Here is a 57,671-nt window from a genome sequence, read left to right on the forward strand (position 1 = left end):
CATTTGTGGTTAATGCTTTTGTCTTGTGGTTGACGAGTTGGTTTGTTGGACCTGGCTTTCAGTTTACGAGTTTTGGCTGGGCGTTTCTGATTTCGTTAATTATGTCATTTGTGAATGCCATTCTATCGGATTATTTTAGTCGCTAAGGGAGCACTAATTATGGGAAAAACAATTCAAGTTAAAGATTTATTATCGAATACACGGTTAAGTGTGGTGCAAGGTCAAGAATATTTAAATCGTCCCATTGTGACCGCTGATATTTCACGGCCAGGTTTGGAAATGACGGGTTATTTTGATTATTATGCTCCTGAGCGTATTCAATTAATGGGGATTACGGAGACAACTTTTGCGCAGCGGATGACACATGATGAATTGCTGATGATTGCGCGTAAAATGATGGATCCGCGGACGCCAGCGTTTGTGGTGTCAACTTGGCGTAAATTACCAGTTGAATTTTTACAAATTGCAGCTGAAAATAAAATTCCTGTTTTGGAGACTGAATTAACGTCATCTCAAATCTTAGCTAATATGACCTATTACCTATCCGGACAATTGGCTGATCGGCAATCGGTGCATGGCGTTTTGGTTGATATTTATGGCCTGGGGGTTTTGATTACCGGTGATTCAGGGGTTGGTAAGTCTGAAACGGCCTTAGAATTAGTTCAGCGGGGCCACCGTTTGATTGCCGATGATCGGGTCGACATTTATCAACGTGACGAAGAAAACTTAGTCGGCGAAGCCCCTGCGATTCTAAGACATCTAATGGAACTACGGGGAGTCGGAATTATCGATGTCTTAAACCTCTTTGGAGCTGGAGCAGTACGTGATCATTCCACGATTGCGTTCAACTTACATTTGGCTAAGTGGGATAAAGATACTAAATTTGACCGTTTAGGCAATGGCGAAGATTATATTACTGTGCAAGGGGTTCGTTTGCCGCGCATGGTCTTGCCAGTTCAAACTGGGCGAAACTTAGCCGTATTGATTGAGACGGCCGCTAAGAACTTCCGTGCTAAGAAAATGGGATTTGATGCGACAGAAACGTTTAACAAAAATTTGAATGCGTTGATTGAAAAAAATTCACCAAAAGATGAATAGTTATCGTGAAAAAAGATGTAAACGCTTTATAAATCGTTTAAATTTTCATAAAAGTATGGTAATCTAATACAGTAATTGTTGTGATTACTGAGGAGGAAGCTTTTGAAACAAACAAAAATTGCAGTGCTCGGCGCTGGATCTTGGGGAACCGCTTTGGCAAACGTCGCTGCTGAAAATGGCAATCAAATAATGCTTTGGGCGCACCGTGCTGTCACGGTAGAAGAGATTAATTCTCGGCATACGAACAAACAATACTTAGGTGACCGCGTGTTACAAGCCAATATTCAAGCGACTACAGATTTAAAGGCAGCCGTTGATGGTGCTGAGATCGTTTTGAGTGTGGTTCCTACGAAAGCGACGCGCGAAGTGGCCAAGCAGCTAAACCAAGCGCTGGTGGAATTGCGGCAATCCGTGATTATTGTAGCAGCTACCAAAGGTTTGGAGCCTGAAACTTATAAATTTGCTTCACAGATGATTGAAGAAGAAGTCATGCCGCAAAATCTAACAGGTTTAGCGGTCTTGGCCGGTCCTTCACATGCTGAAGGAGTCATTAAGCATGATCCAACGACGGTCGTGGCGGTCAGCAAGCAATTGTCGATAGCAAAACAAGTGCAAGCGGCGATGAGTAATGCTACTTTCCGCGTTTATACCAATGATGATGTCGTTGGGGCCGAACTCGGGGGTGCTTTGAAAAATGTCATTGCGATTGCGGCGGGGACGTTGCAAAGCTTAGGTTATGATGCCAACGCCAAAGCGGCACTGTTTACGCGTGGCTTAAACGAAATGACGCAATTGGGTCGTTCATATGGTGCCAACGCTATGACCTTTATGGGCTTAGCTGGTGTTGGTGATTTGTTTGCAACAGCAACTTCTGAACATTCACGAAATTTCAAGGCCGGTATGCAATTTGGTCAAGGAAAGACGATGGATGAAGTCATTGACAATATGGGAATGGTGATTGAAGGAATTTCAACAACCAAGGTGGTGCACGATCTTGCGCAACAAAAAGGGGTTGAAATGCCAATTTCAGAAGCCGTCTATCAGGTGCTGTATGCACAAGAAGATCCCAAAATAGCAATTAATAACTTAATGGAACGTCCATTACAACAAGAAGGGAAGTAAATTTAATATGAAACCAGTACGTAAAGCGATTATTCCAGCTGCCGGTTTGGGAACCCGTTTTTTGCCTGCTACAAAGGCTTTAGCTAAGGAAATGTTGCCGATTGTGGATAAGCCTACCATTCAATTTATCATTGAAGAGGCCTTGGCTTCTGGAATTGAAGACATTGTGATTGTTGATGGAAAGTCAAAGCGTTCAATTGAAGACCATTTTGATTCAAATCCAGAGTTGGAAAATAATTTGAAAGAAAAAGGTAAGGACGAATTGTTGAAGTTGGTTGAAGAAACAACCGATATTAACTTGTACTTTATTCGGCAATCACATCCTCGTGGACTTGGGGATGCCGTATTAACAGCTAAGTCATTTATTGGAAATGAGCCTTTCGTGGTGATGTTAGGTGACGACTTGATGACAGATGAAAAGCCTTTGACTAAGCAATTGATCGAACGTTACGAGCAAACGGGAGATTCAACTTTGGCCGTTATGAACGTTCCACATGATCAAGTATCAGAATATGGTGTGATTGATCCTGAATCTGAAGTAACGCCTGGATTGCACAAAGTTTCAAGTTTCGTGGAGAAGCCTAAGCCTGAAGATGCTCCATCTGATTTAGCCATTATCGGACGTTACCTTTTGACACCCGAGATTTTTGAAGAATTGGAAAAGACTAAGCCCGGTAAGGGAAACGAAGTGCAATTGACTGATGCAATTGATACATTGAATCAACGGCAACATGTTTATGCCCATGAATTCACTGGAAAGCGTTACGATATTGGTTCAAAGATTGGTTTCTTGACGACTAATATTGAATTTGGTTTGCAACACCCACAAACTGGAGCCGCTTTGAAAACATATTTGAAAGACTTAGCTAAAAAGTTAGACTAATGTTGAATGTTGAAGGTTAGATTGAATCAAATCTAGCCTTTTTTATTTGTTAAATTATTTACGAAATGCGAGAAGCTATAATCTTTTAACATTTTGTGATAAAATCATGGTTATTCATTAGGGCATGCGAGAGTGTGCTGAAAGGAGTGGCAGTGAAATGGAACATTATCAGACGATTGTGATTGGAGCTGGTCCTGGTGGGATGACAGCGGCAATTTATACCGCTCGTGCTAATTTACGGACGTTAATGTTAGACCGCGGTATTTATGGCGGACAGATGAATAATACTGCTGAAATTGAAAATTATCCGGGCTATGTTAGAATCCAAGGTCCTGAGCTGGCAGAAAAAATGTTTGCTTCAACGGAACAGCTAGGCGTGGAGTATGCGTTTGGGAATGTGGAACATGTGAAGCGAGCAGATCAGCAATGGTTAGTGCAGACGGATATGGACCAATATACCGCGGATGTCGTTATAATTGCGACGGGTTCACAGTATCGAAAGCTAGGAGTACCTGGTGAGGACAATTACGCGGGTCGCGGAGTATCATATTGTGCAGTTTGTGATGGGGCGTTCTTTAAAAAACAACATGTAGCGGTCATTGGTGGTGGCGATTCAGCCTTGGAAGAAGCCAGTTATTTAGCAGGAATCGTAGATCATGTTACGGTGATTCACCGGCGGGATCAATTACGGGCTCAAAAAATTTTGCAAGATCGCGCATTTGCCAATGAAAAAATCGATTTTATGTGGAATACCGAAGTGACTAAAATTGAAGGTGACGATAAAAAAGTTCAACAGCTGCAACTCGTTAATAATCAAACACAAGCCACGTCTGAATTAGCTGTGGCAGGGGTCTTCATTTATGTTGGATTATTGCCAGTTGCTGAACCTTTTAATGATTTAGCCATTACGAATTCAGAAGGTTGGATTGAAACCAATGAGCAAATGGAAACGCGGCAGCCAGGTATTTTTGCCTTAGGGGATGTCCGAGCCAAAACTTTACGACAAATCACAACGGCCGTGGGGGATGCAGCAATTGCCGGGCAAAATGCATTTGCTTATCATGAACAATTAAAGGATTAGCAAATTTTTTCAAAAAAATGATGCAAGGTGGTGACGTCATGGATTATAATAAATTACTAGAGCAGCTTCGTCAGGGTGAGATTGATGAGTTTCAATTAACGCCAGCTGAATTTTCAACTTTTTATGAAGCGTGGCGCAATTATCCTTATCAAAATGTAATCCGCGGGGTGGCCGCTCGAGGGGGCCTTGTTACCTATCAACGTGCAAAATCAAAGTGATCAGCTTAGCATTTAGTGAATAACTTTTTAGCTAGTCTGAGCACTAAATGTAAATAATGTACGTGCAAATTGTAAACGTTTGCAAAAAACATAAAATATCGTTATAATTATTCTTGTAAGTAGGAGTTAGCTTCTAATTATCAATAGAATAATGAATATAATTAAAAGGGAGTATTCTATCATGGAATCACGCGAATTTCACATTGTAGCCGAAACAGGTATCCACGCACGTCCAGCAACTTTGTTGGTCCAAACTGCATCAAAGTTTTCATCAAACATCACACTATCATACGATGGTAAGGATGTTAACTTGAAGTCAATCATGGGTGTAATGTCGCTTGGTGTGGGACAACATGCTGATGTTAAGATTACCGCAGATGGTGATGACGCCGCTGAAGCAATCGAAGCCATCGCACAAACGATGACAAATGAAGGATTAGCATAAATCCAACGCTGAATATTGCACGAGTATGAAGGGAGTCTATGATGGCGGAATTTATCAATGGAATTGCGGCTTCAAATGGAGTGGCAATTGCTAAAGCCTATAAGTTGGTAGATCCTGATTTGTCTTTTGAGCAAGTAAACGTTGAAAACGTGCAAGCAGAAGAGGGTCGCTTAGAAGCGGCCTTTTCTGTTGCTAAGACAGAATTGGAACAAATTCGAGATAAGGCGATGCAAAATATGGGCACCGATGAAGCAGAAGTCTTTACGGCCCACATTATGGTTTTAGAAGACCCAGAATTAATTGGCGGAATTAAGAACGCCATTGAGACTGAGAAGCTTAATGCCGAAGCAGCTTTGAAAAACGTAACTGATATGTATATTGGTATGTTTGAAGGCATGGCTGATGATAATCCTTATATGGCTGAACGGGCTGCTGATATTCGTGATGTAACCAAGCGGGTTATGGCACATTTACTTGGTAAAGAGTTGCCCAATCCAGCCCTTATTCAAGAAGAAGTTGTCATTGTGGCTAAAGATATGACACCTTCAGATACAGCTCAACTTGATCGTAAGTACGTGAAAGGATTCGTTACTGATTTAGGTGGCCGGACGGCGCATGCAGCCATTATGGCGCGGACATTGGAAATTCCTGCAATTGTGGGTGCTGTTGATGCAACTGATAAAATCAGTGCGGGTGATACTTTAATTTTGAATGGGTTAGAAGGAGTGACAACAATCAATCCTTCGAATGAAGAAATTAAGGTGGCACAAGCCAAAGCTGATAAGTATGCTGAACAAAAGAGTGAGTGGGCTAAATTAAAAAATGAGCCTTCTCAATCAGCTGATGGTCGGAAGTTAATTGTGGGTTCCAATATTGGAACACCTAAAGACCTTGCGGGAGTTTTGGCCAGCGGATCAGAAGGTATTGGCCTATACCGGACGGAATTCTTGTATATGGATTCAGCTGAATTACCAACTGAAGATGACCAATTTGAAGCCTATAAATCAGTTTTGGAAGGAATGAATGGTAAACCGGTCACGGTACGGACAATGGATATTGGTGGGGACAAGTACTTGCCATATCTACCATTACCTGAAGAAGAAAATCCATTTATGGGCTATCGGGCTATTCGAATTTCTTTGGATCGGACTGATATTTTTCGGACTCAATTACGGGCACTTTTGCGAGCCTCAGTTTACGGTGATTTGTGGATTATGTTCCCAATGATTGCCACAATTAATGAATTCCGTGCGGCCAAAAAGATTTTTGAAGAAGAACGGACAAACTTAAAGCAGGCTGGAGTAGCTATTTCTGATGATATTAAATTGGGAATTATGATTGAGATTCCAGCTGCTGCAATGTTGGCTGATCGTTTTGCACAAGAAGTTGACTTTTTCTCAATTGGGACCAATGATTTGATTGCTTACACAATGGCTGCCGATCGTGGTAACGAGCATGTCTCATACCTTTATCAGCCTTATAATCCATCAATCTTACGCTTAATTAAGCAAGTTATTGATGCAGCGCATCAATATGGTAAATTTGTTGCCATGTGTGGTGAGATGGCTGGTGATCAGATTGCAGCACCGTTATTGTTAGGGATGGGACTTGATGAATTTTCAATGTCATCGACTTCAGTTCTTCAGACACGTGCATTACTTCGGGCATTGGATTCAAAGGACATGGCCAAGTTAGCTGAAAAAGCATTGAACATGGACACCAATGAAGAAGTTGAATCTTTGGTAGCGGCATCTGTTAAAATTTAAATTTTATTGAATGAAGTTGTTAACAACTTCGTTTTTTATTAGCTAAAAAGGTGATTTAAATTTAGTATAATTAGATTTAAACGTGATTAGTCAGGCTTCCAGTTTTTTGTCAGTAGAGGCACAATGCCTCATCAAATTGGCTTAAAGTTGGATAAAATGTGAGGGGTTGATGAAAAGATGGAAATGATGCGACGGCGACCACTGGTAGTGGCTAATTGGAAAATGAATAAGTTGCCCAGCGAGTCAGCAGCTTATATTGATAAGATTGAAAAACCAGTAGATCAATTTCCGGATGTGATTCCAGTTTTGGCCGGTCAGGATGTTCTTTTACCTGGAATGCTTCATGCCGCCCGTGGTACCAATATTTCAATTGGGGCGGAAAATATGTATTGGAAAGATCAGGGAGCTTTTACTGGTGAGACCTCGCCGGCTGCCTTAGCCGATTTAGGAATCCGCTATGTGATTTTAGGCCATTCTGAACGCCGGAACTATTTTCATGAAACGAATGAAATGGTCAATCGAAAAGCTCATGCTGCGTTGCAGCATAATTTGATCCCCATCGTTGCTATTGATGAGGCAATTATCCCGCGTAATGAAAATGATCGTTCACACTGGGTTGTCAATCAAGTGATTGAAACTTTTGAGGGAATGTCAGCTCAAACAGCTAAGACGATGATTTTGGCGTATGAGCCCACTGATTCAATTGGAAGTGGGCAAGCTATGACTCCAGAAATCGCTCAATTTGCGCTCCGCCGGATTCGTTTGACCTTAGCGGATATGTATAATTGGGATGTAGCCCAGGCCGTGCGCATCATGTACGGTGGGTCGGTAAAACCTGATAATGCCTATGAATTAATGATTCAAGACGATATTGATGGGGTCTTAGTGGGAAACGCTGCGTTAGACCCGGACCAATTTATTGCTTTGTGTCAAATTGCAAACCAAGCCCTTTTGACAAAAATTAGCCGACTTGATGAGTTTTAACCGCGAAATTATGGTATAATTTCTTTTGTGAATGAGATTACATCTCAGTTAATAATTCTATAAAAGCGTAAGGAGAAGACAAAATGTCTGCAATTACTGATATTTACGCACGTGAGGTCTTAGATTCACGTGGTAACCCTACTGTTGAAGTTGAAGTTTATACTGAAGAAGGTGGTTTCGGTCGCGGAATCGTGCCTTCAGGTGCATCAACTGGTGAGCACGAAGCTGTTGAGCTACGTGATGGCGACAAGAGTCGTTTCATCGGTAAGGGTGTTTTGAAGGCTGTTGAAAATGTTAATACAGTTATCAAGAACAAGTTGATTGGGATGGATGTTACTGATCAAGTTTTGTTGGATAAGACTATGATTGCTTTGGATGGAACACCAACCAAGGCTAAGTTGGGTGCCAACGCTATCCTTGGTGTTTCAATCGCAGCTGCACGTGCAGCTGCTGATGAATTGGGAACACCTTTGTACAACTATCTTGGTGGATTCAATGCACACACTTTGCCAACTCCAATGATGAACGTTATCAACGGTGGAGCCCACGCTTCAAATTCTGTTGACTTCCAAGAGTTTATGATTATGCCTGTTGGGGCTAAGTCAATGGCTGAAGCTGTTCGTATGGGTTCAGAAACTTTCCATGCCTTGCAAGCATTGTTGAAGGCTTCAGGTCACTCAACTGCTGTTGGGGATGAAGGTGGATTTGCTCCTGACTTCAAGTCAAACGCAGAACCATTTGAATACTTGTTGAAGGCGATTGATAACGCTGGTTACAAGGCTGGTAAGGATATTGCGATTGCTTTTGACGTCGCTTCATCAGAATTCTTCGATGCTGACCGTGGTGTTTATGTCTTAGAGGGTGAGCCTGATAAGAAGGAATACACTACTGACGAATTCATCGAATACTTGTCAGACTTAGTTGCAAAGTACCCAATCGTTTCTATTGAGGATCCGCTTGATGAAAACGAATGGGACGCTTGGGTTAAGTTGACTGACAAGTTGGGTGATAAGGTTCAACTTGTTGGGGATGACTTCTTCGTTACAAATACTGAGTATTTGAAGAAGGGAATTGACATGGGCGCAGCCAATGCTATTTTGATTAAGGTTAACCAAATTGGTACTTTGACTGAGACTATGGAAGCCATTGAAATGGCCAAGGAAGCTGGATACACTGCCATCGTTTCACACCGTTCAGGAGAAACTGAAGACACAACTATCGCTGACTTGGTTGTTGCTACTAACGCTGGCCAAATCAAGACAGGTTCAATGTCACGTACTGACCGGATTGCTAAGTATAACCAATTGATGCGGATTGAAGATTTGTTGACTGAAGACGTTGCTGATTACAAGGGAATCAACAGCTTCTACAATATTGACAAGTCTGCTAAAGACGCAATTGTTAACTATAAGTAATTAAATCTAATTATTTATAAATGAAAAGCTTGCTTTAAGGGTGAGCTTTTTGTTTTTGGATAATATTATGTCAGCGTGCAATTAAAGATTGAAGGTGTGATACTAATGAGACGATGTCAATGGGCTGATTTAGAGCAGACGCCAGAAAGTTTAAAACGGTACCATGATGAAGAATGGGGACGTCCTGAGTATGATGAACAAAAGCTGTTTGAATTGATGTGTTTAGAGAGTTATCAAGCGGGGTTGAACTGGCAAACTGTGCTTAATAAACGGGCAGCCTTTTTAAAAGCCTTTCATAATTATCAAATTGAAGCAGTCGCGGCGATGACAGAGCAAGATTTAAATTTGTTAATGCAAAATCAGGATTTGATTCGGCATCGTTTAAAATTAGCCGCTACGATTAATAATGCCCAGCAAATTGAAAAATTGCATATTCAGGGGAAGAGCTTAACGGATTTGATGTGGTCACAGGTTGATTATCACCCAATTGATCATCGGGTGAGTGACTTACAAACCCTTCCGAGCGCTAACTCAGTTGCACAAGCGTTAGCACGTGATTTGAAAAAATTAGGCTTTAAGTTTTTAGGGCCGGTGACGGTTTATTCATTTATGCAAGCCGCTGGATTATACAATGATCATGAAATAGATTGTGCATTTCATTAATAGTTGAAAAAGAAATAAAGGATAGAGGAATGGCGAAAAGGAGAACTAAAAATAAAAAGTGGCTGGGACTAGCGACGACGCTAATCGTAATTTTGGCTGGTGCTTTAGGAGTTGAAAATCCCGAAAAGGTACAGCAGTTGGTACCAGGTTCTAATAATTATGCAACACAAAAGCATGAAACTACGGATGGAACGATTCAGTATGGGACTGTGCAAGACCAACACCCTACAGAGAGTTTAGCAAGTTCGGTTTTAAGTAATCCGATTAAAGAACAATTTAAAGCTGATACGATTGAATACAATGGTGCAGGCGCTTTTGTGCTGAATAAGAATAAAAACACGTTGAACACTGGTGTTTCTTCAGCACCATATGTTCAATTATCCCGGCAAGATACGTTAGGTCGACCTGGGACAGCGAATGCGTGGTTAACTAAAGCAAGTCGGCAATATCGGAATCGAAGTGAGACTGGTAATTCCCAGACGATTAACCCTGTTGGCTGGCATCAAATGCAAATTAATGGGATTAGCAAAGTTTTGTATAATCGAGGGCATTCGATTGGGTACGCCCTGGCCGGTAATATTAATAGTTTTGATGCGAGTGAGGCGAATCCACAAAATATTACTACGCAAACGGCGTGGGCCAATCAATCATCAAATGGAAATGATCAAAATACGGGACAAAATTATTATGAAACGTTGGTGCGAAGAGCTTTAGATGCCAATAAGCGTGTTCGTTACCGGGTCACACCGTTGTATGAAGGTCAAAACCTAGTTCCATCTGGTTCACATATTGAGGCTAAATCGGCGGATGGAACGTTAAATATTAATGTTTTTGTACCAAATGTGCAGCCGGGGGTTCAAATTAATTATGCGGATGGTTCCGCACAATTAGTTCGATAAGTAGACGCACAGTTTTCGTACAATAAAGCATAATTCTTATGAAGGATTATGCTTTTTAAATTGTATAAAAAAAGGTATTGAGAATTACTCAATACCAAAAGTTAAATTATTATTAATGTCGGAAGGCAATTGAAAAGGCATTCTGCTTGGGTGTACCGATAAAGCGTTGATAAACATAAATTCCCATACGATAAAAGCCGCGCCAATAACGTTCAGTGTTATCAATTACAAAAATAGCAATAGTAGTAAAACCAACTAGGGTCAAGATGAAGAAAAATGAAATAATAAGTAACGATGTTAAATAGGTGTTCATAATACCCTCCAAAAAAGATCAAAATTAAGTATAGCTTTATTATATATTAGGCAAAACTTAATATCAAGACTTAATTAGGTTTAACTTGTTTTGTGTTAAGTTTCAGTTTATAATAAAGAAAAATAACGTAAAAGGTGGATAAAACAATGACGAGTTCCAAAGGACGGATGATTATGGGGCAAAATATTAAACGTCTCTTAAAACAGCAACATATGACCGCGGTTAAATTAGCTGAGATGGTTGGAGTATCCACGGCCACAGTTTCGGATTGGTCAAATGGGAAAACGTATCCACGGATTGATAAATTAGAACTAATGGCTAATTGTTTTGGCGTTTCTAAGGCAGAATTAGTTGAAAATCGTAATGAACAAAAGGAAGCCGAACCAACGTTAATGGCCGCTCATTGGGGTGTGGACTTATCAAGTGTGCCTGATGAAGACCGGCAAAGGATTATTGATCGCGCTAAATCTTATGTGGAGGGCTTGGTTGCAGATTACGAGGATCGCCTATGAATAGCTTAGAATATGATGAATTATTAATACGAGTCGAAAATGACTTAATTAAGCATCATTTGCAGCCCGTTATTTTAGATACGGTACCGCTATATGATGAAACTAAATTAGATGGGGTTACCTTTATTAAGGGCGGACGGTGTTTTATTATTATTGATAAAACATTGGATTATTTCCGAAAATCAAAGACCTTGGTGGAAGAATATTTCCATGCGATTTCGGATTTAGGAAATCATTTGGATTATGATGAGATTCGCGCCCAAAATGACGAAGTAGATGCACGTGATTCTATTATTGAATATCTAGCTGATGAGGATGTTATTTTACATTTAGCGCATAAATATTCTGACCAGCCGTTTGAATCGTGGATTTTGATGGATGAGTTAGGTTATGATTTAGATTTTGCTGAGCAAACGATTGATCATTATCGGCAAAGGGGTATAATTTCATAAATTAATACTAGGCAAAATATCGATAAGTGTGCTATACTTAATAAGTTGTTAAGGCGCGCCTAGTGTAATGGATATCACGTGAGATTCCGGTTCTTGAGATGAGGGTTCGATTCCCCCGGTGCGCATCATTAACATTTAGCCCCCCGTTATATCAACATAATCGTTGGTATGAAGGGGGGTCTTTTATTTATACATAACAAAACTGAATCTAACTTAATCGAACCGCATACACATCAACTGTGTATTTTTGGTAGTTTTAGAGGTTAACTAAACTGGTAAAATGACAGAGCATGCGTTGGGACGATGGATTTCTTTCTTATACATATCTGTAGAAATCTATGAAATATGAATGAAAGAGGACTTGAAGGGGGACTTTGGTAAAACTAAATTAAGCCTAATAGGGTTACATAATTATAGCGATTCAATTGAGCATTAGGGATTAAAAAAGATTAGCAACTTGGATAAGGCATAACTGAATATGAGGAGAATTAAAAATGCAGTTAAAAGAATTACAAAAGATTGTCGAAAAAACAGTTGATGCTAATTTGGTACACCCGTTTAACGGCGGAAAGATGAAATTAAAAATTGAATACCATGTCTATAAGGATCGAAAAAACAATAAAATAGTGGCGATGGTATTTGAAAAGGATGGTTGTTTATTGATTAATCTGAAATTGACACCGGAACATGTTGATGAAATGGTTCAAGTCAGCGGTGTTGAGCGTGGCTATCATATGAATAAAAAGCATTGGATTACAGTAGATGTGAATCAAACTGACGTGACAAAATCCGAGTTGATTAAGATGCTCCAAGAAAGTGCTGCAATCATTGCCGGATAAATATAGCTGCTTATCTTGTTTTGATTGATGGTTGTTTTTTGCATACGTAATTGATATTTTGGGTAGCTTTTGTGTGTGGTTGCTTGGATTATTATGAAATTTTAAGCCGGCAATTCTAATCCAAAGGCTTAAAAGGGTAATGCTGATTAATAAAAATGTTTTTTAATGTGTGTTAACTTGGTTTAGTAAATTTTGTGCAAAATAAGAAACCATAAATCCCCCGCTACTATGCGAAGTAACTTGATAATTTTAAGTATACCGTGGGCGCGAGATACGGTTGATGCAGAAGTGAAAGCCAGAGAATGCTGGTGCAATGATGCTGCCGTAGGGACATTGAAAAAAAGATCACAATATTTGTGAAAAATACGAAGTTTTTTGGACCATTTTTGGTTTACTATAAATGTTCCAATATAAAAATTGGAACTGAGTAGCTTGCAAAGCTTCAATCAAATGGTGACCTGTGCATAGAGCTAAATAAAGCGCTTACATTTAGTAAATATATAATTCATTCACAATCATTCACTGATTTTAACTAAATGATTTGCACAAATTAGAAAAAAGTCGTAAAATAATAACTGTAATAAACGTTTATACAAAAATAATTGGAGGCATCTTACACATGACAGTTAAGATTGGTATCAACGGTTTCGGCCGTATCGGGCGTTTGGCATTCCGCCGTATTTTGGAATTGAAGGATACTGCAGATGACATCGAAGTTGTTGCAATTAACGACTTGACTAACCCTGCAATGTTAGCATACTTGTTGAAGTATGATTCAACTCACGGAACTTTGAATGCCGAAGTTTCTTCTGACGAAACTGGAATTATCGTTGATGGACGTCACTACAATGTTTATGCAGAGCGTAATGCTGCTGACTTAAAGTGGGTCGCTAACGACGGTGTTGAGATTGTTTTGGAATCAACTGGATTCTACACATCAGCTGAAAAGTCACAAGCTCACTTGGATGCCGGAGCAAAGAAGGTTCTTGTTTCAGCACCAGCTGGTGATATTCCTACTGTTGTTTATGGAGTTAACCAAGATGTGTTGACTGCAGATGATAAGATTGTTTCTGCTGGATCATGCACGACTCAATCATTGGCTCCATTGGCAAATGCATTGAATAAGGAATTTGGAGTAGAACTTGGTTTGATGACTACTGTTCACGCCTTTACTTCAACTCAAATGATTTTGGACGGACCTAAGGGTAAGAAGGCTCGCTCAAACCGTACTGCTTCAGTTAACACAATTCCTCACTCAACTGGGGCTGCTAAAGCAATCGGACTTGTTGTTCCTGAATTGAAGGGTAAGTTGGATGGTCACGCACAACGTGTTGGGATTGTTGATGGTTCAATTACTGAATTGACAACTGTTTTGTCAAAGAAGGTTACTGAAGACGAAGTTAATGCTGCCGTTAAGAAGTACCAAAACGACTCATTCGGTTACAATGCTGACGAAATTGTTTCATCAGATATCATTGGAGATACCCACGGTGCCGTATACGACCCAACTTTGACTAAGATTATCACTGTTGGTGACAAGCAATTGGTTCAAACTGCTGCTTGGTATGATAACGAATACGGATTTACTTCAAATATGGTTCGTACTTTGTTGCACTTGGCAACTTTGTAAGATTAGTTTGATTTAATATTTAAGGCGGTTGGGGGGACTCAATTGCCTTTTTTATTTAATACAACGCGAAGACTAGTCTCAGCCCACTAATTCGCTGAGGTGGTATCGAGACTGACTGAAATTATAAAACGGTTGGTTCTGATAATCATTGAAAATTAGTGAAATAATATGTTAATTTAGGGTATAATATCTATATACTGATTTTTAAGAAAACGAGGAAAGTTTTAATGGCAAAATTAACAGTAGAAGATTTAGAACTTAAGGGCAAGAAAGTCTTGATGCGTGTTGACTTTAATGTACCTTTGAAGGAAGAAAATGGCGAAGTTATAGTTTCTAACGACAACCGGATTGTGGCAGCTTTGCCTACTATCAAGTACGTTTTGGAACAAGGTGGACGTGCAATTTTGTTCTCACACTTGGCCCGGATTAAGAGCGAAGATGATAAGAAGGGATTGTCAATGAAGCCAGTTGCACAAAAATTGGCTGACTTATTAGGACAACCTGTTACATTTGTACCAGCTACTGAAGGTCCAGAATTGGAAGCTGCCATTGATGGACTAGAAGATGGACAAGTTTTGGTCTTTGAAAATACGCGTTTTGAAGACGTTGTTGATGGCGTAGAGGTTAAGCGCGAATCAAAGAACGATCCAGAATTGGGTAAGTACTGGGCTTCATTAGGTGATGTCTTTGTCAATGATGCTTTTGGAACGGCCCACCGTTCACACGCATCAAATGCAGGGATTGCCGCTAATATTGAGCAAACTGCTGCTGGATTCTTGATGGAAAAAGAGATTAAGTTCCTTGGTGGAGCAGTTGAAAAGCCTGAGCGTCCATTTGTGGCCATCATTGGTGGAGCTAAGGTATCTGACAAAATCACAATTATCCAAAACCTTTTGAAGAAAGCGGATAAGGTTATCGTTGGTGGTGGAATGGCGTATACCTTTGATGCTGCTAATGGAAAGAGTATTGGGAATTCATTGTTTGAAGAAGACAAGGTTGAATTGGCTAAGCAATTAATTGAAGAAGCTGGCGACAAGCTAGTTTTGCCAGTTGATGCGGTAGCTGCCGATGCTTTTAATAACGATGCTGACACTTATGCAGCCGGAGAAGAAGGTATTAAGGATGGTTACATGGGTCTTGATATTGGACCTAAGTCAATTGAGTTGTTCAAGTCAGTTTTGGCTGATGCTAAGACAGTTGTTTGGAACGGCCCAATGGGTGTCTTTGAAATGCCTAACTTCGCTAAGGGAACTTTGGCCATTGGTGAAGAATTAGTTAAGGTTACAAAAGAAAATGGTGCTACAACAATTGTTGGTGGTGGTGATTCAACTGCTGCGGTTCAACAATTAGGTGTTGCTGATCAGTTGACACACATTTCAACCGGTGGTGGAGCATCATTGGAGTACCTTGAAGGAAAGACTTTGCCTGGAATTGCTGCTATTTCAGAAAAGTAAAACATTAAAAAATCACGTCAATAATTGACGTGATTTTTTGTTTACAATGATTTTAATTAAAGTGAATTGAAATCTAAATGAAGCTGAAGTATAGATCGAACACGTTTGAATTTTTATCATATCAAGCAGATATTTTAGGTATTAGCAGTTTGTGGGATTTTAATGCTCATGCCTGCCTTTAAATCAACGACCCCCGGATTGATCGCTTTTAATTGAGCGGTAGTTAGATTGTTGTTATAAGCGATCCGATACCAAGTCTCGCCGGTTGCGACAACGTGGGTTGCAGTTGCAACGTCAGAGGATTCCTCAGCTTTTAAATCCTCAGTTACAGTCGGCTTGGGTTGAGTCGTTTTACTAGTTTGCTTATTTTTACCTTTATCCGTAGTTGATTTCTTTTTGACTTTGGAACTAGAAGATGAGGATAAGTTAGTCTTTGCGGTCTCATGCGTTTGATTTGATGTAGTATTGAAAATGCTATGAAAGGCACGTGTGATCCCAAAAGCGATGATAAAAGTAACAAAAAAAACGAGCAGTGCGAGCAGAATACGCTTAAAAGTTAAACTGAGTTTACTTGACATAGTGGTCCCCTATATTTTTAATAAAGTGTTAGATTAATTTTAGTCTAGCGATTTTTCTTGAATCTGCCAAGGTAAATTCAAGACTCTTAAAGTGAATTTAAACAGATTCTGGATGTCAGAAAGCTTAATTCAAAAATATACCTTTATCCACTTATTAATCTAGCGTATAATTACACTTAATAGACAACGAAAAAGGGGAATTCGATGAAGGATTTTTTTAAACCAACGTGGCAAGTGCATGCCATCTATCAGCTTGACCCGGCTGATTTAAAACGACACGGAATCCAAGCAGTGTTAACGGATTTAGATAATACTTTAATTGCTTGGAATAATCCGGATGGAACGACACAGTTACATGAATGGTTATTACGTTTGGAAAAGGCTCAGATTCCAGTCATGATTGTTTCAAATAATTCAGCTGAACGGATTGAGCGAGTGGCTGAACCGTTACATTTGAAATTTATAGCCCGTGCGTTAAAACCTACAACCCATGGTTTGCAAGAAGCACTAACGAAGCTACAACTGGCCCCAAAGGATGTGGTGATGGTTGGTGATCAATTGTTGACTGACATTATGGCCGCAAACGCCATGAGGATGCGCAGTGTCTTAGTTGAGCCCTTAATTGATACCGATCAATGGAATACTAAAATTAACCGCTTTTTTGAAAAAGGGGTAAAAAAACATTTAAAACGACAATATCCGGAATTACAATGGAGGAATAATCTTGATAAGTGAAAAAGAAGCTCAGGAATACTTGGCAGACGGACTTAAATGTATTGGGTGTGGGGCTACTATTCAAACAACTGAACCCAATGAGATTGGTTATACGCCGATGTCAGCTTTGATTAAAGGCTTTGACCAAGAAGAAGTTCTTTGCCAGCGTTGCTTTCGCTTGCGGCATTATAACGAAATTCAACCGGTTAGTTTAACCGACGATGATTTTCGCCGGCTTTTGAATCAAATTTCTGAAACGAAGGCTCTAGTTGTTTACGTGATGGACGTGTTTGATTTTAGCGGATCAATGATTCCAGGATTACATCGTTTTGTTGGTTCAAATCCTATTTTATTGGTAGGAAATAAAGTCGATGTATTACCACATTCAATCCGACGCAGCAAAGTTAAAGATTGGATGCGCCAACAAGCTAATATTGCTGGACTACGACCAATCGATATTATGCTAACTTCTGGTAAAAATGGGGATGAAGTCTCAACATTGTTGGATAAAATTGAGCAATATCGAAATGGTCAATCCGTTTATGTAGTGGGGGTCACTAATGTTGGTAAATCAACTTTGATTAATCAGATTATTAAAGATGTAACCGGTGATCAGCAAGATGTGATTACGACGTCACGTTTTCCTGGTACCACCCTTGATCGGATTGAGATTCCATTAGATGATAGCAGTGATATTATCGATACCCCAGGAATTATTCATGCCGATCAAATGGCTCATTTTTTGAGTGCCAAAGATTTGAAGTACGTTTCACCACAAAAAGAATTAAAGCCCCGTACGTATCAATTGAACTCAGAACAGACGCTCTTTTTTGGAGCAATGGCGCGGTTTGATTATGTGCAAGGCCCTAAGACGGGAATTACGGCATACTTTGAGAATAACCTGCAAATTCATCGGACGAAATTGGAAAAGGCCACTGCTTTTTATGAAAAGCATGCAGGAACTTTACTAACCCCACCAAATGATAAGGATATGGCTAAAATGCCACCTTTGCGTCGCCATGAATTTAAGACGACGATGAAAACAGATATTGTGGTGGACGGCTTAGGTTGGGTTACAGTGCCAGCTAATGTAGTAGTAGCAGCGTGGGCTCCTGAAGGTGTTTCAGTTTTGACAAGAAAGGCAATGATATAATAATGGAATTACGTGGTAAACAAAAACGATACTTACGCGCTACGGCGCATGATATGCGACCTCTTTTTAGCGTAGGAAAGCAAGGATTAACGCCTAATTGGTTAGAGCAATTAGGCTCAGCAATCGATAAACGTGAACTGTTTAAAGTTAATATTTTAAATAATTCAGATGTCACGGTTTCAGAAGTAAAAGAATATATTGAAGCTAATTCAAATATTCAAGTAGTCCAAACGATTGGGCATACTTTATTGTTATTTGGTCAGGCCCAAAATCCTAAGTATCGTGATTATTCTGTAACAGTGGCAAAAATTTAATTGCTATTGGAGAGCTTCATACAGAAAGGATGGATTGGAATGCAACATACAGTTACGACCTTAGAAGTAAAAGCTCAAAATCAGCCGGAAACGGAGCTCGAGTCACGCAGCGTACGGGTTGGATTGTTAGGGGGAACCTTTAATCCACCCCATCTAGGACATCTAGTGATTGGAGAGCAGGTGGCCCGACAATTGGAATTGGAAAAAGTTTACTTTATGCCTAATGCTATCCCGCCCCATGTCGATCATAAAGAAGCGATTGCTGCAGTTGATCGAGTAAAAATGGTGCAGGCCGCCATTCAAGGCAATAGCCTGTTTGATTTTGAATTAGCTGAGGTAGAGCGTGGCGGTATCAGTTATGCATATGATACTTTATTAACATTAGTCCAAAAACACCCAAATTATGAATATTATTTTATTATTGGTGCGGATGAAGTGGCGTATTTACCGACTTGGCATCGGATTGACGAATTAATGCAATTAACCCATTTCGTGGGAGTTAATCGCCCCGGCGTCTCGGCACCTAAAAGTGAATTTCCAATTCAATTTGTGACGGTTCCAGATTTAGATATTAGTTCAACGGATTTACGGCAAAAAATTGCGCACCACGAAAGCGTTCGCTACTTGGTCCCAGATTTAGTAGCGGCATATATTTTCGAAAAGGGGCTTTACCAAGATGACGATAGGAATTGAATATCAAAAGCATTATTATCCAGGCGTACGGCAAGCGTTGGTACAAAAAGTGCAAGCAGCTATGTCGGATTATCGGTATCAACACGTGTTGAGAGTTGAAGCAATGGCGTTACAATTAGCTGAAATTTGGGGTGTTGATTTAGAAATGGCATCGGTAGCGGCTTTGGTGCATGATTACACGAAAGAGCGCAGTGATGATGAGTTTAAGGCGATGATTGCCACAGCACATTTAGACGCTGATTTATTAAATTGGGGGAATAATATTTGGCACGGCGTCGTTGGGGCGGAATTTATTGCGCGTGAATTAAATATTACTGATGAAACCATTTTAACTGCTGTACGACAGCACACAACGGGCGCGCCAGAAATGACGCCGCTAAGTCAAGTCTTATACATGGCCGATTATGTTGAAATGGGGCGCGATTTCCCCGGTGTGGATGAAGTACGGAATCTGGCACATACCAATTTAGCGGCAAGTGTTGGGTGGCAAGCCCGACATACATTAGCCTATTTGGTCGGTCAAAAAGCGCGGATATATCCGTTGTCGCTTTTAACTTATAATGTTTGGTCAACAAAATAAATGGAGAAAAACATGAGTTTAACAAAAATGTTAGAAGTTGCAGTTAAAGCTGCAGATAGTAAGCGGGCAGAAGATATTGTGGCCTTAGATTTACAAGGTGTATCAATGTTCACAGACGCCCTATTGATTATGGACGCTCCTAGTAATCGTCAAGTTTTAGCGATTACACAAGAAATCGTTGATAAGATGCAAGAAGCTGGCTTTACATTACGTCAACATGAAGGACGTGATAATGGGGAGTGGGTGGTCTTAGATTTTGGTGATCTAACGGTGCACGTGTTTAAAGAAGAAATGCGTAATTTTTATGGTTTGGAGCAACTATGGGCTGCTAAAAGCCAACCAATTGATATCCAAGAATGGCTAATTGAGGATTAAACGATGGCAAATTATCAAACGTTTGCGAAATTATATGATGATTTATTCGATGATGATGCATACGCTGATTGGCTACAGTACGCGGTAAATCAGATTAAAAATCCACAAGCTCCATTACTGGAATTAGCTGGTGGAGCGGGTCGGTTAGCTTTAAGGCTCAAACAAAAAGGTTTTGATGTGACCGTGTTTGATTTATCTGAAGAAATGTTGAGCTTGGCGCAAGCACATGCGGCTGAGGCTCAAGTTGATTTACCATTGGTACAAGGTGATATGCGAGAATGGTCCGATTATCAAAAGCAATTTGGGACGATTACTTCTTTTGCGGACTCATTTAACTATTTAGCAAATGAAGTGGAAACCTTAATGGCGTTTCAACAAGTATATGACCATTTGACTACGGGAGGTCAGTTCTTATTTGATGTCATCACCCCGTACCAAACGGATGTATACTATCCTGGATACATGTACAACTATCACGATGATGAGATGGCTTTTTTATGGAGTTCATATGGGGTTGAGAATGCAGTTCACACGGTTGAACATGAATTGATTTTTTTTATCTACGATGAAGCCATTGATGGTTACAAACAATTGACGGAGATTCATACGGAAAGAACGTATGACCTTGGAACATATCAGCGGTTATTGGCTCAGGCGGGATTTGTCCATATTGAAGTAACGGGTGACTTTGGTCGCCAAAAGCAGGTTGATGATCAGACGAATCGCTGGTTCTTTAGCGCGCAAAAAGGGTAACATGATGGGAAAAGCAGTTGGATTAATTACTGAATACAATCCTTTTCATAACGGACATCAATATCATTTACAGCAAGCTAAACAGCTTACGCAAGCAGATACCGTCATTGCGGTTATGAGTGGTAATTTTGTGCAAAGAGGTGAACCAGCGCTTTATGATAAATGGCAGCGGTCTGCAGCTGCGGTTGAAAATGGAGTGGACTTGGTTCTTGAATTGCCAGTGGCATTTGCGATTCAACCAGGTCCTTTTTTTGCGCAAGGGGCTGTTGAAATTTTGGTGGCCGCTGGGGTGAGTGAAATTGTTTTTGGCGCAGAGCATGCTGAATGGGACTTCATGGCGTTAGCAAAAGCCATTCAACAAGCGCCGGATGATTCGCAAATTTTTCAACAATATGATCAGCCTTATGCATCGAGTTATAATCAGATGTTAAAGGAGCGTTTTAAGATTGAAATTACAAGTCCTAATGATTGGTTGGGGCTTAGTTATGCCTTCGCACTCTTAGCATTAGGACAAGCAGATCAGGTGCAACTCCGTGCGATTCAACGGCAAGGATCCGCATATCATGCAGTAGAGCTTCATCCACAACAATTTGCGAGCGCCACAGCGTTACGGCAAGCTTTACAAAATGATCATCTGAATGTGGAACAATTAGCTTTGTATGTTCCCAAAGGTACGCAACGCCTCTTCTTGGAGCAGGCGCCCTTAGATTGGCAGCCAGTAAAGCAGTGGTCATTGTTGAAGTATATCGTCATGACCCGGGAAATTACTGAGTTGGAACAAATTTATCAATTAAATGATGGCTTGGCTCAGCGGTTACAAAAAACAGTCCAAGCATATTGGCAACTCGAAGTTTTGGACTGGGATGATTTTATGCAAAGTTTTAAAAGTAAGCGCTATACATATAGTCGTTTGCAGCGAAATCTTTTGTATGTTTTACTCAATATTACACAAAATGAAATGGAATTTGCGATGCAGCACCTGTATTTACGCCCATTAGCATTTAATGTGCAGGGTCAAGCTTGGTTAAAGGCTTTAAGAAAGCAGGCTACTTTGCCGGTAATTGGACGGGTTAATCAAGAAAATAGTAAAACCATTTTGAAACTTGATGTGCGAGCTGGGCGCTTATATGAATATTTCCAGCCGAATCATCAAGTCTCGAATAAAGATGTTCACCAACATCCATTCATATTAAAAGGAGCTTCTCATGAAATGGAATTTAAATGAATTAGTAAAATATAAACAAGAACCATTACGTTTTAACGAAATGATGGATGTAACGGCGGCTTTAAAAGATAAATTTAATGATGTCATTCTTGATGCTACGCCGATGCAAGTCGAGGGGATGATTCAAAACGAGCAAGACGATTTTGTTTTGCATGCTCATGTGGTTGGTAAAATTATTACGCCTTCAACTCGTTCAGCTGAACCGGTCGATTTACCTTTGGATTTTATGATTGACGAGATTTATATTCCAGATATTCAACATGCTGAGCACTATGAGATGAGTGAATCGGTTATTTTATTGGAAGATGAAGTTTTGAATTTTGACGACGTGTTAGTCGATTATATTTTCTTGCAAATTCCACTCCAAGTTTTGGCAGAAGGTGAAGAAGAAGCACCGATGCCAGAAGGCGAAGGCTGGGCTGTCATTAGTGAAGATGAGTATCTAGCTGAGCATGAAGCTATTAATGAGCCAGCTAATGAAAATAATACACCCTTAGCGGGGTTAGCTAATTTATTAGATCACGAAAATGATGAGCAAGAGGAACAGCACTAAAAAACGAATGGGGATTAAAATGAGTAAAAGCAAAGAAACCCCAATGATGGAACAGTATAATGAAATTAAGGCGCAGTATCCGGATGCGTTTTTATTTTATCGATTGGGTGATTTTTATGAATTGTTCAATGATGATGCGATTCAAGGTTCGCAAATTTTGGAATTAACACTGACGCAACGAAATAAAAACTCTGATCATCCAGTACCGATGGCGGGGGTGCCACATCATGCAGCGCAAAATTATATTGATATTTTGGTTGATAAAGGTTATAAAGTCGCCGTGGTTGAACAGATGGAAGACCCTGCTCAGGCGGAGGGGATGGTTAAACGTGAAGTAGTGCAGCTTGTCACCCCGGGAACACGGATGAGCGAAGGAGGAGAAGCAGCCAAAGAGAACAATTATTTGGTTGCGATTGCGGCAGAAGACGCGCAAAATTATGGCTTCGCGTATACGGATTTGTCAACCGGTGAGTTGAAAACTACAAGATTAACTTCGACGACGGCGGTTTTAAATGAGTTAGCACGTTTAGACGCTAAAGAGGTGGTTTCAGAGCAATTGTTACCGTCTGATTTGGCGGCTTCTTTGACGAACCTCGGGATAATGATGTCGACGCAAATTCTGAGTGAAGAACTTCCGACTGCGCAAAAAAACCTAGTGCAAGATTTGAGTGTCTTAGAAGGGCATGCGGCCTTGTTGTTAATTACTTATCTTTTTTCAACGCAAAAACGTTCTTTAGATCATTTGCAACCCGTCCAGTCATATACGGTGGCGCAATATTTGAAAATGGATCGGAATTCGCGAGCAAACCTTGAATTGACGACTAATTTAAGAACGCAGCAACGGAGTGGAACATTATTATGGCTGTTGGATGAAACACAAACGGCCATGGGAGCGCGCTTGTTGAAGCAGTGGTTGGAACAACCGCTCATTGACCAGGCTAATATCGAAGCCCGTTATGATAAAATTGCGGGACTGATGAGCGATTTTATCATTCACAGTGATTTACAAAAGGGTCTAAAAAGTGTCTATGACCTAGAGCGGTTAGTGGGACGGGTCGCTTATGGCACGGCTAATGGACGTGATTTATTACAAATTCGGAATTCTTTGCGGCAAGTTCCGGTTTTGATTCAAAGTTTGAAACAGTTAGATCCGGCCATTTTTGGTGAGATGATTACCCAACTGGACCCCGTCGCCGATTTGGAACAGTTGATTAGTCAAGCGATTGTTGACGAACCACCTTTGTCAGTTACGGACGGTGGAATTATTCGCGATAGTTATAATGAAACGTTAGATCAATATCGGCATGTGTTGCGGGATGGAAAACAATGGTTAGTTGAATTAGAGCAGGCAGAGCGGGAAGCGACCGGTATCAATAGTTTAAAAATTGGCTATAATAAAGTCTTTGGTTATTATATCGAAATTACAAAAGCCAATATTGCTAAATTGGATTCCGAGCGTTACACGCGCAAACAGACTTTAACCAATGCGGAACGCTTTGTGACCCCTGAGTTAAAAGCGCATGAAGAAGAAATCATGAATGCGGAAACGCATTCGAGTCAGCTTGAATACACGCTCTTTACTGAATTACGAGATGAGATTAAAAATAATATTGAGCGGTTGCAACGATTGGCTAAAAAGCTGGCCGAGCTAGATGTGCTATGTGCTTTGGCGCAAGTGGCGCAAGCAAATCAACTTGTACGCCCGCAATTAAATCGCACCCACACATTAAAAATTACCCAAGGACGGCATCCGGTCGTGGAAAAAGTCTTGGGATATCAAAGTTATGTAGCCAATGATATTGTGATGGATCCCCAACAAATGATTATGTTGATTACGGGACCGAATATGTCTGGAAAATCAACTTACATGCGGCAATTAGCTTTAACGATTATCATGGCGCAAATCGGTTCTTTTGTACCAGCCGCAGCGGCGGAAATTCCCATTTTTGACCAAATTTTCACTCGAATTGGGGCTGCTGACGATTTGATTTCTGGAAATTCGACATTCATGGTCGAAATGGCCGAAGCAAATACCGCATTACAAGACGCGACGGAAGATTCATTAATTTTATTGGATGAATTAGGACGCGGAACTGCTACTTTTGATGGGATGGCACTGGCACAAGCAATTATTGAATATGTGCATCAAAATGTACACGCGAAGACGCTATTCTCAACCCATTATCATGAATTAACGGTTCTAGATGAACAGTTACCACAGCTTTTTAATATGCATGTTGGAGCACATGAAGAGAATGGTCAACTGATTTTCTCGCATCGGATACTACCCGGAGCGGCAGATCAATCCTATGGAATTAATGTGGCTAAGCTAGCAGGGCTGCCAGACAGTTTGACGACACGTGCTAGTGTGATTTTAAAGCAATTAGAACAAGAATCACAACAAAAAGTGGATGCAGACCAAGGAGTCAAGGTGGATGCTTCGAATTCAGATACGGTTGAGGTTTTGGATCTTGTGAAGGAGCAACATCCCGAAGAAAAGAGTAATCAACTGGATTTGTTTGCGCCAGAGGAACCAAATTCACAAGAACGGACGGTTGCGCAACGCGTGCAGAATGTGGACTTAAGTCAAACAACTCCGCTGGAAGCCTTACTTTTGTTAGCAGAGTTGCAAAAAATTAATCCAAAATAAAGTTTTTGATTTCACAATCTGACAAATCTATGCTACACTAAGAATATAAGTTAGATGTCAGATTAAAAGAAGTGAGATATGTCATGAAAAATCAAAAAATTCCAAGGGCTACGGCACGCCGGCTCCCTATTTATTATCGATATTTAAAATTATTGTTAGATGAAGGAACCACCCGAATTTCATCCGTTGATTTAGCAGAAATTGTTAAAATTGATGCAGCGACCATTCGACGTGATTTTTCGTGCTTTGGGGCACTAGGAAAACGAGGCTATGGGTATGAAGTCTCAGAGTTGATTAATTTTTTCTCAGGCGAATTAAATCAAGATACCTTAGCTTCGGTCGCATTGATTGGTTTAGGAAATTTGGGACATGCTTTATTGAACTTTAAGTTTCAAAAGACTTCCAATGTGCGGATCTCAGCGGTGTTTGAAGTTAATCCTGAGTTAATTAATACGATTCAAAATGGCGTTCCCGTTTTTTCCATGGATGAATTGGAAGAACAAATTGCTGAACAGCGGATTGATGTGGCGATGTTGACCGTCCCAGCAGATGCAGCTCAATCAATTGCCGCACGTTTGGAAGATAGCGGGATTAAAGGGATTTTGAACTTTACACCTTTACGGTTGGATGTTTCTAAACAAATTCATGTACAAAATGTTGATTTGACCAATGAATTACAAACATTGTTGTATTTCATTGATAACGATATTAGTAATTAAAAAGAAGACTTGGGCGTTGAAATAGCAACCAAGTCTTTTTCAATAGGCGGTTGCTGTTAGAGAGCTACCCAGAAAAAAGAGGGCAAGATGATAATTTTACAAGCAAGCGATGTGGCTCGCCATTTTAATGGGGTTACATTTTTTGAGCATTTTTCAATGCAAATTCAAGATCGCTCACGTATTGGTTTAGTGGGGCGTAACGGGGCCGGGAAGTCCACCTTATTAAAGATTCTAATTGGAGAAGAAGCTCCGGATGAAGGGGTGGTTTCTGCTAAAAAAGGTTTGAAATTAGCTTACCTGGCCCAAAATTCGGGGATGGATTCGCAATTAAGTGTGTATGAAGAAATGCGGGCTAGTTTTGCCGACGTGATGGCTTTAGAGCAACGAATGCATCAATTGGAAGCACAAATGGCGGCTATTATTGATAATAGTATGCCCGCTGCGCAACAATTATTAGCTGAGTATGATCAGGTACAACATGATTTTACGGAACAAAATGGATATGGTTATGATGCCACTATCCGCGGGGTGTTACATGGATTTGGCTTTGATGAAAGCTTTTATGACCAATTAATCTCGGATTTATCTGGGGGGCAGCGCACGCGATTGGCGATTGCCAAGCAATTGTTAGAGACCCCAGATTTATTGGTTTTGGATGAGCCGACGAATCATTTGGATATGGAAACGCTCGCGTGGTTAGAGAAGTATCTACAAAATTATCAAGGAGCTTTGTTGATTGTCTCACACGATCGGTATTTCTTAGATCGCGTGGTGAATGAAGTTTACGAAATTCAGCAGGGTGCGTTGGAGCATTATTCAGGAAATTATACGAACTACTTAGAACAAAAATCGGCGCGGGTAATGGCTGAGCAACGGGCGTATGATAAACAACAGGAGACGATTGCGAAATTGGAAGATTTTGTTAATCGTAATATTGTGCGAGCGTCAACCACTAAGCGCGCGCAATCACGGCGAAAGCAATTGGAAAAGATGGAAGTGTTGGCACCGCCGAAAAATGACTCAGGGGTAGCGCATATTACGTTTAAAGCTAGAGAAAGTTCTGGAAATGAAGTGTTAGCTGTCCGTGATTTGAGTGTGGGATATCAAAATCAGCGACCTTTAGCGACCAATATTAATTTTAATGTTAAAAAGCAGCATGCGGTGGCACTGGTAGGACCAAATGGAATGGGAAAATCCACCTTGATTAAGGTATTGTTGTCCTTTATTCCACCGTTAGCGGGGACGTTTAAACTTGGTGCTAATGTTTCGGTCGGCTACTATGATCAAGAACAGGCAACTTTGGATGAAAATAAAACGGTCTTAAATTCTGTCTGGGATCTACATCCAACCTGGCCAGAAAAAGATGTACGTTCAATTTTAGGGTCTTTCTTATTTACAGGAGAAGATGTTGATAAGAAGGTCCGATCACTATCTGGTGGCGAACGTGCGCGGTTGCTCTTAACGGTATTATCAATGCAAGAAGATAATTTCTTGATTTTAGACGAACCGACGAACCACTTAGACATTGATTCACGTGAAGTCTTAGAAACAGCCTTGAATGAATATAATGGGACAATTTTCTTTGTTTCTCATGATCGTTACTTTATTAATGAAGTGGCCACTGAAGTATTGGAATTATCCCCAAATGGTGTTCAATTCTTTGACGGAAATTATGATTATTATTTGGAAAAGAAAGCACAACAAGAGGAAGCAGTAGATTCTGGCGAAGTAACCGACACATCGAAAAAGCAAGAACAGCATGGTTATCAGGCCAGTCGGGAGCAGCAAAAAAGTTTGCGTAAGTTAAAGCGGGCTGTCGAAAAGGCTGAGGCGGAGATGGATACATTGACGCAGACCATTGATGATTTAAATCAAGCTCTCAATGCGCCTGAAAACGGTTCGGATTTGGCGAAATTAACGGAATTAAATGATACTTTGGAAGCCAAGCAGGTAGAGCTAGCCCAGGTGGAAGATGATTGGACGAATGCCTCCATGGAGCTAGAAGCTGCACAACAAGAAATGGAGGCGTAGATGGCTACAGTAACACGAGTCACGCAGACGCGCCGCCCAGGACGTTATAATATTTACCTTGATGATGAGTTTGCGTTTGCGGTCGCTGAAAAAATTCTGCTTGATTTTAATTTATTTAAAGGTACAGAGGTGAGTGCAGAGCAGCGAGTTGAGATTGAAACGGCTGAATATGCACAAAAAGCCTATCAAAAAGCGTTAGTGTATGCGACAGGGACGATGCGTTCCGTCCAACAGGTACGGCAAAAATTAAAAGAAGCTGATTTTCCGGATGATGTGATTGAACAAGCGCTTGAGCGTTTGGGGCAAGTTGATATTTTAAATGATCAAAAATTTGCAGAAGAATATGTTTCCACCCAGATGCAGCGCGGCAAGTTAGGCCCAAAAGGGATCGGCTTTAAATTACGGCAGTATGGGGTGGATGCGTTTACGATTGAGGATGCGCTGGTGGTTTATGACGAAGAGACTGAGTATGAAAACTTGATGCAGCAAGTTGAACCGTTATTTGATAAATATCAACGTTCATCGGCATATCTCGCACAACAAAAAGTTAGTAATAAGTTATATCAATCCGGTTTTAATGGACATCTGATTAAACGCGCACTGAGTGATTATTTCGATGAGCATGAGCATGATGATGAGCAAGAGATGGATAATTTTAATCGCGAAATTGAGAAATTAGCCGAGCGCTATGCTGATTATTCTGGTTGGGATTACCAGCAAAAAATGAAGGCTGGGATGTATCGGCGGGGCTTCAATTTAAAACAAGTTGACCGGTGGCTGAAAGAACATTCTTCGTAAACGTGACCGAAATTACGCGAGCACTTTCAAAATATGTTATACTTTTTAAGAAAAAGTTCGTAGCTTCGGCTGAGGAGAATGTGATGCAAGACAAACGGTTACCCCGCGAAGGTGACTATGTAACGATAAAAAGTTATAAACACGACGGCAGCCTCCACCGAACTTGGCGTGAAACGATGATTTTGAAAACGAGCGAAAACGAAATTATCGGAATTAATGACCATACTGTTGTAATTGAAGATGATGGACGTCGTTGGGTCACGCGAGAGCCAGCGATTGTTTACTTTCACCGAAAATATTGGTTCAACATTGTAGCCATGATTCGTGATAATGGGGTGTCGTATTATTGTAATTTAGCGACCCCCTTTGTTTTAGATAAAGAAGCTTTAAAATATATTGATTATGATTTGGATATTAAGGTTTATCCGGATGGAGAGAAGCGGTTATTGGACGCTGATGAGTACCAAGAGCATCGGCAAAAATGGCAATATCCAGACGAAATTGATTATATTTTAAGTGAACACGTTAAAATTTTAGTTGATTGGATTAATCAACAAAAAGGACCGTTTTCAAAAGCATATGTGGATCTATGGTTCCGGCGCTACCAAGAAATTAAGAGCCGTGTCGGTCATCGTTAGATATAATAAAAAAGGTTAGGGCAACCTAACCTTTTTTGATATTTTTAAAAATTTACTGATGAGCATTAATCGATGATTGTTACCCAAGGGAAAGTTGGTTTGATTGCCCCATACAGCGCCTCAGGGTGTGCGTCGCATTGGGCCCAGTTTTGATTACCGTAATCAAAATGCCACCATTCATTAATTAAATTGGTGAACCCAGCTTTATGCATAATATTGTATAGTAGTCGGCGATTATCACGGGCGACAACTTCAGCGGGCGTTAGATTTTCTTTACATTCGAGATAATTTGTTTGTGCGTTTTCCCGAAAATCGTCAAAAGGTGAGGCCATATCAAGCATCAAACCTTGATCATCGGCGATAGTTAAATCAATGGCACCACCAGTGTTATGTGGAGAAGGTTTATACTTATCCCGAGAAGGGGCAGCGACCGTCGTCAAAGTGGCGTCAACAACCTGTTGTTTGGTCCAGTCGGGATTGTTTCTGGAAATTTTACGCTTGAGCGAATGAAAAAGGGCGGCTTGTGTGGTTACTGAGCGCCAAGCGTCAAAAATGACTAGGTGATAATTGTCAGGGAGTAGGCTGGCGGCATAGGCGAGTTGTTTTTGCACTTGCTTGCGCGCGTAAAGTTCTGACATAGCACCAGATAGTCCTTGGATAAAATAAGCTGGTTGGACAATAATCCGCTCAGGGAGGAGTCCTAAGGGCACTAGTGGTTCGTGATTTTCAGTAATGGGACGCGTAAGAGTGGTGCTCCACTCCCATGTAGCAATATCTTTAGGAATAGGTTGATATAATTCTTGGTCCATGAAACCCTCTTTCTGTTTATTTTGTGATATAAGTCCTTTTTCTTATTATACCGAAAATGAATCAGAGCGAACAAGAATCTTCAAAAATTAGTCCATGTTTGAAAACGGCTTAATTGATGGATAATTAAAATCCAAATATTACACAAGCATTTCGCAGCAGTTGCGGGGATGATTTTAGCAAAGAGGTAGCGTAAGCAATATAAATAGTGTTAAAATAACGAATAAGTTTCACATAGTAATAATTTTTAGCACGTGAGGGTAAGAACTGACCTCACCGTGGATTTGAAATTAAGCAAAAATGGAGGTTATATTTTAGATGTCGCAAGATTTTATTCAACCAATTAATCAAACGGTCGCAGCAATGACGATTGATGGCCTAACTGGTTTTCAAAAGCAACTGTCTGGGCTTGACGATTTAGTATACTTAACTTTTGGGGAACCTGGTTTTAATGTGGATGAGCGGATTAAGCAAACCATGATTCAAGCAATCAAAGATAATCATTCACACTATGCCGTAGCTGAAGGTGATTTAGCATTGCGGCAAGCGGCAGTCGATTATTACAATCGGAAGTTTGATTTGCATTTTAATGGTCCGGAAAATGTGATCGTCACTTCTGGGGTGACTGAATCGATTTATGCGTTGTTCCAAACTTTGTTGATGCCGGGTGATGGGGTCTTAATTCCATCCCCAGCTTATCCTCCATATTTTGCAGCAATTAATATTATCGGGGGGGAAATGTTGAAGTTGGACACGACCCCAAACCACTTTAAATTAACGCCCGAAGCGGTGGAAAAAGCTTTGTCTGAGACTGATTTGAAGATTAAAGCCATCCTCTTTAACTACCCAAGTAATCCCACGGGAGTAACTTATACTGAAGATGAACTTAAAGCCTTAGCGGCAGTTTTCAAGAAGTATAAAATTTGGGTGATTTCAGATGAAATTTATGCGGAATTAATATATGATGTTAAGCATGTTTCAATGGTGAATCTGTTGCCAGAACAAACAGTGTTAATTAATGGCTTGTCTAAGTCGCACGCGATGACGGGTTACCGGATTGGCTTTGTCATTGGACCTGAAGCTATTATTAGCGAAGTCGGCAAAGTGCATGACACATTGACTTTCGCGTTGCCACAAGTGACACAAGATGGAGCTCGGGCAGCCTTAACCCTTGCGGCTGATGCACCAGATCAAATGCGTCCAATCTATCAACGGCGCCGCGATTATGTGATGCAACGGATGTCAGCTATGGGCTTTGATGTTGGTAATCCTCAGGGAGCTTTCTATATTTTTGCTAAAATTCCAGAGGACTTTTCAGCCGGTGCAGATGGTTTGAAATTTGCATGGGACTTGGCAGTTGAAGGGGGCGTAGGAGTTGCTCCTGGGGTCGCCTTCTCAGAGGCTACGGCAGAATATATTCGGATTTCTTATGCCGGTGATGATGAAGTCTTAGCGGCTGGAATGGATCGAATGGAAGCCTGGATTGAAAAAAAGCGGGCTGAGTGGGCTTAAAGGAGTCGCTTAGTTAAAGATTGAAGGAGTGCATGATGAATCAGCAAAAAATTTCAACCCAACGCCTGGTTTTGACCGCGTTGTTTATTGCGATTGTCTTGTTACAAAGTATTATCCCTTGGTTAGGGTTTATTCCAATTAACCCGATGGTGCGCGTCACCATTATTCCTTTTACGGTGGCTTTAGGTGCTATGATCTTAGGACCGAAAGTGGGAATGCTGTTGGGCTTGGTGATGGGAGGTTTATCTTTTTACCACGCGTGGACCATTCCGATGGGGATTGGTGCTTTAATGTTTCGTGACCCGTTAGTGGCATTTGTTCCTCGAATGCTGGTGGGACTCATTATTGGTTGGCTTTACTGGCGATATGTGCGCCAGCAACACGGGACTAAGCGCTTAGTCAGCATGTTTATGATGGGGGCGTTAACGGCCCTTATTAATACGGTGTTGGTGATTACGTTGACGTGGATTCATTTCCGGGTCTTTAATACTACGGTAGCAGGGCTTCCTAATAATGTTGGAATTATTTGGATGTTTACTTCTTTAGCTGGGGCGAATGCCTTGTTAGAAATCTTTTTAGACGGAATGTTAGGCCTATTAGTGGGTGGTCCGGTCCTAAAAGCGATTAATAAATTATAAATTTTCTAGAATGTTGATCCCAAGGTGAAAAAAGCCAAGGAATCAGCATTTTTTAGTATAATGGAAACATACTGATATTGTTTAAGGATAAGAGTTTGCTGTTAAGCGGAAGAAAGTGGGGGATTGTGATGTTAAGTGATGTTGAGATTGCACAGAACGCTGAAATTTGGCCGATTGACCGAGTAGCTGAACGGGCGGGATTAACGCCAGATGAATTTGAACCCTATGGACGAGATAAAGCCAAAATTACGCTTCAAAAAAAACGGGCCCGGGGAAAGTTGGTATTGGTGACCGCAATTAGTCCAACTCCAGCAGGCGAGGGAAAATCGACCGTCACGGTGGGGTTAGCTGATGCCATGAATCAAGCGGGTGTTAAAACGATGGTGGCATTACGTGAGCCATCCATGGGACCGGTGATGGGGTTAAAAGGTGGTGCGACCGGCGGCGGAATGGCACAAGTTATTCCGATGGCCGACATTAATTTACATTTTACCGGTGACTTTCATGCTTTAACGAGCGCGCATAATACATTAGCTGCGCTGATTGATAATAGTTTACAGCAAGGTAATCCGTTGCAATTAAATCCACGGCGGATTGTCTGGAAGCGGGTCTTAGATGTGAATGACCGCGCACTCAGACATATTAATATTGGCCTTGGGGGGATGACTTCAGGGATTCCACGCGAAAGTGGGTTTGATATTACCGTCGCTTCCGAATTAATGGCCATTTTGACCTTATCACAGGATTTGATGGATTTACGAACTCGGATTGAACGGATTGTGATAGGTTATACCTATGATAATGAACCGGTTACTGTCGCACAATTAGGTGTAGCTGGAGCGTTAACGGTGATGTTAAAAGACGCCATTAAGCCCAACCTAGTTCAAACCTTAGAACACACTCCCGCTTTAATTCACGGTGGACCGTTTGCCAATATTGCGCAGGGAACTAATTCAGTTTTGGCCACAGATACGGCTTTGCAATTGGCTGATTTTACCATTACCGAAGCTGGTTTTGGCGCTGATTTGGGTGGTGAAAAATTCATGGACATTAAAATTCCGATATTAGGCCAAGCACCTGATGTGGTGGTATTAGTGGCAACAGTGCGGGCCTTAAAGTATAACGGTGGTCAATCACGGGAAAACTTGCAGAATCCTGATTTGAAGGCGCTTCAGGCGGGCTTGAAGAATTTAGCCCGGCATTTGCAAGCTATGCAACGCTACGGTAAGCCTGTATTGGTCGCAATTAATCGGTTTGTGACGGATACTGATGAAGAAGTAGCGTTGATTCAACAATTTGCCGCCCAACATGGTAGTCAAGCTTATGAAACAAATGTTTGGTCCCAGGGGGGGCAAGGGGCGCTCAAATTAGCTCAAGCCGTGCAGGAAGCAGCTGACAATGAGCAAAACTTCCAACCACTGTATCAGGCCGACGACGCTTTTGAGACTAAGTTGCAAAAGATTGTGACTGAAATTTATGGTGGTCGCGGCTACGAATTAGCTCCCAAGGCGCAACAACAATTAGTCACCTTTAAAGCGCATGGTTGGGATAAAATGCCGGTTGTGATGGCCAAGACACAATATTCATTTTCTGATGATGCCAAACAATTGGGCGCTCCGGAAGACTTCATTATTCATATTCGGGAGTTGGAGCTTAAAAATGGTGCAGGCTTCATTGTGGCGTTGACCGGTAATGTTTTAACTATGCCGGGTTTGCCTGAAGTGCCAGCCGCTAATCGGATTGATATTGATGCGCATGGTCGGATTACAGGTTTGGATTAAATGAATGGATATGTGATACATTGTAAGATTTTAAGTGGGGATAGTGAAAGCGGGTTGAATGAAAATGAATTTGGATGAAATAAAAGATTATGTGCAAACAATGACGCGAAATGATGCTTCAGGGCATGATTTTCTACATTTGGAACGGGTTTTAAAAAATGCTGAACAAATCATGCAAAAAATGCCTGATCAAGATTTCGATACTGATGTCGTGCGGATTACGGCGCTATTGCATGATTTAATCGATGATAAATTAATTGATGATGTTAATCAAGCCATTGATGATTTGAGAATTCAGATGCGCGAATGGGGACTTAGCGATGACGAACGGGCAGCGGTCTTAGAGATTATGACGCATATGTCTTACTCGGCAAATTTGGAGCAACATTATACGCTATCTTTAGAAGGTCAAATCGTCCAAGATGCTGATCGCCTTGATGCCATTGGCGCTCTCGGAATTGGTCGGACCTTTATGTACGGAGGGCATGCAGGTAATTTAATGTATAACCCAAATGAAGAAGTACGGACGGATTTAACGCATAATGAGTATCGAAAAAATAGTACCGTCATTAACCATTTTTATGAAAAATTGTTGAAATTAGCTGATTTAATGAATACGGAAAGCGCGAAAAAGATTGCTAAACGACGAACTGCCTTTATGGAATTCTTCCTCGAAGAATTTAAAGCTGAAGTGCGAGGCGAGCGCTAAGCCTTGCTGCTATGCGCTCTGCTTGTTGTTGCACATAAAAAATGGCGAAAAAATTAAAAAAAATTTGAAAAACCAGCCCAGTGTGTTATTATATTAGTTGTAGATTAGCACTAAGAAAAAGAGAGTGCTAAAAAATAAGGAGGAATTCGTATCATGTTGAAGCCATTAGGAGATCGTATTTTGGTCCAAGTTGTTAGCGAAAAGGAACAGACGGTAGGTGGAATCGTGCTTGCTTCGAATGCGCAAGAAAAGTCAGGAACAGGTGAAGTCGTCGCCGTTTCTGAAGTGACTGTGGGCGATTTGAAAGCTCCTCAAGCGGTTAAAGTTGGTGACCAAGTAATGTATGACCAATACGCCGGTAAAGAAATTGAAAATGATGGGCAAAAGTACATCGTCTTACATGAAAAAGATGTAATGGCGGTTATGTAAAATTTTTTTAAAATTGCAATCTTTATAGAAATATTTTAAATGAAGCGAGGAAGAATAAGATGGCTAAAGAATTAAAGTTTTCAGAAGATGCACGTGCAAAGATGCAAGCTGGGGTTGATCAATTAGCTAATACTGTTAAGACAACGATCGGTCCTAAGGGACGCAATGTTGTGATTGAACAAAGTTTTGGAGCTCCAACAATTACCAATGACGGAGTTACAATTGCCAAGTCAATTGACCTCGAAGATCATTTCGAAGATATGGGGGCTAAGTTAGTAGCCGAAGTTGCTTCAAAAACCAATGATATTGCTGGTGATGGAACCACGACTGCTACGGTCTTGGCCCAAGCAATTATTAATGAAGGTTTAAAGAATGTTACGGCTGGAGCTAACCCAGTTGGGGTCCGTCATGGAATTGAGATGGCGACCAATGCAGCAGTTAAGGCTTTGCATGATATGTCAAAGACCGTCTCAACGAAGGAAGAGATTGCGCAAATTGCTTCAATTTCAGCTGCCAGTGAAGAAGTTGGAGCTTTGATTGCGGAAGCGATGGAAAAAGTTGGACATGATGGTGTCATTACGATTGAAGAATCTAAGGGTATTGAGACTACTTCAGATGTGGTTGAGGGGATGCAATTTGATCGTGGATACATGTCACAATACATGGTCACTGATAATGAAAAGATGGAAGCCAACTTAGACAACCCATACATCTTGATTACAGATAAGAAGATTGGAAACGTTCAAGATATCTTGCCTATCTTGCAACAAGTTGTCGAACAAGGACGTGCTTTGATCATCATTGCTGATGATGTGACTGGTGAGACTTTGCCAACGTTGGTCTTGAATAAGATGCGTGGAACCTTCAATGTGGTTGCGGTTAAGGCACCTGGATTTGGAGATCGACGTAAGGAAATGTTAGCTGATATCGCCGTCTTGACGGGTGGAACTGTGATTACTGATGACTTGGGCTTGAATTTGAAGGATGTTACAATTGATAGTTTGGGACAAGCCGCTAAGATTACAGTTACAAAGGATTCAACGACTATCGTTGAAGGCGCTGGGGATAAAGCCCTTTTGGATGAGCGTGTTGGTCTCATCAAGAAGCAAATTGCTGAGACAACTTCTGACTTTGACCGTGAGAAATTGCAAGAGCGTTTGGCTAAGTTGTCTGGTGGTGTGGCTGTGATTAATGTCGGAGCTGCTACTGAAACTGAATTGAAAGAGCGTAAGTACCGGATTGAAGATGCTTTGAACGCAACCAGGGCTGCCGTTGAAGAAGGCTTTGTTGCTGGTGGTGGAACTGCTTTGGTTAATGCTATCCCAGCTGTCCAAGCTTTGGAAGCCACAGGGGATGTTCAAACTGGAATTAACATTGTAGAACGAGCTTTGGAAGCTCCTGTACGTCAAATCGCTGAAAATGCTGGATTAGAAGGTTCAGTGATTGTTAACAAGTTGAAGACACAAGAAATTGGAACTGGTTACAATGCTGCTGATGATTCATGGGTTGATATGATTTCAGCTGGAATCGTTGATCCAACCAAGGTTACACGTTCAGCTTTGCAAAATGCAGCCTCAGTTTCAGCATTGATGTTGACGACTGAAGCAGTTGTAGCTGACATACCAGATGATAACGCCCCTGCAGTCAACCCACAAGCTGGCATGGGTGGAATGATGTAAACTATTAGATAGTTTATCAATGAAATTGATTTAAAATAAGAGGTTAAACAATGATTAGTTGTTTAGCTTCTTTTTTTATGGTTTTAAAACTAAACGGTTCGTCGCTAATTTATGTTAAAATAAAGGTTAAAAGTTTATTAAGATAAAGGTAATTCTCTAAAAAGGATGTATAAGTATGGAACGGACAGGAAATGAGTTAATTGCGACACTCAAGGCTGAGGAGATAGAACATAAGGTATGGACGGCGGCCGACCAGAGTACAGTGCAATTAGATCCGCTGTTTGATTATGTGGAAGAGCAATTACAGGCTAATCAAATGGTCAGTGGCGAAATTATGATTAGTGGAACGGAGCCGATTCATCTAACTTTAGAAAGTAATTTAATTAATTTACCATTACGGTATGTTAATCAAATCAGTAAAATTGTAATTGATGATCCCGCTAAAGAAGTCAACGTGTATATGATTGTTGAACATCCCCATGTGACACGGTCTGGTTTGCGGATTGAATTAGCCGCTTCAGTACAAAGTTATCTGGATGATCCGAATTCAGTTAAAGGTAAAATTGCGCAATTCTTTGATCAAGAACTGGAACGCATTAATAATTACCAAGAGCCAAAACCAGAGCCTGAGTCAGAACCAGAAGCTGTTAAAGTAACGAAAGCGGTGCAAAAAGTTGCTAAGCCGAAAGCGAAAAAGACGACTAAAAAAGCCGCTGTAAAAAAGACGACTAAAGGAGTTTAAGAAGGATGCGGTTAAAAAAAACGAAGTGGACCTTAGCTTTAATTATCAGCAGTCTGATTTTTACAGGGTTGATGCTATGGGTTAAAATTCCGACAGGGATTGCTCATACGCAAATTAATTTAGGAATGGGCTGGTTAGCGGTGGTGACAGCCGCGGGTGGTCCGATTTTAGGGATGTTAGTAGCATTGTTTGGGCATGCTGTTCATGACCTCTATTTTATTGGCAACGCTTGGTGGTCTTGGGTGATTGCGGACGGTTTATTTGGTCTGTTGCTTGGCCTAGCAACACAAAGATTGAAATTAGGACAAGGACAGTTGACGTGGGCTAAAATTTGGCAGTTTAATTTATGGCAATTAGTGGATAATGTTATCGCCTGGATGGTGATTGCACCTTTAGGCGATGTTTTGATTTATGGATCATCCTCAGCAATCGTCTTTAAACAGGGTTGGTATGCGGGGCTTAGTAACTTTTTGGTTATTGCAACTGTGGGAACATGTGGTTTGTGGTTATATCAAAAAATATATCAATGGCGTCAGGTCAAAGACGTTTAGATTAGAGGTGAAGGGGTACGATGGCAGATATTTTAGAGCTTTCAGAAACTTTGGCCAATCAGATTGCGGCCGGTGAAGTCATTGAGCGTCCCGCGTCTGTGGTAAAAGAATTAGTTGAAAATGCGATTGATGCCAAGGCACATACGATTGACGTATTAGTTGAAGCAGCCGGCGTGCAATTGATTGAAGTTATTGATGATGGTTTGGGAATTCCAGCTGATCAGGTAAAAGCCGCTTTTTTGCGGCATGCAACGTCAAAAATTTATGATAAAGGTGATTTATTTAAAATTATGACCTTGGGTTTTCGTGGTGAAGCATTACCCTCAATTGCGTCTGTGGCAGATGTAACACTAGAGACGGCTGTTCCTGATGCTAATCAAGGGGCGTATGTGCAAATTAAAGGAAACGAATGGTTAACGAAACGCAGCGGAAGTGCACGACAAGGTACTGACGTCACCGTTCGTGATTTATTTTATAATACACCGGCGCGCTTAAAATACTTAAAGTCACAGAGTACGGAGATGGCCAAAATTGTTGACATTATTAATCGTTTGGCGTTCAGTTATCCACAAATTGCTTTTCATCTCCAACATAATGGTAAAAAAGTCTTATCGACCCCAGGCAATGGTAACTTACAACAAGTGATTAGTTCGGTGTATGGGGTCAATAATGCGCGTGAAATGCTGGCTGTGGAAGCGCATGATGCAGATTTTAAAGTGCAAGGTTGGATTGCTAAACCCCAAGTGACGCGCTCAAATCGTTCCTATATGACGTTATTAATTAATGGACGTTATGTTAAAAATTATGCTTTGACGAATGCACTTTTGAAAGGGTACGGCACCCGTCTTATGGTCGGTCGTTTTCCTATTTCCGTTTTACAAATTGAAATGGATCCTCGGTTAGTGGATGTAAACGTTCATCCCCAAAAGTTTGAAGTCCGAATTAGTAAAGAAGGCCAATTGGCGGCTTTGCTGGAGCAGATGGTGCAAGCGGCTTTTCAAACAGTGAATCTTATTCCAGATGGGTATGAGAATTTAACTGAAACAATTGCGAATACCGCTAATACGAATGATGAATCAAAGGATGTGGGACCATCAGCGTCCATAAATTTTGTTGATCAATTAAATGCTGCCTCGCAAAAACAAGTCACGTCTCAGTTTACGATGCATGAATCGATTGAGCAGGCCCAGACCCCTTTGACGGCCATCTCTGAGGAAAAGCCCCCCGTGGAAGATATGCAAGTAGCACCAATTACGATTGAAACTAAAGCAGATTTAAAAAGAACCACCGTGCAAGATTTTGCGCACAAATATGAAGGTAATGAAGTGACGCCTTTTGGTCCGCAGAATTCAACTCGTTTGCCAGGACTGCAAACGGCCTTGACGTGGAATGGGACTGCTGATACCAGTGAGCAACCGACAGTTAATTCTGGTTTTCCTAATTTGGAATACATTGGGCAATTTCATGGAACTTTTTTATTTGCGCAAGGGTTGGATGGCTTGTATCTAATTGACCAGCATGCCGCGCAAGAGCGGATTAAATATGAAGCTTTTCATGAACAGCTAGCGCAAACTGGTCTAGAACAACAGAAACTGTTAGTACCTTTAGTTTTTGAATTTTCAACCGCTGAAATGCTGCAATTGGAGGGTGAAAAAGCGCAATTAGAAGAATTAGGGTTACATTTGGAGCCGTTTGGTAAGAACACTTTGATGTTACGTGAACATCCCGGCTGGATGATTGCAGAACAAGAAGAAGCCACCGTGCGTGAAATGTTGGACTGGGTGTTACGCGATGGGCATTTAACATTAGCTGATTTTCGCGAACGGACGGCGATTATGATGGCTTGCAAACGTTCCATTAAGGCCAATTGGAAATTAAATGCTACCGAAGCCCAGGGCTTGCTCGATCAGTTACAGCAAACAAAAAATCCTTATAATTGTCCGCACGGCCGGCCGGTCGTGGTTCATTTGACAGATCGGGATTTGGCAAAGATGTTTAAACGGATTCAAGATAGTCATGAACCCTGGCAAGAATATGACCAACATCCTTTCTAATTTAAAATGGAGAAGAAAATGAATAATAATGATATTGTGATTCGCTTAAAATATGCGTTATCAATTAGCGATCCAGATATGATGAAAATTTTTAATTTTGGTGAATTAAAAGTGGACGCGAGTCGCCTACATCAAATTTTACAAAAGCAAGCCCCAGAAACATCTCGCGATCAAAATTTAACGATGCGTGAATTAGAGCAATTTATGAATGGGTTAATTATTTCGCAACGAGGGGTTAAGCTCAATGCTAATGGCGAGTCGGAGCCTTTGACGTTTGATATGCAAAAAGAAGATGATATTAATAACGTGGTGATGAAAAAACTGAAAATTGCGATGCGTTATACCAGTGAAGATTATCAAAGCTTCTTTAAGACTGCAGGCATTAAGGTTTCAAACGCTGAATTAAGTGCAGTTTTACGTCGGACGGATCATCGAAATTACCGACCTGCGGGGGACCGTTACTTGCGAAACTTATTGAAAGGTATGGGAATGGAGTATCATACTAAAAAGCTAGCCGATTAAAGGAGAACTAAATATGCGGGCACGAATATTATATGCAACTTTGACGGGAAATAATGAAGAAGTCGCCGATGTGATTATGACTGAATTGCAACGCCTTCAAGTTGAAACGACCAAAGAAGACATCACGTATGTCGATGCCTTAGACTTGGATCCGGCCGAACAAGATATTTTAGTGACAGTCGTTTATACCTTTGATTTAGGAACTTTAGCGGATGAGGCACTTGACTTTTATGAAGATTTGCCTGACGCTAATCTAAACCAAGTGGTCTATGGTGTCGCAGGCTCAGGTGATGTTTATTATGGTGACGATTATGGGACGGCTGTAGATTTATTGGAAGCCCAATTTGAAAAGACGGCGGGTATCAAAGGTGCATCAGGGGTGAAAGTTAATTTACGACCAGATGTCCCGGCTGTCGAAGCTTTACAAAAGTTTGCTCAGCAACTTGTTCAAACGGCACAAAAGCGTTAGTGGGCGCTGTATTTGCACGTTTAAATATTTTATAGTAAAATCTAACCTTGTTATTATGAGGAGATATGCCTATAATAAAATTAATAAATCGTTGATAAAGACACGTTATGAATGCTAAAAGAGAGATAGCGAGACTGTGATTGGTGAGAGACAGTCCTCTGAGCGTTGATGATACTACTTTTGATGACAATCTAGAAATAATAGATTGCGTTTCCCGCGTTAAGGGAGTTTGAGTATTCCTTTTTGAGGAATAGAAAACGGGTGGTACCACGTGGAAACGTCCTGTTCTGGCGACATTTGTCAGAATGGGACGCTTTTTTATTTTTCAATGGATTTAACAACGAGTAGGATTCAATAAGATAAGGAGTAAATCATGGCACAAATTGAGATTAAGTTTCCAGATGGAGCAGTAAAAGAATTTGCAGTCGGCGTAACACCATTAGAAGTGGCGAACGGGATTTCAAAGTCGCTTGCTAAGAAGTCGGTTTCAGGCCGCTTAAATGGTGAATATGTTGGAATGCATGATGCAATGGAAGTTGGGGGTGACTTTGAGTTAATTACTAAGGATTCAGATGAAGCCTTACGTTTGCTTCGCCACTCAACTTCTCACTTGATGGCCCAAGCCCTCAAGCGTTTGCACCCTGATATGCATTTTGGAGTAGGACCAGCAATTGATAATGGTTTTTATTATGACACTGACAATGCCGATGGTCAGATTTCAGTCGAGGAATTCCCTGAGATTGAAAAAATCATGCATAAAATTGTCAAAGAGAATCTCCCAATTGTTTCACATCAAATTTCACGGGCTGAAGCCTTGGAAATGTTTAAAGATGATCCATATAAGGTGGAATTGATCAATGACTTGCCCGCTGATGAAAAAATTTCAATCGCGGTACAAGGTGAACACGTGGAATTAGATAAAGGTGGGCTAGTTCCTTCAACGGGTTGGATTAAGCACTTTAAGTTGACTTCAGTGGCTGGGGCTTATTGGCGTGGAAAGTCTTCTAACCCAATGTTGCAACGGATTTATGGAACTGCTTTTTGGAATGATGAAGATTTGGAAGCGGAGTTGAAGCGGCGCGAAGAAGCCAAAGAACGTGATCACCGTCGGATTGGGGCGCAACAAGATCTGTTCTTTACTTCTCAAGAAGTGGGGGCTGGATTGCCAGTTTGGATGCCAAACGGGGCTGCCATTCGTCGTACGTTGGAACGTTACATTGTTGACCGCGAATTAGAAGCTGGTTACGAGCATGTTTATACGCCAATTTTGTCAAACTTGGACTTATACAAGACTTCAGGACACTGGGATCACTACCATGAAGATATGTTCCCACCAATGGACATGGGTGACGGTGAGTTCTTGGAATTACGGCCGATGAATTGTCCTTCGCACATTCAAGTTTATAAGCACCACCCTCGCTCATATAAAGAATTACCATTGCGGATTGCGGAATTGGGAATGATGCACCGTTATGAGAAGTCTGGGGCTTTGACTGGTTTGTCACGTGTTCGTGAAATGACTTTGAATGATGGACACACATTTGTGACCTTAGATCAAATTGAGGATGAATTCAAAAATATTTTGAATTTAATGATTGACGTTTATAATGATTTTGATATTAATGAATATCGTTTCCGCCTTTCATATCGTGATCCTGAGAATACGGAAAAGTATTTTGATGATGATGAAATGTGGTCTAAGTCACAAACCATGTTGAAATCAGCGATGGATGACATGGGCTTGGATTACTTTGAGGCTGAAGGTGAGGCGGCCTTTTATGGACCAAAGCTAGACGTCCAAATTAAGACGGCTTTGGGTGGTGAAGAGACTTTGTCAACAATTCAATTAGACTTCTTGTTACCTGAAAAGTTTGATTTGAACTATATTGGCGCTGATGGTGAAAAGCACCGGCCAGTGATGATTCATCGTGGTGTGATTTCAACGATGGAGCGCTTTACTGCACACTTGATTGAGATGTATAAAGGTGCCTTCCCAACTTGGTTGGCCCCTCATCAAGTGCGGTTAATTCCGGTTAATCGTGAAGCTCATGGTGCGTATGCTAAGGCTATTGTTGATGAACTAAAGCATGAAGGTATTCGCGCTGAGTATGACGAGCGTAACGAAAAATTAGGTTATCTGATTCGCGATGCGCAATCATTGAAGATTCCATATACCTTGGTCATTGGGGATGATGAGCAAGCAAATCAGAGCGTGACAATTCGTCGGTTTGGCTCACGGGAGACCGAAACGATTCCATATCTAGACTTTAAGGAAAAGTTGTTCGCGGATATTGCGAATTATTCGCGTAGTGAAGGCGTAGCTGAATAAACGTTCTTATTTTGAAGGATGAATGATTAGAACCGCTATTATTAGCGGTTCTTTTTTGTCGGTTGATACCGATGTACGTATTATTTGCATTAATAAAAAGGTAATGCGCATCTTAATGATACGTATTACCTTAATCAGCATGATCGTTCAAATTATGACCAGAAGATGATGATATTTACTAAAATTAAGATCGTACTTAGCATGACGATTTGTAAAAGGGGCCAAGGGGAATTCGGAACCTCCGTTCGCGGAGCACCTTCGGTAAAGCCATGAGCATGCATGGCATCGGCCAAATGTTCTGACCAGCGGCCGGCATTCACTAAGGCCTTAAAATATAATTGAGGGCTCCAGAGATGGTATTTAATCCCACGCAAAGCCGCCGCATATTGAATTGTTTTAAGCTGGCTTTGAACTTGCGATAATAAATTCAAAGCCGCGATTAAACCGTACACAAATGTATTTGATAAATGAAAGCGTTGATGTGCATTTTGGAGTAAGGCTTTGGGGGTGGTCGTTAAGGTTAAGGCTGCGCCCATGCTCACGTAGGCAAACAGACGGGTGACATATAGGGTTGCGTTGAACAAACGGTCACCTTGACTAAAGAACCAAAACGAACACCAAGTTCCAAAAGCGAGGGGAGTGATGATAATGAATGCCCATAAAATTTTATGAAGTGAGACGCTTTGCCATAGCATATAAATCAGACTGAACCCGATGAGAAAGAGGTTCGCATTGATTTTTAAAGTAAAGGCAATTTCTAATGAAAAAATTAAAATGAACCCCAAAAAGAGAGCTGGTTCAAATTGAGCGCGCTGAGTCATGTTGAACCTCCGGATGCCATAAGTTAAGGTGTTGATTATGCAAGACCAATTCATAATCAATGCTATTAGCCAGGCCTTGGCGTTGATGTGAAATTAATAAAATACTGGTTTGCGTTTTTTGAACTGCGGCTTGCATGTAGCGATTAAACTGTGTGCTAGAAGCTAAATCTAAACCGGCAAAAGGTTCATCTAAGAGTAACACCGGCAGCTCCAGAATTAAGAGACTAATCAACTGGGCTTTTTTTTGTTGCCCCCCCGAGAGGCGATAAAGGCTTTGGTCCAAGAGCGGTGTTAGCTGTAAATCAGCTAAGGCGGCTTGCAATTTATCAGCTTGCCAATAGGTGGGGTGCGGGTTTTGTTGTTGACTAATTTTAATTTCATCACGCAAGGTGAGACTGACAAATTGGTCAATTGCATGTTGGAATCCAGCTCCGACGTAGCGCTCAAAGTGTTTAGGAATGCGGTGATCTTGCCATAAAATGGAACCTTGATCTGCCTTGAGTTGTTGAATTAAAACACGAAAAAGCGTCGATTTACCGCTGCCATTGGTACCGGAAAGTAAGCCAATGGTTCCCTGGGGAATTTGAAAAGTGCTGTTCTTAATTAACTTTTGTCCATAAGGTGCCACTGTTAAGTTGTCCCAACGCAAAGGTCCATTCGCTTCTTGGTAACGGGGGGGAAAAGATAAAGTCGGTTTCTTGGCCAAGGCCGCTTGAGTCTGGATCAAATGTCCTGTGGTGGTGAGTTGTAAAGCCGTATCAACATAATTGGCGAGATCACTGGTATCATGCTCAATTAGAATTAAGGTTTTATGCTCTTGTTGCTTGAGACGCGTGAGTTGATCTAATAAGGCTTGACGTTGCGTTAGATCGATATTAGCAAAAGGTTCATCTAATAATAAAATATCCGCATCGGTGGCCAAGCTAATCGCTAGCGCTAGCTGTTGTTGCTGTCCGCCCGATAGTTGGTTGATCTTTTTTTGTGCCCAAGTGCCCAACGGTTCCGGAAAAGCTGCCTTAATCCGCTTGGGAATTGCTGACCAGGGTACTTCTAAATTTTGCAAAGTAAAGGTCAATTCTTCTAAAGCCGTGGCCATGGTAAATTGTTGGGTGGCATCTTGAAAAAGTAAGCCAACTTTAGTAGCCCGCTGAGCATTGGTCAATTGGTCCAATGGGAGACCATCGATGGTAATGCTGCCGTTTAATGGTGCCAAAAGGCCAGCCAATATTCGTAAAAGGGTCGACTTGCCGGCTCCATTAGCACCTTGGATTAAAGTTAGAGTCCCTGGCTGAAATTGATAATTGATTTTATTTAAAAGGGGTGTCGTTTCATCTGGGTGCGTGTAACTTAAATTGTTAATGGCTAAACTTGTCATTTTGGGTCACCGTAAGCCAGCTTGGTGCAGCATCTTAGCAATTAGATAAACTAAAACCCCGGCAAAGAAGCCGATTGAAAGAAAGCGAATAATGAAAAGGCTAATGAGCAGCGGTAATTGATAGGCCAGATAACCATTTTGGAAAAGATCCCAAACGAAAGTAATCATGGTCATAAAAATAGAACTGAAGAAAAGATTGCGCTTGCTCCAAGTGCGATAGCCTGTGACAGTAAAACCTAGTTCGGCAGGAGCACCTTGGATAAAACCGGCAATCAAATTCATGACACCCCACTGTGAGAATAAGAACATTTCTACGGTCGCAGCGATAACTTCGCCTAAAAGCCCCGCCCCAGGCTTTTTAATAATCAAACTTGCCAATGGTCCGGCCATGACCCAGACACCGATGGTTAAATCATTAGCAAACGGCTTTAAGGGGGTTGCAGCAATAAGGGTATAAGGGAAACTCCAGAGTTGGTAGATGACCCCAAAGAAGAGGGCAATAATGGCTAGATAAATGACGTCTTGGACTTGCCAGCCGGTGGTTTTGTTTGTGTTTGACATGATAAAGCTCCTTAAAAATGATATTTTAAACAAATAAAAAAGCCAGCGTAAGCAGGACTTAGGCGTGGCTCTCCAATGTTCTCATGGTTAAGGACCACAAGCTCCCTTCGTCGGTGCTAACCGTATCAGGTTCGATGGGTCCTTCTCAGCTCAATGAAGAGCGCCCCAGCTTGTTCAATTTGTTCCCTTTTATTGTAGAATACTTTTGTAAAATAAACAAGATGCAGTTGAATGTGGAATTTGAAGCTGGATATATGGATTTATAGAAACAGCAAAATCAGCTTGAACGCGACTAAAATCAGGATATAGCATGCAAAAAACCGGATTTTTTGGTAAAATATTAAACAGATATGGAGGATGGTAGCGTGGAACATGAATTAAAATTAATCGGGTTAAGTACCAATCATCAATTGTCCCAAAAAATTGCAGATGAAATAGGTGAATCTTTAATGCCTATGACAATCAATCAATTTGCAGATGGGGAAATTTATGAACGGATTATGGATAGCGTGCGGGGCGCAGACGTCTATGTCATTGCCCCCATTGCAGGTGAAGTAAATGATAGCTTCATGGAAATTATGATTGTCGTTGATGCGCTCCGCCGGGCTTCGGCACATCAGATTAATTTAGTCCTACCATATTTTGGTTACGTCCGCCAAGATCGGAAGACCAAGTCGCGCGAACCAATTACTGCAAAAATGGTGTCTTCTTTAATTGAAATGAATGGAGTAGCCCGGGTGTTAGCGGTTGATTTGCACGCTGACCAAGTGCAAGGTTTCTTTGATATTCCAGTTGATCAGTTATTAGCAGCTCCATTGCTTACGGAGTATTTCTTTGAACGCAATTTTGATTTAGAAGATTTGGTTGTCTTTGCGCCTGATCATAATGGGGCAGGTCGTGCGCGTCAATTTGCTTCCATTTTAGGGACCAATTGGGGTGTGATTAATGATCGTGCGGTGGAAGAAGATATTAAGAACCCAAATGGAATTGTGGGGGAAGTCGCCGGTAAACGCGTCTTGGTGGTTGATGATATCATTGATACTGGAAAACGGATGACACGTTCGGCTCAAGCCTTGCGGTATGCGGGAGCTAATGAAGTTTACGTAGCGGCAACGCATGGTGTCTTTTCAGAAGGGTCCGTTGAACGTTTGGCGGATTGCCCTGAAGTAGAACGGGTGATTGTGACGGATTCTGTTGATATTCCAGCAGAGAAGCACTTTAATAAGTTAGAAGTTGTTACGGTGGCACCTTTGATTGCGGCGGCCATTGAACGAATTCATGAAGACCGTGAATTGTCTGGTTTGCTGCGTTCACGGCATAACCCTGATATTAAAATTTAAGGAGAAATAGAAATGGTTTATGCAGCTGATGAAAATCGTTATGAAAAAATGCCCGTTCGGCGTGTTTCCGATTCAGGTCTAATTTTGCCCGCCCTTTCATTTGGCCTATGGCGCAATTTAGGGGATGAAAAGCCTTTAGCTAATTCGCGTGAGGTGATGTTGAAGGCGTTTGATAATGGAATTTATTCATTTGATAATGCTTCTAACTATGGTCCTTCAAATGGAAGCGCGGAAGAAACCTTTGGGGCTGTATATCAATCTGATTTGAAGCCTTACCGTGACGAATTAGTCATCACGACTAAGGCTGGGTATCATATGTGGCCGGGACCTTTGGGTGAATTCTCAGGGCGTAAGACTTTACATGCAGCCTTAGATTTGTCATTAAAGCGGATGCACTTAGATTATGTTGATATTTTCTATGCACATCGTTTTGATCCAAATACTAATTTGGAAGAGACAGCCGTAGCTTTGAATGATTTGGTGCGTCAAGGAAAAGCTTTGTATGTTGGAGTATCAAATTACACGGCTGAGCAAACGGCAGCCATTATTGAAATCTTTAAAGATTTGCACACTCCCTTTGTGGTGAACCAAGTTTCTTACAATCTGTTACACCGCGAAGAGGCTGAAGCTGATGGCATGTTAGATTTGTTAAATGACAACCATGCAGGAGTTGTAGCATACGGACCCCTGGCCGAAGGGTTATTAACTAATCGGTACTTGGATGGCTTCCCAGCTGATTTTCCATTGCATCGGACCAATGCTAACTTAGCTCAAGATCAGGAAGCTACCGTGGCGAAGTTGAACGCTTTGAATGCTGTCGCAGCTGATCGTGGTCAAACATTAGCGCAATTAGCGATGGCTTGGTTATTGAAAGATCCACGAGTAGCTTCAATTGTAATTGGGGCTTCAAGCTTAGAGCACCTCTTGGATAATGTAAAAGTAACTGATAATATGACCTTATCAGATGAAGAATTGGCTAAAATCGAACAAATTTTAAAGTAGGTTGGTGTGGGACTGCTAGCAGCCATCTGTTAAACCGAAAATAACCTAGGGAGGTTAAAACTCTCTAGGTTATTTTCATGATGAAGCGATAGTAAATTCGTTTAAATATGTAAATTAAATAAAACTTGCTATAATGAAGAAATGAATTTCTAGGAGGTATGCGAAATGGGCCGCAAATTAATTGGGATTGATTTAGACCATACAACGTTAAATGAGGCGGGGCAGGTGAGTCCAGTCACACAAAAAACTTTGCAAGCGGCCCAAGCGGCCGGCCATATTGTTGCAATTATTACAGGCCGTCCGCCTCGTTTAACGCAGGACATTTACGACCAAATCGGGTTAAAAACGCCGATGATTAATTTTAATGGTGGCTTAGGCTATAACCCAAACCAGAGCTGGGCAGATGCATACTCATATCAAGTCAAGCGCGAGATTGTCTTTGATTTAGTGGAACAGGCACCTAATTTAGCCGTGAATACGATTGTCGCCGAACAAGCGCAGCAAGTTTTTGGTCAACGCTTTCTTGGACATGAGCAAGGACCAACTAATTTAAAATTTTTCCCACAAGATCAAGAGCAAAGAGCTGCTTTAACCCCTCAAAATGTGCAGGGGGATGTAAATGCTATTTTGTTACACGTCACACAAAATGCAATTCCGCAAACCCAAAAATGGTTGAAAGCGCGTTATGGTAAAGATCAGGTCACGGTGAAAACTTGGGGAGCTGATGATCCGGTCATCGAAGTTGCGCCAGCTGGGGTTGCAAAAGATACTGGCTTGCAAGTTTTACAACGGTCTTTTGCGATTAAATCCGATGATGTGTATGCATTCGGCGATGAAATGAATGATTTAGAAATGTTATCCTATGCTAAGCATGGAGTTTTAATGGTCAATGGGAATATGTCTTTAAAAACGGTGGCGAATGAAATGACAGATTATACCAATGACGAAGATGGGTTAGCCCGTTATTTACAAAAAGTTTTAAAATTAGATATTCAGGGGGATAAAAAATGACGAAATGGCCGGCAGGTTTTGCAGAAAAATACCAAACGTTACTGGGCGATGAAGCCTCTGCCTTTTTGCGGGCATTAGAACAGCCCGGACAAAAAGGCTTTCGCGTCAATCCCTTAAAAGCGCAAACACAGTTATTTAATACGTCAACCGAAGGACGGGTTCCGTGGGGGGCATGGGGATATTTTGGTGAAGTGAATGGTCATTCGGTTGACCATACCTCAGGCTTAATCTATTCACAAGAACCCAGCGCCCAATTGGTGGGTGAAGTGGCCCATCCCCACCCCGGTGAAAAAGTTTTAGACTTAGCCGCTGCTCCAGGTGGCAAAACGACGCATCTTGCTTCGTTTATGGACCAAACCGGTTTGTTAATTAGCAATGAAATTTTTTATAAGCGGGCGCAAATTTTGAGCGAGAATGTGGAGCGCTTTGGATTAACCAATACCCTGGTTACCAACCACACTCCAGCAGAATTGAGTCCTCAATTTCCACAATATTTTGATCGCATTATTTTGGATGCACCTTGTTCAGGTGAAGGCATGTTTCGTAAAGATCCGGCTGCGATGCAATATTGGCACCCTGATTATCCAGCCGAATGTGCGCGTTTGCAGCGAGAGATTTTAACCGAAGCAGTTAAGATGTTAAAGCCCGGGGGCGAGTTAATTTATTCGACATGTACTTTTGCGCCTGAAGAAAATGAACAAGTAATTGCCTGGTTGTTGCGTGAATACGCTGATTTCGAAATTGTGCCAATTCAACGACCAACGGGAGTTGATGCCGGGCAACCGGCGTGGGCCGATGATAATCCAGCTTTGGCGGGAACGGCCCGGCTGTTTCCCCATCATTTAGCGGGTGAAGGTCATTTCGTAGCCCGTTTACGGCGCCGACCATCCTCAGTAGAAGCAAAGGCAAAAAAAGCGCCTAAGTTGGCACGCACCAATTTGACTGTCGAACAAAAAGAGCTTTGGCAAACATTCCAACAAGCACAATTACCGGACTATCAGCCCGCTGTCTTAGTAGCGTTTGGGGATCAATTATATGCCTTGCCCGCTGGAACACCGGATTTGAAGGGCTTAAAAGTCTTACGGGCCGGATTACATTTAGGAACATTTAAAAAGAAGCGCTTTGAACCAAGCTTTGCTTTAGCTTTGGCTCTTAATCCCGAGCAACAAACACAGATTTACACCTTAAATTTGGAAGAATGGCGTGCTTATGTACATGGGGATGTTTTCGCTACTTCCAAAGTTTTACCGAATGGTTGGTATTTATTAGTTATGAATGGTAACGGAATGGGCTATGGCAAGTTAGTGAATGGTCAAATGAAGAACTTTTATCCAAAAGGACTTCGTTTTCAGCCGCGAAGCTAGTCTTGGAATTTTATAAATTATGGTTAAACCCATAAGAATGGTGAGAAATAGTGACGATAACGGATTGATAATGCTAAAATAAGCATATAAAACTGAAAACAAGGAAGGATTTAAAATGGCAACAGATAAGATTACGCCCGAAGAAGTTGAACACGTTGCGAGTTTAGCCAAATTAGCGTTAACTGAGGCTGATAAGGAGGCCTTTACTCGCCAATTAGATAAAATTTTTGGCTTAGTTGATACGTTGGATGAAGTGGATACAACTAATGTTAAACCTACATACACCGTAACGGATTTAACGACGGCGCTGCGTGACGATGTAGCGGTTCCAGCGAATGAAACCCAAAAATTGTTGGCAAACGCTCCTGAAACGCAAGAAAACCTCATTAAAGTGCCAGCAATTTTGAATGCGGAGGAAGAGAATTAATGAATTTTTTAAAGACGAATCTAAGTGAGCTCCATGAACAATTAGTGAGCGGAAAAATTTCCGCAACTGAATTGACCCAAGCAACATTAGACAATATCGCGGTTCGTGATCCAGAGCTCGAAGCTTTTATTACGGTTGCTAAGGATCAGGCTTTAGCCCAAGCTGAGCAAGTCGACGTCAAGGGAGTGGCTGCAGATCAGAAGTTAGCTGGAATTCCATACGGAGCTAAAGACAACCTTGTGACTAAAGGTTTGGAAACTACGGCAGCTTCACACATTCTAGAAGGCTTTAAACCTATTTATGATGCAGCGGTAGTTGAAAAGTTACAAACTGCCGGAGCAGTTAATGTCGGTAAATTAAACCTTGATGAATTTGCGATGGGTTCAACAACGGAAACTTCATATTACAAGACGACAAAAAATGCTTGGGATCATACTAAGATTCCGGGTGGATCATCCGGTGGTTCGGCTGCAGCGGTGGCTGCAGGTGAAGTTCCTTTTGCTTTAGGTTCAGATACTGGTGGTTCAATTCGTCAACCCGCCGCTTTTAATGGAATTGTCGGCTTGAAGCCAACGTATGGCCGGGTTTCACGCTGGGGCTTAATTGCTTTTGCTTCATCTTTGGATCAGATTGGGCCTTTGACTCGGACCGTTAAGGATAATGCTTTGGTCTTAAACGCAATTGCCGGGTATGATGAGCGCGATCAAACGTCAGCCAAGCGCGAAGTTCCTGACTTTACAGCTAGTCTAACTGGTGATATTAAGGGCTTGAAAATTGCCGTTCCAACCGAGTATTTTGGGGATGGTGTTGACGAACGGGTTGCGACTACGGTACGTGAAGGTATTAAGCAATTAGAGGCACTTGGAGCACAAGTCGAAGAAGTTTCATTGCCACATACGAAATATGGTGTGGCTGCTTATTATATTCTAGGCTCTTCCGAAGCATCATCTAATTTACAACGTTTTGATGGAATTCGGTATGGCTTCCGTGCTGATAATGTGCAAAGCCTTGAAGATTTATATGTACAAACACGGACGCAAGGTTTTGGTGCTGAAGTAAAACGGCGGATTATGTTGGGAACTTACTCACTATCAGCTGGGTCATATGATGCTTACTTTAAAAAGGCTGCCCAAGTTCGGACGTTAATTAATGAAGAATTTCAGCGGGTATTTGCGCAATACGATTTAATTGTGGGCCCTACTACGCCAAATGTGGCTTATAATTTCGGTGAAAATCAAGATGATCCTCAAGTTGCCTATATGAATGACGTTTTGACGATTCCAGTTAATTTAGCTGGGTTGCCTGGGTTGTCAATTAATGCCGGCTTTGTGGATGGATTACCAGTGGGGATGCAGCTCATTGGAAATCGCTTTGAAGAAGCAACTTTGTACCGGGTCGCCGATGCCCTTGAACAAGCTACCCGACTTTTCGAAAAAATTCCAGGAGGTGTCAAATAATGGCGATTTCTAATTTTGAAACAACCATCGGTCTTGAAGTCCACATTGAATTAAAAACTAATTCAAAAGCAATGTCGCCTTCACCAGTTGAATATGGGGCAGCCCCTAACCAAAATACTAATGTAATTGATTGGGGTTATCCAGGAGTATTGCCGCAAGCTAATCGTGGCGCAATTGAAGCCGGTATGATGGCGGCTTTAGCCTTGCATGCGGATATTACCCCTGATTTGCATTGGGATCGGAAAAATTATTTCTATCCCGATAATCCAAAAGCTTACCAAATCACACAACAATTTGAGCCCATTGCGAAAGATGGTTGGCTGGAAATTGAAGTTGATGGTCAAAAGAAGCGGGTCGGAATTACCGAGATGCACGTCGAAGAAGATGCTGGAAAGAATACGCATGGTACCAATGGGTATTCATATGTTGATTTGAATCGGCAAGGAACGCCCTTGATTGAAATTGTTGGAGCACCAGATTTAACCTCACCGGATGAAGCATATGCTTATTTAGAAGCATTAAAAGAAACCATCCAGTTTACTGGAATTTCTGATGTGAAGATGGAAGAAGGTTCAATGCGAGTTGATGCCAATATTTCTATCCGACCAATTGGTTCTAAGCAATATGGGACAAAAGTTGAGTTGAAGAATTTGAATTCATTTAATTATGTTCGGAAAGGTTTATTGTTTGAAGAACAACGGCAAGCGAAAGCATATCTAGCTGGGGAAACTTTAAAACAACAAACCAGACGTTATGACGAAACCACTGGTGAAACCATCTTGATGCGGGTGAAGGAAACCGCCGATGATTATCGTTACTTCCCGGAACCTGATTTGGCGCCCATTCATATTGATCAACCTTGGATTAACACGGTCGCGCAGAAGCTGCCTGAGGATGCTAAAACCCGGCGCCAACGTTATGTGGAGGAGTTAGGTCTCGATACTTATGATGCAGAAGTTTTGACGCAAACGTTAGCAATGGCTAATTTCTTTGATGCTACTGTGGCTGAAGGAGCCAACCCCAAGCGGGCATCTAATTACTTGATGGGTGATGTAAATGCCTTTTTGAACGCTAATCATCAGGATTTGGAAGACACTAAGCTGATTCCTAAGCATTTAGCAGACATGATCAAACTAATTGATGAAGATGTTATTTCAACTAAGATGGCTAAGCAGGTCTTTAAGGCGATTACGGACGGGCAAGAGCCAGTTCAGTATGTTGAAGATCATAATTTAAAGCAATTGTCTGATCCAGCTATTTTGTTACCAATGATTGAAGAAGTCTTGGATAATAATGAACAATCAGTTCAAGATTTCTTAGGTGGAAAAGAACGTGCCACTAAGGCTTTGATTGGGCCAATTATGAAAGCAACTAGGGGAAATGCTAATCCGAATGTGGTGAATGATTTACTACATCAAGCACTTGAAGCACGGAGGTAATGGCTTTGAAACGGGCACGCATAATTTATAATCCTACATCTGGTCGAGAAGCGGTTCGACGGGATTTAGTCGATATTTTAGCCGTTTATGAGCAAGCCGGTTATGAAACATCGGCTTTCGCGACGACTCCTGAGCCGTTATCAGCACAAAATGAAGCGCGTCGGGCGGCCGAAGCTGGGTTTGAATTGCTCATCGCCGCTGGTGGAGACGGAACTATTAATGAAGTGGTTAGTGGAATTACACCGTTGGAAAAACGGCCGAAATTGGCTATTATTCCATGTGGGACCACCAATGATTTTGCGCGCGCTTTGCACATTCCACGTAATGAGCCATTAGAGGCAGCAAAAGTCATCTTAAATGATCAGTCAGCTTTTCTAGACGTTGGTCAAGCAGACGACAATTACTTTATTAATATTGCCGCCGGTGGTTCGTTGTCTGAATTAACCTATAAAGTGCCTTCTAAGTTGAAGTCGATGTATGGTTATTTAGCATACGTTGTGAAGGGGGCCGAATTAATTCCGCGCATGAAGCCCATGCATTTGCGGATTGCCCATGATCATGGTATTTATGAAGGCACCGCTTCAATGTTTTTCTTAGCCTTAACGAATTCAGTCGGAGGTTTTGAAACGATTGTGCCAGATGCTAAATTGGATGACGGTATTTTCACCGTTCTCGTGGTTAAAACGACGAAAATTCCTGAAATTATGACTTTGATGACGGAAGTCTTAAAGGGTGGTCAACATATTGATAATCCGAATTTGCTTTATTTAAAATCTAAGGATGTCATGATTGAACCATTAAAGGCCGAAGAACAGGTCATGGTGAACTTAGATGGCGAATATGGTGGGGATGCGCCAATGCATTTCCACAATATTCAACAACATATTGAATTCGTTACGAATTTAACTGAAGAAGAACGACAACGGCTCTTGTAAGCTTTGTCTTGTAAACTCGAAAAGGGCTATGGCTATCTTTTCGAGTTTTTTTAAATGATAAAAATCATCAGAATTCATATATATTTTAAGGGATAAATAGATCAAATATGGCTTTTAACATGGTAATGGGTTTAGGAAATAATTTTGTGAAGATAACGTGCGATTGTGTATTGGGTTTCATCAAAAATTTAAAATTAGAATCGGCAATAAATGAAACCGTTCTCATGGTATACTTTAATTATTGAAAATTTGGGAGGATTAGATTATGCAAAATGAAGAAATTGTTTTTGGAACTTATACTAAACGTAGCTCAAAAGGTGTGTACCAAGCCATTTTAAATGAAGCAAATGGTCAGCTGGAAGATGCCAAAGTCGTTGCACAAGTTGGCGGACCAACTTATACAACACAAGGGCCAAACCAAATTTTGTATGTGGTAGATAAGCGAGCAGATCAAGGCGGGGTGGCTGTTGTCGATCGTCAGACGGGTGAGGTGAAGCAAGAAGTCTTGAGTGCCGGAGCATCCCCAGCTTATTTAGGTTATGATGCTGAGCGTCAACTCTTATATGTTGGAAATTATCACAAAGGAACGGCCGAAGTTTACCAAGTTGCCGCGGATGGTCAGTTGAGTTTAGCTGATACATTTACTAATCATGGATCAGGACCAAGACCTGAGCAAGAAAGTTCACACGTTCATTTTACAAATTTGACTCCCGATCAAAAATTAGTTGTGGTTGATTTAGGGACCGATGAAGTATTCTTTTTTGATGTACAAGCAAATGGTAAATTAAGGCAACCAACAACCTTTAAGTTTAAGGCTGGGTTTGGACCACGGCATATTCGGTTTAGCCCAGATGGGAAAACGGCGTATGTGCTAGGTGAGCTTTCTTCGCAATTAGCGGTCTTGGATTATACGAATGGCCAAATGCAATTACGACAAACCCTTTCAACCATTCCGGCTGATTGGACCGAACACAATGGAGCGGCTGCTTTACGAGTGACCCAAGATGGTCGTTTTGTGTATGCATCTAATCGGGGAAATAACACGGTGGCTGTCTTTGCGGTGCAAGATGATAGTGTCAAGCGGATTCAACTGATTTCTACGGAAGGTGATTTTCCACGAGATATGGCTTTGAATCAAAATGACGCATATTTGGTTGTTGCGAACCAAAATACTGATAATGTGAGTGTCTACGCGCGCAATCCTGAGACGGGTATGTTAAAATTAGTCCAACAAGATTTCCTGATTCCAGAGGGTGTTCGCGTTGAATTTATCAAATAAATAAAAGCAGAGGTTGAATAATATATGAATCATTCTGAACAAACAAACGCTTCAAATTTTCAGCGTTTTTTGAATAATAAAAGTGTGATGGCATTGGTAATAACCCTATTAATTTTAATAATTATCTTTATGTTAAATAAAGTTAATTTTATCTTTTATCCAGTTCGGGTGATCTTACAAACGGTAGGGGCCCCAATTATTGTAGCTTTCATTTTTTATTATCTGTTGAATCCAATGGTTAATTATTTAACGCGACGCTTTAAAATCACACGCACGACCGTGATTGTCGGCCAATTTATTGTCTTGGCCGCTTTGATTTTTATCGGCATTGTCTCAGTTATTCCTTGGTTACGTGATCAAAGCATCAGCTTGATACAACATTGGCCTAGTTATTGGAAGAGTTTAACTGAATGGATGAATCAAACTTTCTCAAGATCTGAGTTTAGTAGTGTGAATAAATGGCTACAACTAAACAATGACGCAATACAAAAATTCATGTCATCATTTCTACATGGTGGGACGCAAAATCTTTCAGGGTTCTTTGGCTCAATGACAAAGGTTATGGTCACGATTATCACCTTTCCATTGATCTTATTTTACCTATTAAAGGATGGCGATCGTGTCGCCCCCTATGTGGCCAAATTTTTACCAAATAAAATGCGGCAACCATTTTTAAAGACGGAAGTGGTAATTAATGTGCAAATGGCCAATTACATTCGCGGGCAATTATCAGTTGCAGGTGTGGTTATGATTATGTTTGCGATTGGTTTCTTATCGGTTGGGTTACCTTATGGTTGGCTATTGGCTATTTTAGCGGGATTTTTAAACTTAATTCCATTTTTGGGGTCATTTTTAGCTATGATTCCAGCTTTGATTGTGGCGGCATTTGT

General features: G+C 41.2%; 59 protein-coding genes, 1 tRNA gene and 1 riboswitch (2 of these 61 cut by a window edge). Of the genes, 54 read left to right on the plus strand and 6 right to left on the minus strand.

All coding sequences use genetic code 11. The features are described from left to right. The 12 genes from IV73_RS02870 to IV73_RS02925 form a co-directional block, all read left to right on the plus strand. Nucleotides 1-146, plus strand: the final stretch of a protein-coding gene (locus IV73_RS02870; protein WP_057754609.1) for a phage holin family protein. It extends 214 nt beyond the left edge of the window; the window shows 146 of its 360 coding nt (coding positions 215-360); the start codon falls outside the window, past its left edge; its stop codon occupies nt 144-146. 13 nt (nt 147-159) lie between these two features. Next, nucleotides 160-1,098 carry an HPr(Ser) kinase/phosphatase gene (gene hprK, locus IV73_RS02875; protein WP_057754612.1) on the plus strand — a complete coding sequence of 313 codons (939 nt, stop codon included), beginning with the start codon at nt 160-162 and terminating at the stop codon, nt 1,096-1,098. A gap of 102 nt (nt 1,099-1,200) precedes the next feature. Beyond that, on the plus strand, nt 1,201-2,220 hold the full coding sequence (locus IV73_RS02880; RefSeq protein ID WP_057754614.1) for an NAD(P)H-dependent glycerol-3-phosphate dehydrogenase: 1,020 nt from the start codon (nt 1,201-1,203) through the stop codon (nt 2,218-2,220). Nucleotides 2,221-2,227: 7 nt separating this feature from the next. Then, nucleotides 2,228-3,103 carry a UTP--glucose-1-phosphate uridylyltransferase GalU gene (gene galU, locus IV73_RS02885; RefSeq protein ID WP_057754617.1) on the plus strand — a complete coding sequence of 292 codons (876 nt, stop codon included), beginning with the start codon at nt 2,228-2,230 and terminating at the stop codon, nt 3,101-3,103. Between the two features lie 157 nt (nt 3,104-3,260). Then, the gene (gene trxB, locus IV73_RS02890; protein WP_057754619.1) at nt 3,261-4,184 is read left to right on the plus strand and encodes a thioredoxin-disulfide reductase; all 924 of its coding nucleotides are present in this window, start codon (nt 3,261-3,263) and stop codon (nt 4,182-4,184) included. A 38-nt stretch (nt 4,185-4,222) separates the two neighbouring features. Further along, nucleotides 4,223-4,402 (plus strand): hypothetical protein, encoded by a 180-nt coding sequence (locus IV73_RS02895; RefSeq protein ID WP_057754622.1) that lies wholly within the window; start codon nt 4,223-4,225, stop codon nt 4,400-4,402. 181 nt (nt 4,403-4,583) lie between these two features. Further along, nucleotides 4,584-4,847 (plus strand): phosphocarrier protein HPr, encoded by a 264-nt coding sequence (locus IV73_RS02900; RefSeq protein ID WP_057754625.1) that lies wholly within the window; start codon nt 4,584-4,586, stop codon nt 4,845-4,847. Between the two features lie 41 nt (nt 4,848-4,888). Next, on the plus strand, nt 4,889-6,613 hold the full coding sequence (gene ptsP / locus IV73_RS02905) for a phosphoenolpyruvate--protein phosphotransferase (RefSeq protein WP_057754628.1): 1,725 nt from the start codon (nt 4,889-4,891) through the stop codon (nt 6,611-6,613). Between the two features lie 177 nt (nt 6,614-6,790). After that, nucleotides 6,791-7,597 (plus strand): triose-phosphate isomerase, encoded by an 807-nt coding sequence (tpiA, locus tag IV73_RS02910; RefSeq protein WP_057754631.1) that lies wholly within the window; start codon nt 6,791-6,793, stop codon nt 7,595-7,597. 83 nt (nt 7,598-7,680) lie between these two features. Next, the gene (gene eno, locus IV73_RS02915) at nt 7,681-9,012 is read left to right on the plus strand and encodes a phosphopyruvate hydratase (protein WP_057754634.1); all 1,332 of its coding nucleotides are present in this window, start codon (nt 7,681-7,683) and stop codon (nt 9,010-9,012) included. Nucleotides 9,013-9,117: 105 nt separating this feature from the next. Continuing rightward, a complete protein-coding gene (locus tag IV73_RS02920; protein ID WP_057754637.1) occupies nt 9,118-9,675 on the plus strand; it encodes a DNA-3-methyladenine glycosylase I in 558 nt (185 codons plus the stop codon). A gap of 29 nt (nt 9,676-9,704) precedes the next feature. After that, the gene (locus IV73_RS02925; RefSeq protein WP_057754640.1) at nt 9,705-10,574 is read left to right on the plus strand and encodes a DNA/RNA non-specific endonuclease; all 870 of its coding nucleotides are present in this window, start codon (nt 9,705-9,707) and stop codon (nt 10,572-10,574) included. A 112-nt stretch (nt 10,575-10,686) separates the two neighbouring features. Here IV73_RS02925 and IV73_RS02930 read toward each other — a convergent pair whose 3' ends face one another. Then, nucleotides 10,687-10,887, minus strand: coding sequence for a hypothetical protein (locus IV73_RS02930; protein WP_057754643.1), 201 nt, complete (start codon nt 10,885-10,887; stop codon nt 10,687-10,689). Between the two features lie 146 nt (nt 10,888-11,033). On the opposite strand from IV73_RS02930, the gene IV73_RS02935 reads away from it, so the two are divergent. The 6 genes from IV73_RS02935 to IV73_RS02960 all read left to right on the plus strand — a co-directional run bounded on the left by IV73_RS02935 (nt 11,034) and on the right by IV73_RS02960 (nt 15,774). Next, nucleotides 11,034-11,399, plus strand: coding sequence for a helix-turn-helix domain-containing protein (locus IV73_RS02935; protein ID WP_057754646.1), 366 nt, complete (start codon nt 11,034-11,036; stop codon nt 11,397-11,399). Then, the gene (locus tag IV73_RS02940) at nt 11,396-11,851 is read left to right on the plus strand and encodes a hypothetical protein (protein ID WP_057754649.1); all 456 of its coding nucleotides are present in this window, start codon (nt 11,396-11,398) and stop codon (nt 11,849-11,851) included. The genes IV73_RS02935 and IV73_RS02940 overlap by 4 nt, the downstream gene beginning before the upstream one ends. A 53-nt stretch (nt 11,852-11,904) precedes the next feature. Further along, a tRNA-Arg gene (locus tag IV73_RS02945) sits at nt 11,905-11,976 on the plus strand. A gap of 369 nt (nt 11,977-12,345) precedes the next feature. Further along, nucleotides 12,346-12,690 (plus strand): MmcQ/YjbR family DNA-binding protein, encoded by a 345-nt coding sequence (locus IV73_RS02950; RefSeq protein ID WP_057754653.1) that lies wholly within the window; start codon nt 12,346-12,348, stop codon nt 12,688-12,690. A 619-nt stretch (nt 12,691-13,309) separates the two neighbouring features. Next, a complete protein-coding gene (gene gap / locus IV73_RS02955) occupies nt 13,310-14,320 on the plus strand; it encodes a type I glyceraldehyde-3-phosphate dehydrogenase (RefSeq protein ID WP_057754655.1) in 1,011 nt (336 codons plus the stop codon). A 227-nt stretch (nt 14,321-14,547) separates the two neighbouring features. Next, nucleotides 14,548-15,774 carry a phosphoglycerate kinase gene (locus tag IV73_RS02960; RefSeq protein ID WP_057754658.1) on the plus strand — a complete coding sequence of 409 codons (1,227 nt, stop codon included), beginning with the start codon at nt 14,548-14,550 and terminating at the stop codon, nt 15,772-15,774. Nucleotides 15,775-15,908: 134 nt separating this feature from the next. Here the strand turns inward: IV73_RS02960 and IV73_RS02965 are convergent, their stop codons facing one another. Then, nucleotides 15,909-16,352 carry a LysM peptidoglycan-binding domain-containing protein gene (locus IV73_RS02965; protein ID WP_057754661.1) on the minus strand — a complete coding sequence of 148 codons (444 nt, stop codon included), beginning with the start codon at nt 16,350-16,352 and terminating at the stop codon, nt 15,909-15,911. Nucleotides 16,353-16,556: 204 nt separating this feature from the next. Between IV73_RS02965 and IV73_RS02970 the strand changes: the two genes are divergently transcribed. The 14 genes from IV73_RS02970 (at nt 16,557) to ntdP (ending at nt 29,548) form a co-directional block, all read left to right on the plus strand. Next, nucleotides 16,557-17,087, plus strand: a complete 531-nt coding sequence (locus tag IV73_RS02970) for a YqeG family HAD IIIA-type phosphatase (RefSeq protein ID WP_057754663.1) — start codon at nt 16,557-16,559, stop codon at nt 17,085-17,087. After that, a complete protein-coding gene (gene yqeH / locus IV73_RS02975; protein ID WP_057754666.1) occupies nt 17,077-18,219 on the plus strand; it encodes a ribosome biogenesis GTPase YqeH in 1,143 nt (380 codons plus the stop codon). Before IV73_RS02970 ends, yqeH begins: the two co-directional genes overlap by 11 nt. 2 nt (nt 18,220-18,221) lie before the next feature. Then, nucleotides 18,222-18,533 (plus strand): YhbY family RNA-binding protein, encoded by a 312-nt coding sequence (locus tag IV73_RS02980; RefSeq protein ID WP_057754669.1) that lies wholly within the window; start codon nt 18,222-18,224, stop codon nt 18,531-18,533. A gap of 39 nt (nt 18,534-18,572) precedes the next feature. Further along, entirely contained in the window at nt 18,573-19,226 is a 654-nt protein-coding gene (locus IV73_RS02985) for a nicotinate-nucleotide adenylyltransferase (protein ID WP_057754672.1), read from the plus strand. Then, nucleotides 19,210-19,806, plus strand: coding sequence for a bis(5'-nucleosyl)-tetraphosphatase (symmetrical) YqeK (gene yqeK, locus IV73_RS02990; RefSeq protein ID WP_057754675.1), 597 nt, complete (start codon nt 19,210-19,212; stop codon nt 19,804-19,806). Before IV73_RS02985 ends, yqeK begins: the two co-directional genes overlap by 17 nt. Before the next feature lie 12 nt (nt 19,807-19,818). After that, entirely contained in the window at nt 19,819-20,181 is a 363-nt protein-coding gene (gene rsfS, locus IV73_RS02995; protein ID WP_057754678.1) for a ribosome silencing factor, read from the plus strand. Nucleotides 20,182-20,184: 3 nt separating this feature from the next. Then, nucleotides 20,185-20,934: a class I SAM-dependent DNA methyltransferase gene (locus IV73_RS03000; RefSeq protein ID WP_057754681.1), complete on the plus strand. Its 750-nt coding sequence runs from the start codon at nt 20,185-20,187 to the stop codon at nt 20,932-20,934. Continuing rightward, nucleotides 20,891-22,159, plus strand: coding sequence for a nucleotidyltransferase (locus IV73_RS03005; RefSeq protein ID WP_236697724.1), 1,269 nt, complete (start codon nt 20,891-20,893; stop codon nt 22,157-22,159). Before IV73_RS03000 ends, IV73_RS03005 begins: the two co-directional genes overlap by 44 nt. Further along, the gene (locus IV73_RS03010) at nt 22,140-22,712 is read left to right on the plus strand and encodes a DUF177 domain-containing protein (RefSeq protein WP_057754688.1); all 573 of its coding nucleotides are present in this window, start codon (nt 22,140-22,142) and stop codon (nt 22,710-22,712) included. The genes IV73_RS03005 and IV73_RS03010 overlap by 20 nt, the downstream gene beginning before the upstream one ends. A 19-nt stretch (nt 22,713-22,731) precedes the next feature. Continuing rightward, the gene (gene mutS / locus IV73_RS03015) at nt 22,732-25,362 is read left to right on the plus strand and encodes a DNA mismatch repair protein MutS (protein ID WP_057754802.1); all 2,631 of its coding nucleotides are present in this window, start codon (nt 22,732-22,734) and stop codon (nt 25,360-25,362) included. An 83-nt stretch (nt 25,363-25,445) separates the two neighbouring features. Beyond that, a complete protein-coding gene (locus IV73_RS03020; RefSeq protein WP_057754691.1) occupies nt 25,446-26,081 on the plus strand; it encodes a redox-sensing transcriptional repressor Rex in 636 nt (211 codons plus the stop codon). Nucleotides 26,082-26,168: 87 nt separating this feature from the next. Then, the gene (locus IV73_RS03025; protein ID WP_057754695.1) at nt 26,169-28,112 is read left to right on the plus strand and encodes an ATP-binding cassette domain-containing protein; all 1,944 of its coding nucleotides are present in this window, start codon (nt 26,169-26,171) and stop codon (nt 28,110-28,112) included. Next, on the plus strand, nt 28,113-28,910 hold the full coding sequence (locus tag IV73_RS03030) for a RecX family transcriptional regulator (RefSeq protein WP_057754698.1): 798 nt from the start codon (nt 28,113-28,115) through the stop codon (nt 28,908-28,910). Nucleotides 28,911-28,993: 83 nt separating this feature from the next. Continuing rightward, the gene (ntdP, locus tag IV73_RS03035) at nt 28,994-29,548 is read left to right on the plus strand and encodes a nucleoside tri-diphosphate phosphatase (RefSeq protein WP_057754701.1); all 555 of its coding nucleotides are present in this window, start codon (nt 28,994-28,996) and stop codon (nt 29,546-29,548) included. Between the two features lie 65 nt (nt 29,549-29,613). On the opposite strand, the gene IV73_RS03040 is transcribed toward ntdP, so the two are convergent. Beyond that, on the minus strand, nt 29,614-30,357 hold the full coding sequence (locus IV73_RS03040; RefSeq protein WP_057754703.1) for a M15 family metallopeptidase: 744 nt from the start codon (nt 30,355-30,357) through the stop codon (nt 29,614-29,616). 316 nt (nt 30,358-30,673) lie between these two features. Between IV73_RS03040 and IV73_RS03045 the strand changes: the two genes are divergently transcribed. The 12 genes from IV73_RS03045 (at nt 30,674) to thrS (ending at nt 43,770) form a co-directional block, all read left to right on the plus strand. After that, nucleotides 30,674-31,867 carry an aminotransferase class I/II-fold pyridoxal phosphate-dependent enzyme gene (locus IV73_RS03045; RefSeq protein WP_057754706.1) on the plus strand — a complete coding sequence of 398 codons (1,194 nt, stop codon included), beginning with the start codon at nt 30,674-30,676 and terminating at the stop codon, nt 31,865-31,867. Nucleotides 31,868-31,902: 35 nt separating this feature from the next. After that, nucleotides 31,903-32,505 (plus strand): ECF transporter S component, encoded by a 603-nt coding sequence (locus IV73_RS03050; RefSeq protein WP_057754709.1) that lies wholly within the window; start codon nt 31,903-31,905, stop codon nt 32,503-32,505. Nucleotides 32,506-32,633: 128 nt separating this feature from the next. Next, nucleotides 32,634-34,286: a formate--tetrahydrofolate ligase gene (locus IV73_RS03055; protein WP_057754712.1), complete on the plus strand. Its 1,653-nt coding sequence runs from the start codon at nt 32,634-32,636 to the stop codon at nt 34,284-34,286. A 58-nt stretch (nt 34,287-34,344) separates the two neighbouring features. Beyond that, nucleotides 34,345-34,995, plus strand: a complete 651-nt coding sequence (locus IV73_RS03060) for an HD domain-containing protein (protein ID WP_338063238.1) — start codon at nt 34,345-34,347, stop codon at nt 34,993-34,995. Nucleotides 34,996-35,148: 153 nt separating this feature from the next. Beyond that, on the plus strand, nt 35,149-35,424 hold the full coding sequence (locus IV73_RS03065) for a co-chaperone GroES (protein ID WP_057754713.1): 276 nt from the start codon (nt 35,149-35,151) through the stop codon (nt 35,422-35,424). Between the two features lie 59 nt (nt 35,425-35,483). After that, nucleotides 35,484-37,103: a chaperonin GroEL gene (gene groL / locus IV73_RS03070; protein ID WP_057754714.1), complete on the plus strand. Its 1,620-nt coding sequence runs from the start codon at nt 35,484-35,486 to the stop codon at nt 37,101-37,103. 175 nt (nt 37,104-37,278) lie between these two features. Beyond that, complete coding sequence (locus IV73_RS03075) at nt 37,279-37,845, plus strand: hypothetical protein (protein WP_201781072.1); 567 nt, start codon at nt 37,279-37,281, stop codon at nt 37,843-37,845. A gap of 5 nt (nt 37,846-37,850) precedes the next feature. Continuing rightward, a complete protein-coding gene (locus IV73_RS03080) occupies nt 37,851-38,396 on the plus strand; it encodes an ECF-type riboflavin transporter substrate-binding protein (RefSeq protein WP_057754715.1) in 546 nt (181 codons plus the stop codon). A 20-nt stretch (nt 38,397-38,416) separates the two neighbouring features. Then, nucleotides 38,417-40,450 carry a DNA mismatch repair endonuclease MutL gene (mutL, locus tag IV73_RS03085; protein ID WP_057754716.1) on the plus strand — a complete coding sequence of 678 codons (2,034 nt, stop codon included), beginning with the start codon at nt 38,417-38,419 and terminating at the stop codon, nt 40,448-40,450. Between the two features lie 18 nt (nt 40,451-40,468). Beyond that, nucleotides 40,469-40,972 carry a YehS family protein gene (locus tag IV73_RS03090; RefSeq protein ID WP_057754717.1) on the plus strand — a complete coding sequence of 168 codons (504 nt, stop codon included), beginning with the start codon at nt 40,469-40,471 and terminating at the stop codon, nt 40,970-40,972. A 13-nt stretch (nt 40,973-40,985) separates the two neighbouring features. Beyond that, on the plus strand, nt 40,986-41,441 hold the full coding sequence (locus tag IV73_RS03095; RefSeq protein WP_057754718.1) for a flavodoxin domain-containing protein: 456 nt from the start codon (nt 40,986-40,988) through the stop codon (nt 41,439-41,441). A gap of 373 nt (nt 41,442-41,814) precedes the next feature. Beyond that, the gene (gene thrS, locus IV73_RS03100; protein ID WP_057754721.1) at nt 41,815-43,770 is read left to right on the plus strand and encodes a threonine--tRNA ligase; all 1,956 of its coding nucleotides are present in this window, start codon (nt 41,815-41,817) and stop codon (nt 43,768-43,770) included. Nucleotides 43,771-43,922: 152 nt separating this feature from the next. Here thrS and IV73_RS03105 read toward each other — a convergent pair whose 3' ends face one another. The 3 genes from IV73_RS03105 to IV73_RS03115 are packed head-to-tail and all read right to left on the minus strand — an operon-like array spanning nt 43,923 to nt 46,527. Continuing rightward, a complete protein-coding gene (locus IV73_RS03105) occupies nt 43,923-44,591 on the minus strand; it encodes an energy-coupling factor transporter transmembrane component T family protein (RefSeq protein WP_057754723.1) in 669 nt (222 codons plus the stop codon). Next, nucleotides 44,569-45,966 carry an ATP-binding cassette domain-containing protein gene (locus IV73_RS03110; protein WP_057754725.1) on the minus strand — a complete coding sequence of 466 codons (1,398 nt, stop codon included), beginning with the start codon at nt 45,964-45,966 and terminating at the stop codon, nt 44,569-44,571. The genes IV73_RS03105 and IV73_RS03110 overlap by 23 nt, the downstream gene beginning before the upstream one ends. 6 nt (nt 45,967-45,972) lie before the next feature. After that, on the minus strand, nt 45,973-46,527 hold the full coding sequence (locus IV73_RS03115; protein ID WP_057754728.1) for an ECF transporter S component: 555 nt from the start codon (nt 46,525-46,527) through the stop codon (nt 45,973-45,975). 85 nt (nt 46,528-46,612) lie between these two features. Next, nucleotides 46,613-46,705: riboswitch (TPP riboswitch) on the minus strand. A 172-nt stretch (nt 46,706-46,877) separates the two neighbouring features. On the opposite strand from IV73_RS03115, the gene IV73_RS03120 reads away from it, so the two are divergent. The 10 genes from IV73_RS03120 to IV73_RS03165 form a co-directional block, all read left to right on the plus strand. Further along, on the plus strand, nt 46,878-47,867 hold the full coding sequence (locus tag IV73_RS03120; protein ID WP_201781073.1) for a ribose-phosphate diphosphokinase: 990 nt from the start codon (nt 46,878-46,880) through the stop codon (nt 47,865-47,867). A gap of 12 nt (nt 47,868-47,879) precedes the next feature. Continuing rightward, entirely contained in the window at nt 47,880-48,869 is a 990-nt protein-coding gene (locus tag IV73_RS03125) for an aldo/keto reductase (protein ID WP_057754734.1), read from the plus strand. A gap of 165 nt (nt 48,870-49,034) precedes the next feature. Beyond that, nucleotides 49,035-49,880 carry a Cof-type HAD-IIB family hydrolase gene (locus IV73_RS03130; RefSeq protein ID WP_057754737.1) on the plus strand — a complete coding sequence of 282 codons (846 nt, stop codon included), beginning with the start codon at nt 49,035-49,037 and terminating at the stop codon, nt 49,878-49,880. Then, nucleotides 49,877-51,244 carry an RsmF rRNA methyltransferase first C-terminal domain-containing protein gene (locus tag IV73_RS03135; RefSeq protein WP_057754740.1) on the plus strand — a complete coding sequence of 456 codons (1,368 nt, stop codon included), beginning with the start codon at nt 49,877-49,879 and terminating at the stop codon, nt 51,242-51,244. The genes IV73_RS03130 and IV73_RS03135 overlap by 4 nt, the downstream gene beginning before the upstream one ends. A 115-nt stretch (nt 51,245-51,359) precedes the next feature. Continuing rightward, complete coding sequence (gene gatC, locus IV73_RS03140) at nt 51,360-51,671, plus strand: Asp-tRNA(Asn)/Glu-tRNA(Gln) amidotransferase subunit GatC (protein ID WP_057754742.1); 312 nt, start codon at nt 51,360-51,362, stop codon at nt 51,669-51,671. After that, nucleotides 51,671-53,128 carry an Asp-tRNA(Asn)/Glu-tRNA(Gln) amidotransferase subunit GatA gene (gatA, locus tag IV73_RS03145; RefSeq protein WP_057754746.1) on the plus strand — a complete coding sequence of 486 codons (1,458 nt, stop codon included), beginning with the start codon at nt 51,671-51,673 and terminating at the stop codon, nt 53,126-53,128. Before gatC ends, gatA begins: the two co-directional genes overlap by 1 nt. Then, entirely contained in the window at nt 53,128-54,567 is a 1,440-nt protein-coding gene (gene gatB, locus IV73_RS03150) for an Asp-tRNA(Asn)/Glu-tRNA(Gln) amidotransferase subunit GatB (RefSeq protein ID WP_057754749.1), read from the plus strand. The genes gatA and gatB overlap by 1 nt, the downstream gene beginning before the upstream one ends. Beyond that, nucleotides 54,567-55,502 carry a diacylglycerol kinase gene (locus IV73_RS03155; protein ID WP_057754752.1) on the plus strand — a complete coding sequence of 312 codons (936 nt, stop codon included), beginning with the start codon at nt 54,567-54,569 and terminating at the stop codon, nt 55,500-55,502. The genes gatB and IV73_RS03155 overlap by 1 nt, the downstream gene beginning before the upstream one ends. Nucleotides 55,503-55,767: 265 nt before the next feature. Next, nucleotides 55,768-56,781, plus strand: a complete 1,014-nt coding sequence (locus IV73_RS03160) for a lactonase family protein (protein ID WP_057754755.1) — start codon at nt 55,768-55,770, stop codon at nt 56,779-56,781. 24 nt (nt 56,782-56,805) lie between these two features. Further along, nucleotides 56,806-57,671 carry the 5' portion of an AI-2E family transporter gene (locus IV73_RS03165; protein WP_057754758.1) on the plus strand. It continues 307 nt past the right edge of the window, so only the first 866 of its 1,173 coding nucleotides appear in the window; the start codon lies at nt 56,806-56,808; its stop codon lies off the right edge, out of view.

This window comes from Weissella kandleri (assembly GCF_001438705.1).
In the GTDB taxonomy this organism is placed as follows: domain Bacteria; phylum Bacillota; class Bacilli; order Lactobacillales; family Lactobacillaceae; genus Weissella; species Weissella kandleri.

Coding starts and splice junctions, on each gene's coding strand:
- IV73_RS02970 (WP_057754663.1), top strand. CDS start 16,557: ATGAAGGATTTTTTTAAACCAACGTGGCAAGTGCATGCCATCTATCAG.
- IV73_RS02940 (WP_057754649.1), top strand. CDS start 11,396: ATGAATAGCTTAGAATATGATGAATTATTAATACGAGTCGAAAATGAC.
- IV73_RS02965 (WP_057754661.1), bottom strand. CDS start 16,352: ATGTCAAGTAAACTCAGTTTAACTTTTAAGCGTATTCTGCTCGCACTG.
- gatB (WP_057754749.1), top strand. CDS start 53,128: ATGGCGATTTCTAATTTTGAAACAACCATCGGTCTTGAAGTCCACATT.
- IV73_RS03110 (WP_057754725.1), bottom strand. CDS start 45,966: ATGACAAGTTTAGCCATTAACAATTTAAGTTACACGCACCCAGATGAA.
- IV73_RS03030 (WP_057754698.1), top strand. CDS start 28,113: ATGGCTACAGTAACACGAGTCACGCAGACGCGCCGCCCAGGACGTTAT.
- ntdP (WP_057754701.1), top strand. CDS start 28,994: ATGCAAGACAAACGGTTACCCCGCGAAGGTGACTATGTAACGATAAAA.
- IV73_RS03055 (WP_057754712.1), top strand. CDS start 32,634: ATGTTAAGTGATGTTGAGATTGCACAGAACGCTGAAATTTGGCCGATT.
- IV73_RS03065 (WP_057754713.1), top strand. CDS start 35,149: ATGTTGAAGCCATTAGGAGATCGTATTTTGGTCCAAGTTGTTAGCGAA.
- IV73_RS03105 (WP_057754723.1), bottom strand. CDS start 44,591: ATGACTCAGCGCGCTCAATTTGAACCAGCTCTCTTTTTGGGGTTCATT.
- thrS (WP_057754721.1), top strand. CDS start 41,815: ATGGCACAAATTGAGATTAAGTTTCCAGATGGAGCAGTAAAAGAATTT.
- eno (WP_057754634.1), top strand. CDS start 7,681: ATGTCTGCAATTACTGATATTTACGCACGTGAGGTCTTAGATTCACGT.
- IV73_RS03125 (WP_057754734.1), top strand. CDS start 47,880: ATGGTTTATGCAGCTGATGAAAATCGTTATGAAAAAATGCCCGTTCGG.
- tpiA (WP_057754631.1), top strand. CDS start 6,791: ATGGAAATGATGCGACGGCGACCACTGGTAGTGGCTAATTGGAAAATG.
- gatC (WP_057754742.1), top strand. CDS start 51,360: ATGGCAACAGATAAGATTACGCCCGAAGAAGTTGAACACGTTGCGAGT.
- IV73_RS02950 (WP_057754653.1), top strand. CDS start 12,346: ATGCAGTTAAAAGAATTACAAAAGATTGTCGAAAAAACAGTTGATGCT.
- IV73_RS02980 (WP_057754669.1), top strand. CDS start 18,222: ATGGAATTACGTGGTAAACAAAAACGATACTTACGCGCTACGGCGCAT.
- galU (WP_057754617.1), top strand. CDS start 2,228: ATGAAACCAGTACGTAAAGCGATTATTCCAGCTGCCGGTTTGGGAACC.
- IV73_RS03020 (WP_057754691.1), top strand. CDS start 25,446: ATGAAAAATCAAAAAATTCCAAGGGCTACGGCACGCCGGCTCCCTATT.
- IV73_RS03090 (WP_057754717.1), top strand. CDS start 40,469: ATGAATAATAATGATATTGTGATTCGCTTAAAATATGCGTTATCAATT.
- gatA (WP_057754746.1), top strand. CDS start 51,671: ATGAATTTTTTAAAGACGAATCTAAGTGAGCTCCATGAACAATTAGTG.
- IV73_RS03130 (WP_057754737.1), top strand. CDS start 49,035: ATGGGCCGCAAATTAATTGGGATTGATTTAGACCATACAACGTTAAAT.
- IV73_RS02895 (WP_057754622.1), top strand. CDS start 4,223: ATGGATTATAATAAATTACTAGAGCAGCTTCGTCAGGGTGAGATTGAT.
- IV73_RS02920 (WP_057754637.1), top strand. CDS start 9,118: ATGAGACGATGTCAATGGGCTGATTTAGAGCAGACGCCAGAAAGTTTA.
- IV73_RS03120 (WP_201781073.1), top strand. CDS start 46,878: ATGGAGGATGGTAGCGTGGAACATGAATTAAAATTAATCGGGTTAAGT.
- IV73_RS03095 (WP_057754718.1), top strand. CDS start 40,986: ATGCGGGCACGAATATTATATGCAACTTTGACGGGAAATAATGAAGAA.
- IV73_RS03135 (WP_057754740.1), top strand. CDS start 49,877: ATGACGAAATGGCCGGCAGGTTTTGCAGAAAAATACCAAACGTTACTG.
- IV73_RS03155 (WP_057754752.1), top strand. CDS start 54,567: ATGGCTTTGAAACGGGCACGCATAATTTATAATCCTACATCTGGTCGA.
- IV73_RS03010 (WP_057754688.1), top strand. CDS start 22,140: ATGAAATGGAATTTAAATGAATTAGTAAAATATAAACAAGAACCATTA.
- rsfS (WP_057754678.1), top strand. CDS start 19,819: ATGAGTTTAACAAAAATGTTAGAAGTTGCAGTTAAAGCTGCAGATAGT.
- IV73_RS02930 (WP_057754643.1), bottom strand. CDS start 10,887: ATGAACACCTATTTAACATCGTTACTTATTATTTCATTTTTCTTCATC.
- IV73_RS03160 (WP_057754755.1), top strand. CDS start 55,768: ATGCAAAATGAAGAAATTGTTTTTGGAACTTATACTAAACGTAGCTCA.
- IV73_RS03005 (WP_236697724.1), top strand. CDS start 20,891: ATGATCAGACGAATCGCTGGTTCTTTAGCGCGCAAAAAGGGTAACATG.
- IV73_RS03045 (WP_057754706.1), top strand. CDS start 30,674: ATGTCGCAAGATTTTATTCAACCAATTAATCAAACGGTCGCAGCAATG.
- IV73_RS03025 (WP_057754695.1), top strand. CDS start 26,169: ATGATAATTTTACAAGCAAGCGATGTGGCTCGCCATTTTAATGGGGTT.
- IV73_RS02960 (WP_057754658.1), top strand. CDS start 14,548: ATGGCAAAATTAACAGTAGAAGATTTAGAACTTAAGGGCAAGAAAGTC.
- IV73_RS03115 (WP_057754728.1), bottom strand. CDS start 46,527: ATGTCAAACACAAACAAAACCACCGGCTGGCAAGTCCAAGACGTCATT.
- ptsP (WP_057754628.1), top strand. CDS start 4,889: ATGGCGGAATTTATCAATGGAATTGCGGCTTCAAATGGAGTGGCAATT.
- gap (WP_057754655.1), top strand. CDS start 13,310: ATGACAGTTAAGATTGGTATCAACGGTTTCGGCCGTATCGGGCGTTTG.
- IV73_RS03000 (WP_057754681.1), top strand. CDS start 20,185: ATGGCAAATTATCAAACGTTTGCGAAATTATATGATGATTTATTCGAT.
- groL (WP_057754714.1), top strand. CDS start 35,484: ATGGCTAAAGAATTAAAGTTTTCAGAAGATGCACGTGCAAAGATGCAA.
- IV73_RS03075 (WP_201781072.1), top strand. CDS start 37,279: ATGGAACGGACAGGAAATGAGTTAATTGCGACACTCAAGGCTGAGGAG.
- IV73_RS02925 (WP_057754640.1), top strand. CDS start 9,705: ATGGCGAAAAGGAGAACTAAAAATAAAAAGTGGCTGGGACTAGCGACG.
- IV73_RS03060 (WP_338063238.1), top strand. CDS start 34,345: ATGAAAATGAATTTGGATGAAATAAAAGATTATGTGCAAACAATGACG.
- mutL (WP_057754716.1), top strand. CDS start 38,417: ATGGCAGATATTTTAGAGCTTTCAGAAACTTTGGCCAATCAGATTGCG.
- yqeK (WP_057754675.1), top strand. CDS start 19,210: ATGACGATAGGAATTGAATATCAAAAGCATTATTATCCAGGCGTACGG.
- trxB (WP_057754619.1), top strand. CDS start 3,261: ATGGAACATTATCAGACGATTGTGATTGGAGCTGGTCCTGGTGGGATG.
- hprK (WP_057754612.1), top strand. CDS start 160: ATGGGAAAAACAATTCAAGTTAAAGATTTATTATCGAATACACGGTTA.
- mutS (WP_057754802.1), top strand. CDS start 22,732: ATGAGTAAAAGCAAAGAAACCCCAATGATGGAACAGTATAATGAAATT.
- IV73_RS03050 (WP_057754709.1), top strand. CDS start 31,903: ATGAATCAGCAAAAAATTTCAACCCAACGCCTGGTTTTGACCGCGTTG.
- IV73_RS02900 (WP_057754625.1), top strand. CDS start 4,584: ATGGAATCACGCGAATTTCACATTGTAGCCGAAACAGGTATCCACGCA.
- IV73_RS02935 (WP_057754646.1), top strand. CDS start 11,034: ATGACGAGTTCCAAAGGACGGATGATTATGGGGCAAAATATTAAACGT.
- IV73_RS03040 (WP_057754703.1), bottom strand. CDS start 30,357: ATGGACCAAGAATTATATCAACCTATTCCTAAAGATATTGCTACATGG.
- IV73_RS02985 (WP_057754672.1), top strand. CDS start 18,573: ATGCAACATACAGTTACGACCTTAGAAGTAAAAGCTCAAAATCAGCCG.
- IV73_RS03080 (WP_057754715.1), top strand. CDS start 37,851: ATGCGGTTAAAAAAAACGAAGTGGACCTTAGCTTTAATTATCAGCAGT.